Raw genomic sequence first — 56,338 nt, 5'->3', positions numbered from 1 at the left:
GCCAAAGGAGTAGACGTCGGCCGTATCGAAGAAATTGACGCCGGCGGCAAGCGAATGGGCAACGATCTCGTTGACGCCCTTCTGGTCGAGGTTGGCGATCAGGCCCCATTGGGCATTCTGGCCGGCGGCGCCGAAGGTCATGGTGCCGAGGCACAGTTCGGAGACGAACATCCCCGTATTTCCAAGCTGGTTGTAGCGCATGGTGGCGGCTCCAGAGAGTTTGTGACGACCCAAAGCAAATAGGAACGGTACGTTTCGTTTCCAGTCCTGGAGCAACGAGCCTGTCGGATTGGCCCAAACGCCGTTGCGTCTCAGCGAGTGCCGAAGATCGCCGAACCGACGCGGACGCTGGTGGCGCCGAAGGCGATTGCTGTTTCGTAGTCGCCGGACATGCCCATTGAGAGTTTGGCGACGTCGGCTTCCTTGCTAAGCTTCTCCAACAGCGCAAAATGCGGACCGGGATTCTCGTCGGCCGGCGGGATGCACATCAGGCCTTCGATGGCGAGGCCGTGCACGTCGCGGCAGCGGGCGACGAAGGCCACGGCGTCGCGGGGCTCGATGCCGGCCTTCTGCGGCTCGGAGCCGGTGTTGACCTGGACATAGAGTTTTGGCGCGCGGCCCTGTTTGGCGATCTCCTTGGCGAGTTCGGCGGCGATCTTCTCGCGATCGACCGTCTCGATGACGTCGAACAGTGCTACCGCTTCCCTAGCCTTGTTGGATTGCAGCGGGCCGATCAGATGCAGTTCGATGTCGGGAAATGCGTCCTTCAGATCAGGCCATTTGGCTTGCGCCTCCTGCACCCGGTTCTCGCCGAAGACGCGCTGGCCGGCTTCGATGACCGGGCCGATGTCGGCGGCATCAAAGGTCTTTGAGACCGCGACCAGGATCACGGCGCCGGCTTCGCGGCCGGCCTCGCGTTCGGCGGCGGCGATCTTCGCCTTGACCGCGAAAAATTGCTGAACGGCGTCACCCATATGCAAATCCTGCTGTTTTGACCGGCGTTTTTGTCAGACGCGGTACCCATATGGTTGACGGGTTTGCCAAACCATGGTGAACACCCGGACCACATTCCCTGAACTGCCGAGCCATCGCCCGCAGTTCGCGCATGCTTTTAAGTGAAAAACGTCCCATGGCAACCGAACGATACAATCCGCGCGCGTCAGAGCCCAAATGGCAGAAGGCCTGGGACGCCAAGAAGCTGTTCGAAGCGCACAATGACGATCCGCGCCCGAAATACTACGTGCTGGAGATGTTCCCCTATCCGTCGGGGCGCATCCATATCGGTCATACCCGCAATTACACGATGGGCGACGTGGTGGCGCGCTACAAGCGGGCCAAGGGCTTCAACGTGCTGCACCCGATGGGCTGGGACGCCTTCGGCATGCCGGCCGAAAACGCGGCGATGCAGAACAAGGTCCACCCCAAGGAGTGGACCTACCAGAACATCGCCACCATGCGCGAGCAGCTCAAGGTCATGGGGCTGTCGCTGGACTGGGCGCGCGAATTCGCCACCTGCGACGTCGATTACTACCACCGCCAGCAGATGCTGTTCCTCGACTTTGTCGAGAAGGGGCTGGTGACGCGCAAATCCTCCAAGGTCAACTGGGATCCGGAGGACATGACGGTGCTTGCCAACGAGCAGGTCATCGACGGGCGCGGCTGGCGCTCGGGCGCGCTGGTCGAACAGCGCGAACTGACGCAGTGGTTCTTCAGGATCACCGACTTCGCCCAGGATCTGCTGGATTCGCTCGAAGGCCTCGACGAATGGCCGGAAAAAGTGAAGCTGATGCAGCAGAACTGGATCGGCCGCTCGGAAGGCCTGCTGATCCGTTGGCCTCTGGCCGACGCCTCCGATGGCGAGCATGAGCTGGAAGTCTATACGACAAGGCCCGACACCATCTTCGGCGCTTCCTTCATGGCTGTCGCCGCCGATCATCCGTTGGCCAAGAAGGCCGCTGCGCACAATCCGGCGCTGGCGAAGTTCATCGAGGATATCAGCCACATGGGCACCTCGGTCGCGGCGCTGGAGACGGCTGAGAAGAAGGGTTTTGACACCGGCCTCCGCGTCGTCCATCCGTTTGACGACAACTGGACGCTGCCTGTCTATGTCGCCAATTTCGTGCTGATGGAATACGGCACCGGCGCCATTTTCGGCTGCCCGTCCGGCGACCAGCGCGACCTCGACTTCGCCAACAAATATGGCCTGCCGGTGATTCCGGTGGTGATGCCGGAAGGCGAGAATCCGGCGACGTTCCAGATCATCGATGAAGCCTATGTCGATGACGGCGTGATGATCAATTCGCGCTTTCTCAACGGCATGAAGCCGGATCAGGCTTTCGACGAAGTCGCCAAACTGCTGGAGCAGAAGACGATCGGCAACCGGCCGATGGCCGAGCGCAAGGTGAATTTCCGTCTGCGCGATTGGGGCATTTCGCGCCAGCGCTACTGGGGCTGCCCTATCCCGATGATCCATTGCGAGGCTTGCGGCGTGGTGCCGGTGCCGAAGGCGGACCTGCCGGTGAAGCTGCCCGACGATGTCGATTTCGACCGCCCGGGCAATCCGCTCGACCGTCATCCGACATGGCGGCATGTGAAATGTCCGCAATGCGGCAGGGATGCGCGGCGCGAAACCGACACGATGGACACGTTCGTCGATTCGTCGTGGTATTTTGCCCGCTTCACCGCGCCGTGGGCACATGAACCGACCGATCCCAAGGCGGCCAACGAATGGCTGCCGGTCGACCAGTATATTGGCGGGATCGAGCACGCGATCCTGCATCTGCTCTATTCGCGCTTCTTCACCCGCGCCATGCGCGAGGCCGGCCATGTCGATCTGGCCGAGCCGTTCAAGGGCCTGTTCACGCAAGGCATGGTGGTGCACGAAACCTATCGCGTTGGCTCGGCATCGAACGGCCGCTGGCTGGCGCCCACCGAAGTTCGGCTGGACGACGTCGACGGCAAGCGCAGCGCCATCGAGATCGCCACCGGCGAGACCGTCTCCATCGGCCCGCTGGAAAAGATGTCGAAGTCGAAGAAGAACACGGTGAGCCCGGAAGACATCACCGATGGCTACGGCGCCGATACGGCGCGCTGGTTCATGCTGTCGGATTCGCCTCCCGAGCGCGATGTCGAGTGGACCGACGATGGCGCCGCCGGCGCGCATCGCTTCATCCAGCGCATCTGGCGCCTGGTGTCGACGGCGGCCGAAACACTGGCCGGCATCAAGCCCGTGGCGGCCAGCAGCGGCGAGGCCGCGGTGGTTTCCAAGGCCGCGCACAAGATCCTCAAGGCGGTCGGAGAGGATATCGAGAAGCTCGCTTTCAACCGCGCCATCGCCCGCATCTACGAACTGGCCAACGCGCTGACCACGCCGCTTAACGAGGTGGCCGAAGGCAAGGCCGATGCAGCGCTGAAAGGCGCCTGCCGGCAGGCGGTGGAGATTCTCGTGCATCTGATCGCGCCGGTCATGCCGCATCTGGCCGAGGAGTGCTGGGCAACGCTCGGCGGCACCGATCTCGTTGCCGAACGGCCGTGGCCGGTCTTCGATCCGGCGCTGGTCGTCGACAACGAAGTCACCTATCCGGTACAGGTCAACGGCAAGAAGCGGGGGGATTTGACAATTGCCCGCGACGCGGACCAAGGTGCGGTCGAAAAAGCGGTATTGGCTCTCGACTTCGTGCAGAAAGCACTCGAAGGGAAGGCTCCGCGCAAGGTGATCATCGTGCCGCAGAGGATCGTCAATGTCGTTGCCTGATCGGGAAAAGACAGAGTTGAGCCATTTGCTGCGCCGCATGGCGCTTGCCGGCCTGATAGGTTCGCTCGCGCTTGTCTCGGCCTGCACGGTGCGGCCGCTCTATTCGAGCGCGCCACTGTCGGGTTCGCAGGCCAGTGCCAGTGCCGAACTGGCGTTGATCGGCATCAAGCCGGTCAATACGCGTTACGGCCAACAGGTGCGCAACAATCTCATTTTCGGGTTTGGACGAGGCGCCGGCGAGCCGGCCTCGCCGGCCTATTCGCTCAATCTCGGCGTGACCGAAGCGGTCGAGTCCGCGGCACTTGTGCAGGTCGGAACCGACGAAGACGAGCCGACCGCCGGTTCCGTGACGCTGACCGGCAGCTATACGCTGGCCGATGCGAAGACCGGCGTGGTGATCGCATCCGGCAAGCGTTCGATCACCTCGTCCTTCGACAGGCCGCGTCAGGAATTCGCCGCATACCGGGCGCAGATCGACGCCGAGAATCGCGCGGCGCGAGAGTTGGCGGAAGCGCTGCAGCTGTCCATTGCCCAGGACCTTGTCCGGCACGGCAAGACCGGCTAGCGCACCTCATCTGCTTCACGAAAACGGTCTGGCGCCCCAGGCATGACGGGATGATCGTGGGATCATGACCAGATTCCCGAACAGAGCCAGATTCTGAACAGAGATTGTCCGAAGAGACCCATCGGCCTGCTATAGCACAGCGAGTAGATCGCGCCACAGCGGTGGGTGCGGCGAGGCGACGATCGTGCCACGTCGCTCGCAGACTGCCACGAAGATTTTGGCGCTCAGGATCGTCGGCGACCCATCCGGGAAGCAACTGTTAACCACTCGCTCCCTATTGCTCGGCAGACATTTCAGAGTGAGTCTTGAGAATGGAAGCCAAGCGTTTTTCCCGGGTCAATTTGTCGACGGCCGCATCGCCTGATGATCCCGAGGGGAAGCGCTCCGAGAGCATCGGCGACAGGGGTGGTCAGCGAAGTTCTTCCGCGGCAAGCGACCTTGATCGTCCGGCTCGCAAGGAAACGGCCGGCCGGCAGCCCGCCACACGCCAGGCCGGCTATTCCGCGCCGGTGGTCGATCTCGGCGGCAACAAGCGGCCCTATATGGAGCCGCGGAGTGGCTCCGACGACACGCCTTCGAAAATCGGCGATATCGAGAGCCCTGCCTGGCAGGAATATTTCTTCCTTGCACCCAACGTGCGTTTTACACGCACGCCGGATTATGAGGCCAGGAAGCATCATCCGCAGCACGAGCGTGTCGTCGAACACGGCGCGACGCGCCCGGCACAGCAAGCCGTTGCGCAACCCATGGTCGGCAGGGCGTCCTCCGCGCCCTCGCTCCTGGCATTGCCGGCGTCGGTGAAAAGCCCTGCCTCCCAGCCGCAGACTGGGCAGGCCACGCAAGGGCCACTGCCGCCGGCTGCTGCTTTTGTCCCGTCCGTGCGCGCCAGGGAGAAGGTGCCAGCCGTTGCGCCGGTGCCGCCGAGGACGGTCGCAACGGGACGGGCATCCGCGCGTGCGTCCGTTGCTCCGGGCGCCCCGACCAAAACCGAAAGGCAGCGCTGGCCCTATCTTTCGGATCATGCCTTCTTCGAGGCTATGGCACCCTATCTGGTCGACGTTTCGCCGTCGGCCCGGCAAACCGGTTCAGCGTCGCCTGCGCCGCTCGCCGCAGCGCCAGTCACCACCATGCCGATCGACATCCGCCCGACGACAGGGACCGATGCCACCGCCTTGTTTCGTGTCATCGACTGCCTGCCGGGCCAGGCCTTGAAGCCGTTGCCGGATGTTTGGCCGGCCAATTCGAACCAGGCCGTCGCCCAACCTGACGTGCCGGCGAGCAATGCGCTGTCGCCGGTCCAGCCTGTCATAATTCCAGCCGCCAAAAGCGATGCCGTTTCCGCGCCGGCCGCGCCAAATGCGAACGTCCCTGCCAAGGCCGTTGGCGCCCGCTCTGCACGCTTGCCTGGGGCTGGAAAGGTGGTGCTGTCAACCGCGGGCGATCCCTACGAGCTTCCCTCGGAAGAGCTGTTGCAGCAGCCACCGGAGGGACAAGGTTTCTACATGTCGCAGGAGCGGCTCGAGCAGAACGCGGATCTGCTGGAAAGCGTGCTCGAAGACTTCGGCGTGCGTGGCGAGATCATTCATGTTCGTCCCGGCCCGGTCGTCACGCTCTATGAGTTCGAACCGGCGCCGGGCGTCAAATCTTCTCGCGTCATCGGGCTTGCCGACGATATCGCCCGCTCCATGTCGGCGATTTCGGCGCGCGTCGCCGTCGTGCCCGGCCGCAACGTCATCGGCATCGAGCTCCCGAACGAGATGCGCGAAACCGTCTATTTCCGGGAGCTGATCGAATCGGAGGGCTTCCGCAAGACGAGCTGCAAGCTGGCGCTGTGTCTCGGCAAGACGATCGGCGGCGAGCCTGTCATTGCCGAGCTGGCGAAGATGCCGCATTTGCTCGTTGCAGGAACCACCGGCTCCGGCAAGTCGGTTGCCATAAACACCATGATCCTGTCGTTGCTCTATCGGCTGAAGCCGGAAGAATGCCGGCTGATCATGGTCGATCCCAAGATGCTCGAGCTGTCCGTCTATGACGGCATTCCGCATCTGCTGACGCCCGTCGTCACCGATCCCAAAAAAGCCGTCACCGCGCTGAAATGGGCGGTGCGCGAGATGGAGGACCGGTATCGCAAGATGGCCAGGCTCGGCGTGCGCAACATCGATGGCTACAACGAGCGCGCCGCCGCTGCCCGCGACAAGGGCGAAACCGTCGTCATGACGGTGCAGACCGGCTTCGAAAAGGGCACCGGCGAGCCGCTTTTCGAACAGCAGGAAATCGACCTCGCGCCGATGCCCTACATCGTCGTCATCGTCGACGAGATGGCCGACCTGATGATGGTCGCCGGCAAGGAGATCGAAGGCGCGATCCAACGTCTGGCGCAGATGGCACGCGCTGCCGGTATTCACCTGATCATGGCAACGCAGCGCCCCTCGGTCGACGTCATCACGGGTACGATCAAGGCCAATTTCCCAACCCGGATTTCCTTCCAGGTGACATCCAAGATCGACAGCCGCACCATCCTGGGCGAGCAGGGCGCCGAGCAGCTGCTTGGCCAGGGCGACATGCTGCACATGATGGGTGGGGGACGCATTTCCCGCGTGCACGGTCCCTTTGTCTCCGACGCGGAGGTCGAGCATGTGGTCGCGCATCTGAAGGTACAGGGCCGCCCCGAATATCTGGAAACCGTGACGGCCGACGAGGATGAGGAAGAGGAGGAAGACGACCAGGGCGCGGTCTTCGACAAGGGATCGGTTGCAGCCGAAGACAGCGATGCGATCTACGACGAGGCGGTCAAGGTGGTGGTGCGCGACAAGAAGTGTTCGACCTCCTACATCCAGCGCCGCCTCGGCATCGGCTACAACCGCGCCGCATCCCTGGTCGAGCGTATGGAAAAGGAAGGATTGGTCGGCGCACCCAACCATGTTGGCAAACGCGAAATCATCATGGGCCGGCGCCAGCCGGCGACCGTGCCTGAGGATGACGGCGCGGACTGAGCGACCCCGGCCGTTATGGGATCATGCTTCAGGGGATGCTTCAGCTGCGGGTCAAGCTCGTGAATTCCATCACCTATCCCAGCCTAAACCTTAAGCATCTACACTAGCGGTTAGTGACGGCCTTTCCAATGCTGACGACCACATAGGATAACCGGCCAATGACATGCCCGAAGAAATAGATGCACAGTCCCAAATATGTAAGCAACGCAATCACAAATAGCTTCTCACCTAACGCAACATTCGTCACGAAGCCTTGAGGCAACAGGGCAAGAATCCAACCGAAGTGAAGGCCCCAGCTACACCCCCATTGACCACACGTCCGGTTGGCACTCAGCACCGTTGCGCCAAGCCACACGACCGAAATCACTATGAAACTCACCCACGAATAACGTTTGTCCCGAATGAGGCCGTAGATTGAAAATGCCTTTGCGAAAGCGAGTCCTATTGATGCAAGAACAGAAAAGGCGATTGAGATTAGAAGGCTCATGTTCGACCCAGTAGCTAAAACATCGAAGCTACAGCCAGCACCTTTACAAAGGGTTCGACCAAGTCATCGTTTTTTAAGTTCGTCGAAGGGCATCTCTCTAGCGTGATATCCAGGGTATGCTTCAGCAGCGTGTCGATCTGGTGAACTCGATCAAATATCCTGTTTTGAACTTGTCGCTCTCGATTTCAGCTGGATGCAATGCTGCGATGCAGTAAAGCCAAAAGAGCTAGTGCAAGGCACGCAAAAACAAAGACATGGAAAGTCACCCCACCCGCAGCACATAAAAAAGACCGGTTGCCCGGTCTTTTTTCACTGCAAGCGCATTGGCCTCAGCCGATCGCCATCTCAGCCAATCGATTGGCCGGTCTTTGCCCAGTCGGCGAGGAAGGCGGCGAGGCCCTTGTCGGTCAGCGGATGGTTGACCAGCGCCTTCAGCGTCGCCGGCGGGGCGGTCACAACATCGGCGCCGATGAGTGCCGCCTGCTTGACGTGGTTCACGGTGCGCACGGAAGCGACGAGGATCTCGGTCTGGAAATCGTAATTATCATAGATCTGCCGGATTTCCTGGATCAGCTCCATGCCGTCGATGCCGATGTCGTCGATGCGGCCGACGAAGGGCGAGATGAACGAGGCGCCGGCCTTGGCCGCAAGCAGCGCCTGGTTGGCCGAAAAGCACAGCGTGACATTGACCAGGCGGTTCATCTCGGTGCGGATCGTCTTGCAGGCCTTGAGGCCGTCCAGCGTCAGCGGCACCTTGATGCAGACATTGTCGGCGATCTTGGCCAGAACCTTGGCCTGCTGCATCATCTCGGAATATTCGGTGGCGGTGACTTCAGCCGAGACCGGACCCTTGACGATGTCGCAAATCTGTTTGGTGACCTCGGCGATCTTGCCGCCGGATTTGAGGATCAGCGACGGATTGGTGGTGACGCCGTCGAGCAGCCCCAGATCGTTCAGCTCACGGATATCCTTGACGTCGGCGGTGTCGACAAAAAATTTCATGGCGGGTCTCCTGAAGATTTTCATGTGCATGTCATGCACATTTGGGGTCGGCCTTTGATCTAGACCAAAGTCAGGGCAAGGTCACGCCTCATGATCGAAGATTCGCCCTTTGTCGCAGCCGCACCGGTGCTGGTGCCGATGCCCGCCGAACGCCCCTACACCTACGCCGTGCCGGCCGGCATGCGCGTGGTGCCGGGCTCGATCGTGCGTGTGCCGCTCGGGCCGCGCCAGGTCGCCGGCATCGTCTGGGATGGCGCGGTCGAGAAGGTCGACGCGAAAAAGCTGCGCCCCATCGAACAGGTCTTCGACTGCCCGCCGATCGACCGCGCGATGCGCCGTTTCGTCGACTGGGTGGCGCAATACACGCTGTCGCCGCCGGGGATGGTGGCGCGCATGCTGCTCAGGGCGCCGGAAGCATTCGACCCCGAACCGTGGATCGAGGGGCTGCAGCGCACGCTTCTCGCACCCGACCGCATGACGGGCGCCAGGCAGCGCGTACTGGAGACGGCCGAAGGCGGGCTCGCGTGGACGCGATCCGGCCTCGCCCATGCCGCAGGCGTGTCGTCGACGGTGATCGACGGCCTGAGGGCGCAAGGCGTGTTCGAGACGGTGATGATCCCGCCGCGCCCGGTGGTGGCCGCGCCCGATCCCGGCTACGCCATACCGGAACTGATGCCGGACCAGAGCGCCGCGGCGCAGATGCTGCGCGCCAATGTCGCAGCCGGCGTGTTCAACGTCGCGTTGCTCGACGGCGTCACCGGTTCGGGTAAGACCGAGGTCTATTTCGAGGCGGTGGCGGCTGCGCTCGACCAGGGCAGGCAGGTTCTGATCCTGCTGCCGGAAATCGCGCTGACGCATGCCTTTCTCGAGCGCTTCCAGCAGCGCTTCGGGGCGAAGCCGGGCGAATGGCATTCCGACCTGCCGCCGCGGATGCGCGAGCGGGTTTGGCGGCAAGTGGCGGAGGGCGGCGTGCGCGTCGTCGCCGGCGCACGCTCGGCGCTGTTCCTGCCGTTCAAGGAACTCGGCCTGATCGTCGTCGATGAGGAGCACGATCCTGCCTACAAGCAGGAGGACCGCGTCTTCTACAATGCGCGCGACATGGCCGTGGTGCGCGGCCATATCGGCAGCTTTCCGGTGGTGCTGGCGTCGGCGACACCATCGGTCGAAAGCCGGGTCAATGCGAGCCAAGGTAAATACAACAGAGCCGTTCTTTCCGCTCGCTTCGCCGAGGCAGCACTTCCTCATCTGAAGGCGGTCGACATGCGGCGGGCGCCGCCGGCGCGCGGCGGCTTCCTGTCGCCGGTTCTGCTCGATCAGATGCGCCAGACGCTGGAGAGGCAGGAGCAATCGCTGCTGTTCCTCAACCGGCGCGGCTATGCGCCCTTGACGCTGTGCCGGGTTTGCGGCCATCGCTTCGGCTGCCCGGTCTGCTCGGCCTGGCTGGTCGAGCATCGCTTTCGCGGCCAGCTGGTCTGCCATCATTGCGGGCACAATGAGCGCCGCCCCGAGGCCTGCCCGGAATGCGGCACGCTGGATCATCTGGTCGCCTGCGGACCGGGCGTCGAGCGGATCGCCGAAGAGGTCGTTACGCATTTCCCCGACGCGCGCACCATCGTCTTGTCGTCGGACCTGATGGGCGGCGTGCGGCGGCTGCGGCTGGAGCTGGAGGCGATCGCCGATGGCGAGGCCGACATCGTCATCGGCACGCAGCTCGTCGCCAAGGGCCACAATTTTCCCAACATGACTTTGGTCGGCGTGGTCGATGCCGATCTAGGCCTGGCCAATGGCGATCCGCGGGCCGCCGAGCGCACGTTCCAGCTGCTCAGCCAGGTGACCGGCCGCGCCGGCCGCACCGGCAAGAAGAGCCTTGGGCTTTTGCAGACCTTCCAGCCGGATCATCCGGTGATGCGGGCGATCGTTTCCGGCGATTCGGAAGCCTTTTACGAGCGCGAGATCGCCGAGCGCGAACGGGCGGCCTTGCCGCCTTTCGGCCGGCTGGCCGGCGTCATCGTCAGTGCGGTGACGCGGGCGGAAGCCGAGGGCCATGCCCGCGGCCTGCGCCGAGCCGCGCCCGAGGCGACGGACCTGTTTGTGCTGGGGCCGGCCGAGGCGCCGCTGTCACTGCTCGGTGGGCGCCACCGCTTCCGGCTGCTGATCCAGGGCGAGCGGCGCGCCGACATGCAAGGGTTTATTCGTGCGATGCTGGCCAACGGGCCGAAGCAGCGCGGTTCGGTTCGGGTGCAGGTCGATATCGACCCGCAGAGTTTTTTGTGACTTTGGAGTGCATTAGTCTGGTGCTGGCGGGTCTTGAAGTATGTTCCAGCACCAGACGTCTAGCGCTTCGAAATGCCTGATGTTGGCTGTGATCACAGTAAGTTCGTTGATTGCCGCTGTAGCGGCGATCAGTATGTCCGCAAGACCCGGATTCTTCCCTTGGGCAGAGGCCGCTTCCTCCATCTGGCCTGCTCTTCGCGCCACATCGGCGTCGACCGCCAGGATTTGATCTGCGAATCCTTCAATGACATTGTTGAGCCAATCGGTGAGACTCTCCGCTCGTTTTGTAGCCCCCGCGCGATAGAGCTTGCATATCCCTTTCTCGATTTCAGTAATTGCTATGGCAGGGACGAACAGCGTCTGCTTTTCACCTTGGGTTGTGATCCAAGTGGAGACCTCTCTTGCTAGGGCGGGCCTTCCAGGTGCGAAGGCGGATAAAATAGACGTATCGATAAGATAGCGGCTCAAAGATCGATATCCCGCGACGGTGATGGATTCCTCTCGAGCTCGATCCCTCCGGGATATGTCAAAAGAAACTCTCCGAAGTTGCGGCGCTTGACGGGGTAAAGCTTCTGCATGTCCTCGACAGAAACGATCGCCGCAGCTGGCTTGCCGTGCTTCGTAATGATGGTTGGCTCACCGTTTTCCGCGGCTTCGACGAGCGCCGAGAACCCGGCTTTGGCTTCTCGAACCTGCATCGTTTTCATAGCGGCTCTCCTTGTGGTCTCATGTGGTCATAATATAGGAATTGCCCTGGGAAAGGAACAGCCATCATGAAAACCCTTGGCCTTCTCGGCGGCATGAGCTGGGAATCCACCGCCATCTACTATCGCCTGCTCAACGAGATCGTGCGCGATCGGCTGGGCGGCTTGCATTCTGCCAAACTCCTGCTGTGGTCCTTCGACTTCGCCGAGATCGCCGAGCGGCAGCATCACGGCGATTGGGACGGTGCCGGCGTGCTCCTCGTAGAAGCGGCGCGCAAGCTTGAGGCCGGCGGCGCGGAAGGTCTGCTTTTGTGCACCAACACCATGCACAAACTGGCCGATCAGGTGCAGGCGTCGGTGTCGATCCCGCTGATCCACATCGCCGATGCCACCGCAGTGGCGGTCAAGCGTGCCGGAATGCAGCGTCCGGCGCTGCTGGCGACGCGCTTCACCATGGAGCAGGATTTCTACAAAGGCCGGCTCGCTGACAGATTTGGCTTGGACCCCGTGGTGCCTGATGCGGCCGGGCGCGACATGGTGCACCGTGTCATCTACGAGGAACTGTGCCAGGGCATCGTCACCGAAACATCCAAGGCGGCCTATATCGCCGAGACAGAACGCCTGCGCCGCGAAGAGGCGGCCGACAGCGTCATCATGGGCTGCACCGAGATCACCATGCTCATCGGCCAGCAGGATTTCGACATCCCGGTCTTCGACACGACGCGCATCCATGCCGAGGCGGCTGTGGAATTCGCGCTCGGTTGATGCGCGCTGCCTAAAGTACCTGGACCCATCTGGCGCGGGGGCTTTCCTCCGTTAGAATGCCCGGAATTTCAAAACAGGCATTTCGAGGGGACAAGATGGATTTTGCGCTTCCATGGCCGACGAGCCAGGGCGAATGGCTGGCTTGGTCGAGCGCCGTCTTCACGGTGCTGCTCGGGCTTTTGTTCTTCCTGGCGCCGGGTCTCGCCTTTCGTGCCCTGCGCCTGCAGGTCAAGCCAGAGAAGGCTGCGGCGATCGCCGAGGGGCGCGGCAGGATGTCGGGCTTTTATCTGGGTGTCGGCCTGTGCTGTATCCTGCTGGCGCAGCCGCTGATCTACATGGCGCTTGGCTTCTCCTGGCTGTTCACTGCCTTCGGCCGGCTGCTGTCGATGATGTCTGATGGCGCCAACACGCCTTTCAATTGGGTTTCCATTGTGCTGGAATTGGTCCTGGCGGCGTTGCCGCTCGCCTTCGCCTTCGGCTTTCTGCCCTGAATCATTGGGTATTCCGCGATCGAAGACGGGCGACTTTCGCCGGATGCGACAATAGTGCCTGAAAACCATGCGGAACGACGCATTGCGGTCTTAAAATGCCTGTGCTAGACGGCAATCGACTTTCGGCCGGGGATAGCGGAAGCCGCGCCTCCGTGCTCGAAAAAATGCAGTAAGGTCAAAGATTTAGCCAGAGTTTTTGCTCGCGCCAACAATCTACGGCCTGTCAGACAAGAGAAAAGACGGTCCGTGGCTCAATCGTCATCGCCAATCTCAGGTGTCGCAGAACGCTATGCGGGTTCGCTGTTCGAACTCGCCCTGCAGGCAAATTCCGTGGCCAAGGTCGAAGCCGACCTCAACAGTTTCGAAATCATGCTCGCGGGCAGCGCTGATCTCACCCGGCTGATCAACAGCCCGGTGTTCTCCAGCGAGGACCAGGCGAAGGCCATCGCGGCGATCGCTGACAAGGCCGGGATCACCGGCCTTACCGGAAATTTCCTGCGCGTCGTCGCCCGCAACCGCCGGCTGTTCGCCATTCCCGGCATGATCAGGGCGTTCCGCCAGATATCAGCCGAACACCGTGGCGAGACCGCTGCTGAAGTGACGTCGGCTCACGCGCTGACGGCTGTCCAGCAGACCGAACTCAAGGCGGCGCTGAAGAGCGTTGCCGGCAAGGATGTGGCTATCTCCGTCACCGTCGATCCGTCGCTGCTCGGCGGGCTGGTGGTCAAGATGGGCTCGCGCCAGATCGATACGTCGCTCAAAACCAAACTCAATTCGCTCAAGCTTGCACTGAAAGAGGTCGGCTGATGGACATCCGCGCCGCGGAAATTTCCGCAATTCTGAAAGACCAGATCAAGAATTTCGGCAAGGAGGCCGAGGTCTCCGAAGTTGGACAGGTGCTGTCCGTCGGTGACGGTATCGCTCGTGTCTACGGCCTCGACAATGTTCAGGCCGGCGAGATGGTCGAATTCCCCGGCGGCATCCGCGGCATGGCGCTCAACCTCGAAGCCGACAATGTCGGCGTCGTCATCTTCGGCGCCGACCGCGACATCAAGGAAGGCGACATCGTCAAGCGCACCGGCGCCATCGTCGACGTTCCCGTCGGTCCAGGCCTGCTCGGTCGCGTCGTCGACGCGCTCGGCAATCCGATCGATGGCAAGGGTCCGATCAAGGCAGTCGAGCGCAAGCGCGTCGACGTCAAGGCGCCCGGCATCATTCCGCGCAAATCGGTGAACGAGCCGATGTCGACCGGCCTCAAGGCCATCGATGCGCTGATCCCAGTCGGTCGCGGCCAGCGCGAGCTGGTCATCGGCGATCGCCAGACCGGCAAGACCGCCATCATCCTCGACACGATGCTCAACCAGAAGTCGGTGCACGACAACGGCCCCGAGAAGGAAAAGCTCTACTGCGTCTACGTCGCCGTCGGCCAGAAGCGCTCGACCGTCGCGCAGTTCGTCAAGGTGCTGGAAGAGCGCGGCGCGCTCGAATACTCGATCATCATCGCCGCCACCGCTTCCGACCCGGCGCCGATGCAGTTCCTGGCGCCGTTCGCCGGCTGCACCATGGGTGAATATTTCCGCGACAACGGCATGCACGCGCTGATCAGCTATGACGATCTGTCGAAGCAGGCCGTCGCCTATCGCCAGATGTCGCTGCTGCTGCGCCGCCCGCCGGGCCGCGAAGCCTATCCGGGCGACGTGTTCTACCTGCACTCGCGCCTGCTCGAGCGCGCCGCCAAGCTCAACGACGATCTGGGCGGCGGGTCGCTGACCGCTCTGCCGATCATCGAGACGCAGGCCAACGACGTGTCGGCCTACATCCCGACCAACGTGATCTCGATCACCGACGGCCAGATCTTCCTCGAAACCAACCTGTTCTTCCAGGGCATCCGTCCTGCGGTGAACGTCGGTCTATCGGTGTCGCGCGTCGGCTCGGCCGCGCAGATCAAGGCGATGAAGCAGGTTGCCGGCTCGATTAAGGGCGAGCTCGCGCAGTACCGCGAAATGGCGGCCTTCGCGCAGTTCGGCTCGGATCTCGACGCTGCCACGCAGCGCCTGCTCAACCGCGGATCGCGCCTGACCGAACTCCTGAAGCAGCCGCAGTTCTCGCCGCTGAAGACGGAAGAGCAGGTCGCGGTGATCTTCGCCGGCGTCAACGGTTATCTCGACAAGCTGCCGGTCAACCAGGTCGGCAAGTTCGAGCATGGCCTGCTCAGCCACATGCGTGCGGCCGGCAAGGACGTTCTCGACGCCATCCGCAAGGAAAAGGCACTGTCGGACGATCTGCGCGCCAAGCTGAAGGCCGAGATCGACGCTTTCGCCAAGACCTTCGCCTGAGCGAAGCGACAAGACGGGATCAGGTTTGAAGCATGCCTTCATTAAAAGACCTTCGTAACCGTATCGCCTCGGTCAAGGCGACGCAGAAGATCACCAAGGCGATGCAGATGGTCGCTGCGGCGAAGCTGCGCCGTGCGCAAGAGGCTGCGGAAGCGGCGCGCCCCTATTCGGAGCGCATGGGTTCCGTGCTGGCCAACATCACCCAGGCGATCGGCGGCGGTGGCGATGCCCCGGCGCTGATGACCGGCACCGGCAAGGATGATGTGCATCTGCTCGTCGTCTGCACCGCCGAGCGCGGCCTGTGCGGCGGCTTCAATTCGCAGATCGCCCGTCTTGCCCGCGACCACATCCGCAAGCTTTTGGCCGACGGCAAGCAGGTCAAGATCATCTGCGTCGGCAAGAAGGGTTTCGACATCCTGCGCCGCGACTACGCGTCGCTGATCATCGATCGCGTCGATCTGCGCGAGGTCAAGACACTCGGTTTCGTCAATGCCGATGCCATAGCCAAGAAGGTCATCCATCTCTTCAACGAGGGCGGCTTCGACATCTGCACGCTGTTCTATTCGCAGTTCAAGTCGGTGATCAGCCAGATCCCGACCGCGCAGCAGATCATTCCGGCGGGCGTTGCTTCGGCTCAGGCGGAAGTGACGGATGGCGGCAACGCTGTCTATGAATACGAACCGGAGCCGGGCGAAATCCTCTCCGATCTCATTCCGCGCAACATCTCGGTGCAGGTTTTCCGGGCACTGCTCGAAAACGCGGCCGGCGAGATGGGCGCCAAGATGAGCGCCATGGACAATGCGACGCGCAACGCTGGCGAGATGATCAACAAACTGTCGATCACCTATAACCGCCAGCGGCAGGCGCAGATCACCAAGGAACTGATCGAAATCATTTCGGGCGCCGAGGCGCTCTAGGCGCGGTCCGCGGGTTTTTTGCCCGCGACCGGACCGCGTGAGAAACAAAGGACGAAAAAGGGTAAAGACGATGGCGAAAGCAGCGACCCCCCAGAAGGCAGCCCCCAAGGCCGCAGCCGCGAAGGCAGCAGCCCCCGCGAAGGCGGCAAAGGCTCCAGCAGCAGCCGCGAAGGCGGCCCCGGCCAAGGCAGCAGCACCGGCGAAGGCCGCAGCTGCCAAGACATCGGCAGTGGCCAGCAAGGCAACCGGCGTTGTCGGCAAGGTCCGCCAGGTCATCGGCGCCGTCGTCGACGTGCAGTTCGGCGATCACCTGCCGGCGATCCTGAACGCGCTCGAGACGACCAATGTCGGCAACCGTCTGGTGCTCGAAGTCGCCCAGCACCTGGGTGAAAACACCGTGCGCTGCATCGCCATGGACTCGACCGAAGGTCTGGTTCGCGGCCAGGAAGTGCGTGACACCGGCGCGCCGATCACCGTGCCGGTCGGCCCGGGCATGCTCGGCCGCATCATCAACGTCATCGGCGAGCCGGTCGACGAAGAAGGCCCGGTCGACGCGATCGAAATGCGCTCCATCCACCAGCCGGCTCCGACCTATGTCGAGCAGTCGACGGAAGCACAGATCCTGATCACCGGCATCAAGGTGCTCGACCTCCTGGCTCCCTACGCCAAGGGCGGCAAGATCGGCCTGTTCGGCGGCGCCGGCGTCGGCAAGACCGTGCTGATCCAGGAACTGATCAACAACATCGCCAAGGCGCATGGCGGCTATTCGGTGTTCGCCGGCGTCGGCGAGCGCACCCGCGAAGGCAACGATCTGTATCACGAGTTCATCGAATCCGGCGTCAACAAGAAGGGCGGCGGCGAAGGCTCCAAGGCCGCGCTCGTCTACGGCCAGATGAACGAGCCGCCGGGCGCGCGCGCCCGCGTCGGCCTGACCGGCCTGACGGTTGCGGAGTATTTCCGCGACCAGGGCCAGGACGTGCTGTTCTTCGTCGACAACATCTTCCGCTTCACGCAGGCGGGTTCGGAAGTGTCGGCTCTGCTTGGCCGTATCCCGTCGGCGGTGGGCTATCAGCCGACACTCGCCACCGACATGGGCGCGTTGCAGGAACGCATCACCACCACCACCAAGGGCTCGATCACGTCCGTGCAGGCCATCTACGTGCCCGCCGACGACTTGACCGATCCGGCGCCGGCGACCTCGTTCGCCCACCTTGACGCGACCACGACGCTGAACCGCGCCATCGCCGAAAAGGGCATCTATCCGGCCGTCGATCCGCTGGATTCGACCTCGCGCATGCTCGACCCGCTGGTCGTCGGCGACGAGCATTATGGCGTCGCCCGCCAGGTGCAGTCGATCCTCCAGCGCTACAAGTCGCTGCAGGACATCATCGCCATCCTGGGCATGGACGAGCTGTCGGAAGAAGACAAGCAGACCGTGGCCCGCGCCCGCAAGATCGAGCGCTTCCTGTCGCAGCCCTTCTTCGTCGCCGAAGTGTTCACCGGCGCCCCGGGCAAGCTGGTCGACCTCGCCGACACCATCAAGGGCTTCAAGGGCCTCTGCAACGGCGACTACGATCACCTTCCGGAAGCTGCCTTCTACATGGTCGGCGGCATCGAGGAAGCGGTCGAGAAAGCACAGCGCCTCGCGGCTGAAGCGGCGTAATCAAGCGAATAGCGAATAGGGAGTAGCGAATAGGGAATATGGGCCGGCGAATTCTTCTTCTGACTACTCGCTGCTCGCTATTCGCTATTCGCTAAATTGATAATGGCTGAAGCTTTCAAGTTCGAACTGGTCTCGCCGGAGCGCCTGCTTGTTTCCGAGCAGGTTGAATCCGTCGTCATTCCGGGCGCCGAAGGCGAGATGACCGTGATGGCGCATCACGCGCCGGTCATGACCACGATCAAGCCGGGTGTCGTCACCGTGAAAACCGCAGCGGGCGGCGAAGAACGCTATGTGGTGTTCGGCGGCTTCGCCGACATCGTTCCGGCCGGCTGCACGCTGCTGGCGGAATCGGCTGTCGCGGTGAAGGATGTCGACCGCGCCGATCTCGCGCGCCGCATCCAGGAAGCCAAAGAAGACGCCACTGATGCCAAGGACGACGAGGCTCGCAGCAAGGCGGAACAGTTCCTTAGCCAGCTCACCACGCTGGAAGGCGCCATCCTGCCGGCTTGAAATTCGGTTCGATGAAAGAGTAAAAAGCGGGGCCTTGCCTCGCTTTTTTGTTTAAATGCCCAAGGCTGCGAAAGCCAATGTCGGGCCGTCTCGTCGCAGGTGGACGAGATGCACGGCCACGAGCTCGATCAAGGTCTGGCGCTCGGCATGGTCCCTGGCGAAGCCGGCGAGGTCGAACACCGCGGTCACGGTTTCGTTCGCCGGCAGTTGCTCGCCCAAAAGTGCCGTCAACGCCGCGTCGAGCGGATCGGTGAAATGGCCCTCCGGCAAGGTTTTTCCTCGTGCGGCGCAAGCAGCGATCCAGGCAGCCACCACCAACGTGAGATGGACCAGCTCGGTACCGGCTTCTAGACATTCGATGGCGGAAGCGACGATGCGCTGCGGCAATTTCTGGCTGCCGTCATTGGCGATCTGAGCCGTACGGTGGGCAAGTGCAGTGTTGGAAAAACGCTCAGCGAGCTCCGCGGTATAAGCGCTCGTGTCGAGTCCGGCATCCTCGGGCAGGGTCGGGATGGCTTCGGCCCACAATGCATCGACGAATTGCCGGATCGCCGGGTCGGCGAAGGCGCGGTCGACGGTGGCATGACCGCTGAGCAGGCCAAGATAGGCGATGGCCGAATGCGAGCCGTTGAGCAGCCTGAGCTTCATGTCCTCGAACGGGCCGACGTCGCGAACCATGGTGACGCCGAACTGTTCCCAGTCCGGGCGGCCCGCTGGGAAATTGTCTTCGACCACCCATTGGCAGAACGGCTCGGTCATGACAGGCCAAGCGTCCTCGGCACCGAGTTCTTCAGCGATCCGCGCCCGATCGGCATCGGTGGTTGCCGGCACGATGCGGTCGACCATGCTTGAAGGAAAGGCGACCTGATGGGCGATGTGATCGGCAATTCCGACATCACTCGATTGGGCGAGCCCGGCATCTCGCAACTGGGCGAATTCAACCAACAGCCGATGCAGCGTGGCGCCGTTGGCCGGCAGATTGTCGCAACAGAGCACGGTAAAGGGCGGCGTGCCGGCGGCGCGTCGCCGGGCAAGCGCCTCGGTCAGGAAACCATGCGCCGTCTTCGGCATCTGCGGATTGGCCAGATCATGGGCGATATCGGGATGAGCAGCGTCCAATCCGCCGCCAGCCGCCCTCAGATAGGCCTTTTCGGTGATCGTAAGCGTGACGATGCGGGTGCGCGGATCGGTCAGCGCGGCCAGTACCGCGCCCGGATCCTCCGGCGCCACCAGCATCGCGGTAATCGAGCCGATGACCTGAAGTTTTTCGGTTCCACTGCTTCTGATCGCCAGCGTATAGAGCCCATCCTGCGGCGTGAGTGCGTCGCGCGTGTCGGCGCTGCGCAGCGAAACGCCTGTTATGCTCCAATCCGTCTCGCCGGCCGCCAGGCAATCGTCGACATAGGCGGCCTGGTGGGCGCGATGGAAGGCGCCGACGCCAAGATGCACGATGCCCGGGACGATGCGGCTGCGGTCATACGAAGGCGTCGCGATCGAAGCCGGCAGTGCGCGCACCGTCTTCGTGGAAAGGCGTTCGGTCGTCGTGGTGCGACTGGTCTGGTCGGATGACATGAGTGGCCTCGGCAGGGATCGGCAAAGCGGCGTAACATTCGATTTCCCGCCACACAATGGGCCGAAAAGTCATCATACAACAATCTAATTTTTGTATGTTGACATTATTTCTTGCCGCCCCTACCGATAGCGGCCCTGGGAGGATTGCCGTGCCACTGACCGATGCGGATCTGCTGTTTCCCGCCGATGCGCATTCGCGCTCGGTTGCCCGCGATCTCTATGCCGGGATCAAGGACCTGCCCCTGGTCAGCCCGCATGGCCACACGGATCCGCGTTGGTATGCGCTGAACGAGCCTTTTCCGGATCCGGCGCAACTTCTCATCGTTCCGGATCACTACATTTTCCGCATGCTGTTCAGCCAAGGCATCCGCCTTGAGGATCTCGGCGTGGCGACGCTGGACGGCGCGCCTGTCGAGACAGACGGCCGGACGATCTGGCGTCGTTTTGCCGAGCACTATTATCTGTTTCGGGGCACACCGACCCGGCTGTGGTTCGATCATGTGCTTGCCGATCTGTTCGGCATCGACGAGCCGCTGACCGCAGCGACCGCCGACCGCCACTACGATACCATCGCGACGCTGCTGCAGTGGGAGAATTTCCGCCCGCGCGCCCTGTTCGAGCGCTTCAACATCGAGGTCATCGCGACCACGGAAGGCGCGCTCGACGATCTCAAATGGCACCAGATGATCCGCGACAGCGGCTGGCAGGGCCGTGTGGTCACCGCTTACCGTCCCGACGCCGTCGTCGATCCCGACTTCGAGGGGTTTTCAACCAATCTCGACCGGCTCGGCGAGATCACCGGCTGCGACACCGGCAGCTGGGCAGGCTATCTCGATGCGCATCGCCAGCGGCGCGCCTTCTTCAAAAGCTTCGGCGCGACCTCGTCCGACCATGGCCATCCGACGGCCGAGACCGCCAATCTTTCGGATGCTGCAGCGCAGGAGCTGTTCAATCGCGTTCGCCGTGGCTCCGACGACGAGCGCGAACGGAAACTGTTCCGCGCCCAGATGCTGACCGAGATGGCCAAGATGAGCCTCGACGACGGGCTGGTGCTGCAGATCCATCCCGGCTCCTGGCGCAATCATTCGTCGGCTGTTTTCCAAAAATTCGGCCGCGACAAGGGTTTCGATATCCCGACCCGGACCGACTATGTCACGGCGCTGAAGCCACTGCTCGACTGCGTCGGACTTGAGCGCGACCTCACAATCGTTCTCTTCACGCTCGACGAAACAAGCTATGCGCGCGAACTGGCGCCACTCGCCGGTGTCTACCCGGCGCTGAAGCTCGGGCCGGCCTGGTGGTTCCACGACAGCCCGGAAGGCATGCGGCGCTTCCGCGAGATGACCACCGAGACCGCCGGCTTCTACAACACCGTCGGCTTCAACGATGACACCCGTGCCTTTCCCTCGATCCCGGCGCGCCACGATGTGGCGCGGCGGGTCGACTGCGCGTTCCTGGCGCGTCTCGTCGCCGAGCATCGGCTGCGCGAGGACGAGGCGCATGAGCTGGCGCGGGAGCTTGCCTATACACTTGCGAAAAAGGCCTACCGGCTCTGAGCCGGGCGCTTTGGTTTTTAAAGGGAGGAAGTCATGTTGCATCTTTCGAAATTGACGGCAGTCACATTCGTTTTCGGCTCGTTGCTGGTCGGCATCGCCAACGCCGAAACCGTGCTGCGGTCGTCCGATACCCATCCCGACGGCTATCCAACCGTCGAAGCGGTCAAATATATGGGCGAGCTGATCAAGCAGCGCACCAATGGCCGCTATTCGGTCGAGGTCTATCATTCGGCGCAGCTCGGCGAGGAGAAGGACACGATCGAGCAGACGCAGACCGGCGTCATCGATCTCAACCGCGTCTCGATGGGGCCGTTCAACGGCATCGTTCCGCAAACCGCGGTGCCGTCGCTGCCCTACATGTTCCGCTCCGTCGAGCATATGCGCCATGTCATGGACGGGCCGATCGGGGACGAGATCCTGAAAGCCTTTGAGACTCACGACCTTGTCGGTCTCGCCTTCTACGATTCCGGGGCACGCTCCTTCTACAACACCAAGAAGGACATCACCTCGATGGCCGACATGAAGGGCATGAAGTTCCGCGTCATCCAGTCCGACGTGTTCGTCGACATGGTCAATGCGTTGGGCGCCAACGCCACGCCGATGGCCTATGGCGAGGTCTATTCGGCTTTGCAGACAGGCGTCATCGACGGCGCCGAGAACAACTGGCCGAGCTTCGAATCCGCCAAGCATTTCGAGGTCGCCAAGCATTACACGCTCGACCAGCACCAGATCGTGCCCGAGGTTCTGGTGATGTCGAAGGCGAGCTGGGACAAGCTCGCCCCGGAAGACCAGGCGATCGTGCGGCAGGCGGCCAAGGACAGCGTCGTCAAGATGCGTGAATTGTGGGACGCGCAGGAGAAGAAGTCCCGCGACATCGTCGAGAAAGCCGGCGTCAAGGTCAGTGAGATCGACAAGCAGCCGCTGATCGATGCGATGAAGCCCGTCTACGAGAAATATCTCTCGACCCCCGAGTTGAAAGATCTCGCCGCGCGCATCCAGGCGACCAAATAATCCGTTCGCGGCAATGGTGGCGCGAGCTTGTGCGCCACCGTCCAGGGGGAAGCGCGCATATGAAACCATTCTGGCTGGCAATAGAACGGCTGCTGTCAATGCTGGCGAGGCTTGCGCTGTGGGTCAGCGGCATCGGACTGACGCTGATGACCGTGATCATCTTCTGGCAGGTGTTCTCACGCTATGTGCTCAACAGTTCGCCAAGCTGGACGGAACCCTTCTCGGTGATTTTGATGGGGTGGTTCATCTTTTTGGGCGCGGCCGTCGGTGTCCGCGAACGCACGCATCTGGGCTTCGATGTGCTGCTCTATTTCCTGCCGCCCGCCGCAAAGGCGGTACTGCGCAGCATTTCGGATGTCGTCGTGCTCGCCTTCGGTCTCGGCATGATCGTCTACGGCGCCCAGCTCACCCGGCTGACATGGAACACGGTGATGCCGTCTCTCGCTTTCCCGGGCGGCGTCAGTTTCCTGCCGGTCATCCTGGGCGGCGCGCTTGTCTGCCTGTTTTCGCTCGAGCGGCTTGCCGGGCGGTTTGCCGGACTGCCGGTCGATGCCGATCAATACGCCACGGGCGAGGAGGGTCTCTAGATGGCATTGACGGTTCTGTTCGGCACCTTCGTCTTTCTTCTGATCATCGGCACACCGATCGCCTTCTGCCTCGGTGTCGCCAGCTTCGCCACGGTTCTGGTGCTGGGGTTGCCGCCGCTGGTGGTGTTCCAGCGCCTCAACTCCGGTGTCAGCGTGTTTTCGCTGATGGCCATCCCGTTCTTCATCTTCGCCGGTGACCTGATGGTGCGCGGCGGCATTGCCGCCCGCCTTGTTGCGCTCGCCGGGGCGTTGGTCGGCCACCTGCGAGGCGGGCTCGGCCAGGTCAACATCGCCGCCTCGATCATGTTCGGCGGCATTTCCGGCTCGGCGGTGGCCGATGCCTCGGCGGTCGGCGGGCTGATGATCCCGCAGATGAAGGCGCGCGGCTACGGCGTCGATTATGCTGTCAACATCACTTCGGTCGGCGCCATCATTGCGCTGCTGATACCGCCTTCGCACAACATGATCATTTATTCGATTTCGGCCGGCGGCCGGATCTCGATCGCCGATCTGTTCACCGCCGGCATCATACCGGGCCTGCTGCTGGCGCTATCTCTGATGGTCACGGCCTATTGGGTCGCCAGCCGCCGCGCCTATCCGACCGAGCCGTTCGCCGGCTTCGGCAGGGCGTTGCAATTGCTCGTTGCCGCAATTCCCGGGCTGATCCTGATCGGCATCATCTTCGGCGGCGTTCGCTCCGGCGTCTTCACCGCCACCGAAAGCTCCTGCATCGCCATCGTCTATGCTTTCCTGGTGACCCTGCTGATCTATCGCTCAATGAGCTGGAACGACTTCGTCACCGCGACCACCGCTGCCGTGCGCACAACCGCAATGGTGCTGATGATCATCGGCTGCGCCGCCGCCTTTGGCTGGCTGCTGGCCTATCTCCGGGTGCCGGCCGCTCTGGTCGCCTTCCTGCAGTCGGTATCCGACAACAAGCTGGTCATCCTGCTGTTGATCAACGTCGTGCTTCTCATCCTCGGCACGTTCATGGACATGTCGCCGCTGATCATCATCACCACGCCGATCTTCCTGCCGGTGGTCATGGCCTACGGCGTCGATCCGGTGCATTTCGGCGTGATCCTCATTCTCAATCTCGGCATCGGCTTGTGCACACCGCCGGTGGGGGCAGTGCTGTTCGTCAGCTGTGCGATCGGCCGGATCCCGATCTGGACGGCGATGCGTTCGATCTGGCCATTCTATGGGGCGGCTTTCGCTGTGTTGATGCTTGTCACCTACGTGCCGGAAATTTCGTTGTGGTTGCCGCACCTGTTCCACTAGAGCAGTTCACGGGAACGGCGAACTGCTCTAACCCTTTGTTTTGACGCAATTCCGGACGGAAACCGTTTCACATTTTTCCTGGAATTGCTTTAGGAGACCATCACGTGTCCGCTGCATCCGCCGATCTCAGGGTCGAGAGAAAACCCAAGCTGTCGGAGACCGTCGTTGCGGCGATCCGCAAGCAGCTGCAGGCGGGCGAAATCCTGCCTGGCCACAAATTGCCGACCGAGAGCCAGCTGACCGAGACCTTCGGCGTCAGCCGCACCGTCATCCGCGAGGCGCTGGCCAAGCTTGCCGCCGACGGCCTGGTCGAGTCGCGTCAAGGCGCCGGCGTCTTCGTCACCGAGCATATCTCGACGATGTTCGGAGCGCTTGCCGCCGACATGGGAGCCAAGGATTCGATCGCGCTCAACGTGCTCGAGGTACGCCTGGCAATCGAGATCGAGTCGGCCGGGATCGCCGCTATTCGCCGCAACGCCGCGCAGGAGGCGGCGATCCAGGAAGCCTTCTTCGAATTCGAGCGGCTGCTGCTTGCCAGCGAGCCGACCGGCCCGGCCGACCTCGCCTTCCACCGCGCCATCGCCAGCGCGACCAACAACCCGTTCTATGTCGAGATGCTCGACGTGCTCGGCCGGCGCGCCATTCCGTGCGACGTGACCTCGCCCTGGTCGACCGAACTGGCGCAATCCGACAGCTACCAGCGCGGGCTGCAGCGCGAACATCTGGTGATCCTCAATGCGATCACATCGGGCGATGCCGAAGCGGCGCGCGAGGCAATGCGCGCGCACCTCACAGCCAGCCAGCAGCGCTACCGCGAACGCCTGCATGCGCGGCAGGCTTTCTATGCCAGTTCGGTCAGGGCAGCCGCCGGCGAATGACCCATTTCAAGTCAGGACGAAAATGAGCCAGAGCCATACCGATTACACATCCCGCTTTGCCATAGACCCGGTTGCCGCCGCGGCGATGGGAACCGATGAACTCCGTCACAATTTCCACATTGACGGCCTGTTCCAGTCCGGCCGCATCAGCCTGACCTACACCCACTACGACCGCATGATCGTCGGCGGCGCCGTGCCGATAGGCTCGCCGCTCCAACTGGAGGCGATCAAGCCGACCGGCACCAAAGGTTTCCTCGACCGGCGCGAGTTGATCGCCGTCAACATCGGTGGCGTGGGCGTCATCACGACCGGCGGCCAGTCCTTCGAATTGCAGGCGCGCGACATGCTCTATCTCGGCATGGGCACACAGGATGTGTCCTTCGCCTCAGCGGACGAGGGGGCGCCGGCGAAGTTCTATCTGCTCAGCGCGCCGGCGCATCTTGCTCATCCCAGCCGGCTGATCCGCATCGGCGATGCAAAGCGCCTCGATCTTGGCAGCAAGGATGCCTGCAACGAGCGTTCGATCTTCCAGTTCATCCATGCCGATGGCGCGAAGACCTGCCAACTGGTGGTCGGCATGACCCAGCTGGCGCCGGGCTCTATCTGGAACACCATGCCTTGCCATGTGCATGACCGGCGCATGGAGGCCTATCTCTATTTCGACCTGGCCGAGACGGCGCGCGTCTTCCACTTCATGGGCGAGCCGGACGAAACGCGCCATATCGTCATGGCCAACGAAGAGGCCGTGCTGTCGCCGGGCTGGTCGATCCACTCCGGCGCCGGCACTTCCAATTATGCGTTCATCTGGGCGATGGCCGGCGACAATGTCGACTACACCGATGTCGACCCGGTGGCGTTGGGCGATCTGCGGTGAGCGACCCCTTCAGCCTTGCCGGAAAACGTATCCTGGTCACCGGCGCCAACACCGGCATCGGCCAGGGCATCGCCGTATCGATCGCACGCGCCGGCGGCACGGTGATCGGCGTCGGTCGCTCGTCGATGGACGATACGGCCAGAAAGATCGCAACGATGGGCGGGCAATTCGAGGCGGTGAGCGCCGATCTTGCCGACACGTCAGCCGCCGGCCCCTTGCTCGACCGCGTCTGGGACGAAAGCGGCCCGCTCGACGGGCTGGTCAACAATGCCGGCATCATCCGGCGCGCCGATGCCGTCGATCTCAGCGAGGCCGATTGGGACGACGTCATGGACGTCAATCTGAAGACGGTTTTTTTGCTCTGCCAAAGCTTTGCCAGGCGTGCCTTGGCCGCTGAGCGGAAAGGCAAGATCGTCAACATTGCCTCGGTGCTGAGCTTTCAGGGCGGCATTCGCGTGGCGTCCTACACCGCCTCGAAGCATGGCGTGCTCGGCATCACCCGGCTGCTTGCCTGCGAATGGGCGCAAAAAGGCATCAACGTCAACGCTATCGCGCCAGGCTATATCGAAACCAACAACACGCAGGCGCTGCGCGCCGATCCCGACCGCAGCGCCGCTATCCTGGCGCGCATCCCGGCCGGTCGCTGGGGCGAGGCGGGCGACATTGGCGATGCCGCCGTCTTCCTGCTGGCGCCGGCGTCGAACTACATGCATGGCGCGGTGGTGCCGGTGGATGGCGGCTGGCTGGCGCGCTAGCGTGGTTCGTCGTTTCGCGGAAACGCTGAACCGCGCTATCTCATTGTTTTAACGCAATTCCGGACGGAAAACCGTTTCACACTTTTCCTGGAATTGCTCTGAGGAGACAACGATGACGAAGCCGAAGATTTTCGCGCATGCCGGCGAGGGCGCCTGGACGACAACGCCGGACGGCAACAGGCGACGCGTTCTCCTGCACACCGACGAGCTGATGCTGGTCGAATTCGGCTTCGACAAGGGTGGCGTCGGCGCCCTGCATTCGCACCCGCATGTCCAGGCAAGCTACGTCGCCGAAGGCCGCTTCGAGGTGACCATCGACGGCCGGAGCGAAATCGTTGGGACGGGCGGGAGCTTCATCGTGCCGTCGGGCCTGATGCACGGTGTCAAGGCGCTGGAAGCGGGGCGGCTGGTCGACAGCTTTACGCCGCACCGGGCCGATTTCCTCGTCTGAGCGCGCCAGCGCCACGCGTGCCCGCTCGTGCTGCTCTCTTGGGTTTCGGTTGCCCGGTTAGCGGATTCCAAAGAAACGGCGAATTTTTTCCCTTGGCCTCATCTGTTCACGCCGGAAGGCTAAAAGATCGGCTTCCAGTTTGGAGTTCTTTTCTCTTAGCGTTTTGATCTCAGCAGAGAGCGCCCGATCGTATTCATTGGATTGCAGGATGGCAGGGAGTTCCAAAAGATGCATGCTCCCTTCGGTCGCAAGGCGTTGAAGGCATTCGATCATAAGCGAGCCACCTGCGTGAGGTGAATGTGCCAAATAGTGATAGCTCTGATTTGGCCTGATAACAGCAATCCGATCAAGGATAAACTGGTGGAAAAAGAAACGCTCTTCAGCGGTGCTACAGACCGGCATTACAGCCTCAAGAAGCCCGGTGTATAACGTGGTCCAGGACCCGCGTTTGCGCTCATCGGGCCATTCAAACCACTGTTTGTGATAGTTTTCTTCATGGTCCAGGCGATAGTAGAGCGTCTCCGGAATCCGAATGAAACTGCCCCACCGCAAGACCTTTGCCAACCATACAAATATTTCGGAAAGCCCACGATACTCATCGGCTCGAATGAGCCCGGCCTGCCTGATGGCGTCGCGACGGAGCAGACCCCGCACGGCCACAGGCTCCTTTTGCTCAATGTGCTGCCGGAGGCGGTGAAGTGTGTCCCCCTCGATCGACGCGGCTATATCCATACCGGTCCGTCCACCCATCCATTTACAGTCGGCGTAAACGGCCGCCGCATCTGGCTTTTCCCAGGCGGTACGAACCAATCTTTCGAAGAAGTCCGCTGTGGTTGTGTCGTCGTGCTGACGATAGCAGAAGAACTCGCCGAGTGGCTGTTTCAGCAACCAGTTAAGATTTCCAAACCAGTCGAGCCGTTCTTGATGGACAATCATTCTAAACCGATTGTCGTCGAGGAATGGCCGGCATTTCTCGGCCGTTGCGAGGTCGTTTCCGTCGACTGAAATTATGACCTCGAAGTCACGGAAAGTCTGTTGCTGAAGACATTTGAGTGCTCCCTCGATGTATTTCGTACCGTTATATACGGGCATCCCTACCGTAATTGTCGGCGTCAAACGTTTCATTCGCGATCCTTTGAGGTGTTCAGACGTCACCCGCTATCCTGGTCGCACACTGGTCGGCAAAATATGGTGCCATGGTGAGTTTGCCTGGATCTATTGAGTGATAGTTGCCCTTCGAAGTAATTCCAATCTGATATCGTTGATGCAGTTCGCTGTTGGTATCGTAGATGTCCGTTTCGCCCCAAGCAACGATAAGTCCACCTTTGACCAAGGCATCCGGCAAGTTCGCCGCATCGACTGCGGCTAGCGAGGGGACGATCTCCGTCATGGCGGCAATTGTTCGTGTGAGGATTTTTGTGCGGAGCGGCTCTGGCGGAAAGGTATCCCAGACCGGCGGCGTCACCTCGGTTGAATACCCATGGATGCATTCCGGGTACCAGGTAAGATATGTCAGCCGATCAGGATAACTGACCACTTCCCCGAATGGTCCAGAGACAAAGGTCGCACTGGGAGGACGCTCAAGTCCGTCCGGCAAGGTGAAGCTGATTCCGTATTTTAAGCGATGAAGCCAAGGCCGTGTCGGTTTCAGCCCCATTGTCGCATCAATCGCCAAACGCCCGTCCCAAAGAGCGTTCACTACGTGATCGAAAGCATCTACTTGAACGAAACCAGCCTTCTCACTCGTAACGCACAACCTATCATCGACGCTGTCAACCTTTGAAACCTGATGTCCGTGACGCACTTCGATGCGGCGATGGTCGGCAATTGCTCTCCTAAGGACCGATGCCAACGCTACCGGATTGATGGCGACTTCCGGCGTGTCGAAAGCTGCAAGCGCTGCGTCCGGGTTGAATCTTGTATCCCGCTCGCTGCTGGTCCATGCTCGCGGAGGCGCTGAAATATCCAATCCGAAGTAGTCGAACTCGCGTCCAGTTGATGCTTTCACAATCAACTCATGAACGTCCCGGAGATAATCCTCAACCGCTTGGGCCGAATGTTGGCTGTCTCGATGGACGACGTAAGCCGCGGGAACCGAGGTTGCTAAGGCGTGCGTCTCTATGCCTAGGTGCCGATGCATGAACGGTGCGAAGGCGAGAGCACCCTTCATCATGATCCGAGCTGTCGATAGGGACGGGTCACCCGCATACATGTATCCAAGATGGATCTTCCCCTCGTTCGCGACAGCTGTTCGACTGAGAATCGCATCGTTTCTATCGAAAAGGACTACGTCCATGCCTCGCTCGCCCAAAGCTAGAGCTGCGCAGCAGCCTTGAAGCCCCCCACCTAAAATAGCCACTCGCATTCCGGACCCCTAGCAACACAGCGCTGCGATCGACACTCCACAGGATTCCTTGATATCAAGGAGGCGCACTCGTCAACGAATTTGGTCATCTCGCGCCGCCGCGATCGCGGCACGTATCTAGGCAGCCGCCGGGTTAAGTGAGCGATATTGGCGACGCCGCCGCGTTTCCTGCTAGCGTCGGCGTCCGGCCATATGCATAGCGCGGTGTTTCGGGTGGTAGGTGGCTGGCAGGCGGGTAGAAGATCGAGTCGTGTGTGGAATGACCCGCACCTCAAAGGAGGCGCGGGTCTGTTGCCTGGGCGCTTGTGGCGCCACGGTACTCAAGACATCACCGCAGGATGAGGACCCTGCCGCACCGTGGTGAAGATAGTCTTAATGCGTCGGGGCTGCGTAGCACAACGAACCGGAGGCTGTGCTCGCTCCGTCAGGTGATGTGACGCAAGAGGCTGAAAAGCCGTTCGAACGTCTTGCCGTAGGGCGGGCGCAGCAGGCTTCCCGCGCTCAGCCGCGACTGCATGAAAACCGGTTTCTCCTTGCTGAAGGTCCGAAATCCCCATTCGCCGTGATAGGCGCCCATGCCGCTGGCGCCGACGCCGCCGAAGGGCTGGTTTTCCTGGACCAGATGCAGCATGCAGTCGTTGATGGTGACGCCGCCGGCAATTGTCTCGTGCAGGATGCGTTGACGGTTGCCGCTGTCGCGGCCGAACCAGTAGAGTGCCAGCGGGCGGTCGGCCCCGTTCACATGGGCGATCGCCTCGTCGATCCCGGTGTATTCTACGATGGGCAGCACCGGCCCAAAGATCTCTTCGCGCATCAGCCGCAGGTTTGCGCCGGCATTTTGGACCAGGGTCGGCAGCAGTTTCCGGCTGGTGCCGCCGAGTTCCTCGCCGGCCGGGTTGATTTCGGTGACATCGGCGCCGGCGTCACGCGCTTCAGTGATCATGTCGCGCAGGCGCTGGTGGTGCCGGTCGCTGATGATGGCGGTATAATCGGGGTTGTCGCGCAGGGTCGGGTAGAGCTTCGCGATCGCCGTTGCGAGCTTGGCAGCGACCGTGTCTGCCTGTCCCTTCGGCACCAGCAGATAATCCGGCGCGATACAGGTCTGCCCGGCATTCAACAGCTTGCCGTAGGCAATGCTGGATACTGCCGCGTCGAGGTCGCATGACGGATCGAAGATTGCCGGCGACTTGCCGCCGAGTTCGAGCGTGACCGGGGTCAGGTTGGCTGCCGCGGCGATCGCGACCTGGCGTCCGACAGCGGTCGAGCCGGTGAACAGCAAATGATCGAAAGGCATCGACACGAAGGCCTTTCCCATCTCCGCGTCGCCGCTGATGACGCTGAGCTCATCGGGTGCGAAATGCTCGGCAACCAGTTTGGCCAGCAGCACTGAGAATGCCGGCGTCAATTCGGGAGGTTTGATGAGCACGCGGTTGCCGGCCGCGAGTGCCGCGGTGACCGGCGCGATGGCGAGCTGGAAAGGATAATTCCAGGGCGACACGATGCCGACGACGCCGAGCGGCTGCGGGACGAGGCGATTTCTGCCGGGCAGGAACGGCATGGTGGTGGCGACGCGACGCTCCCGCATCCAGCCCCTGAGATGCGACAACGCGTGGCGGATGCCGGCGCGTACGACGAACAGTTCCGCAAGGCGCGTCTCATGCGCGGAACGGCCGCCAAAGTCGGTGTCGATGGCGGTGCAGATATCGACCTCGTGCCGCTCGGTGAGCGCCAGCAGGCGTGTGAGGCGATCCTTGCGGACGCCAAAGTTGGGGAAAGGCTGCGCCTCGAAGGCGGCGCGCTGCAGGTGAAACCGCTCGCCGAGAATATCCTGTCTGGTCTGCAGCATCGCGCCCTCCCTGGCTTGCCGGGCCGAGCTTACATCGTGATGCGTGGCGGAATCCAGCGGGTGCCCCTGGGGAAGACCACGTTCCTATGACGAGTTGGCACAAGGCGGCAGTTGGGGACCCCTGTCGATGCCGTCGCTCAAATGCGTGGCCCATCGACTGCGCGAAGTCCTGTCTGGATAAATGCCTCCAGGAGGGGACGATTGTCGCCCTTCCGCCAAGCTAGTGCGACCTCATAGGGAATGGGAGAGCCGGCGCCAGCCAGGTCTCGAAACGCCACGCCTTCGCGGACTGTCTCGCCAAACAGGGCCGGCACCAGGGCAACCCCAAGGCCTGCCGCCACAAGACCGACGATGGTCTCCATCTGAACCGCGCGCTGGGCAACCCGTGGCGTGAAGCCGGCTTGCGCGCAAGATTGCAGGATCGTTGAATGAAGGCCGGGGCCTTCACCGGGCGGAAAGAGGATCCAGGGTTCGTCAGCGAGCGCGGCCAAAGCGATCGGATTGCCCGGTGCTCGAGCCAGCTCGTGGCCGGCTGGAATGGCCGCAACCAGCCGACTCCTGGCCATGGTTTGCAACATGATGCGTTGCTCGGCGCTGGACGGGAGCGGCAGAGCGACGATCCCGATATCCATACGGTCGTCGATAAGTGACGCTACCTGCCGGGCTGTCGGGGCTTCCTCGAGCTCCAGCACCACCGACGGGTAGCTTTCCCGGAATGCGGCGATCAGAGTCGGCAGCAACTGACGCACGGCACTGGCGACAAAGCCGATGCGCAGCGACCCAATCTCGCCGGCGCCCGCGCGTCGCGTCAGAGCCATGGCGCGTTCGGCCTGGGCGATCGTTCTCTGCGCTTCTTCCCGCAGCACCTCGCCGGCCACGGTCAGACTGTCGATTCGATTGGTGCGCTCGAAAAGCCTGACGCCAAGCTCCTCCTCCATCTGCCGGATTGCGGCAGTCAATGGCGGCTGCGCCATGTTCAGCCGTTCTGCTGCCCGCCGGAAGCTCATGGCTTCGGCAACGGCGAGGAACTGCTGGAACTGGCGCAAGCTCAACATGCGATATGTTTATCATATTACAAGGGCACATAAACAGTATTCGACATATCGCTCTCTCGCAACCATCTGGAGGGCATCGTTCGAAGCATGGGAGTTCGAAATGTCGAAGGACAAAAAAGTCGCAGTCGTAACCGGCGGAGCCAGCGGTATCGGGTTCGGCATAGCGCAAGCTATGCAGCAGGCGGGTTATGCGGCCGTTCTCATAGGCCGTGACGAAGATCGCCTCCGCGAGGCCGCGAAAAGGCTCGGCCCGCACGCCTCATGGCGGCGGGCGGATGTGGGAAAACGTCACGAGGTTCAAGCGGCGTTGGCTCCCCTCGACCGGGTCGACGTCCTCGTGAACGCCGCCGGATTCACCCGAAGCATCAGCCTCTCGACTCCGATCGAGGACGCCGAGGCCGATTGGGATGCCCTCATCGAGGCCAACCTTAAAGGCAGCTTCCTGATGACGCACGCAGTGGCGCCCTTGCTCGCGAGCCCTGGAGGGCGCGTCATCAACATCGGTTCGATTGGCGCGCAGACCGGCGGCAGCCGGCCAGGCAGCCTTGCTTATGCAGCCGCGAAATCCGGCCTGCACGGCCTGACCTACGCGCTGGCACGCGAACTGGCACCACGCGCCATTACGGCAAACGTCATTGCTCCGGGGTTCATCGCCGACACGGGATTCACCGGTGCCTGGCCGCAGGATCGCGTCGCGGCGATCGTCGCCGAGACGCCGATGGCGCGGCCGGGAACACCGGCCGATATCGCGGGAGCGGTGCTATGGCTCGCCTCGGACGCAGGCTCCTTCGTCACCGGCGCAGTCATTCCAGTCAATGGCGGGTGGCGGATAGGCTGAGACCGTTGTTGGTGTCGTGCCGACGAGCGACCCTGTTGTGATCGGATGGCCGCTGGGCTAAGCCAAAGTACCGCTACAGAGAGTCGTCTTGACCCGTTTCCACATCCTCTCCAGTCTACGAAATTCCAGCCCGGTGTCCGCCTGATGCTGATGTCGGTGACGAGCATCTTGGCCATGGACTCCAAGCGGCGCGTTCCGCGCCGCGCGGCCCAGCGGAATTCCGGATGAAGGGCGCTCACAGGCTTGAGGCTGCGTTTGGGGCGGCTGCGCGAAGGGTTGTGCGGGAGTTCCTGCGGTTCGTGCCGCTGTCTCTGAGACAGCGCATGCAAAGACGCAGATATGCACGCGCGACGCCCGCCAACAGAATTTTCATTTCGGGCTGCGCACGCAGCGGGACGACGCTGACACAGCGGCTGATGAGGTGTTTCGAGGACATTTTCGTCCATCCGCCCGAAGCGCGATACGCAATGCTGGACATGCTGGACCGGCCGGAATCGAACCTCGTCGTCAAGCGCGATGCGCGCGGTTTTGCGCATCTGGCGAAGCTACCGACCTCCATCGGCTTGATCTATTGCGTGCGCCATCCATTCGACACGCTGACAAGTTCGCATCCGCAAACACGCAACCAGCGTCGGTTCCACGTCACGCCGCAACGCTGGCTGACCGAATACGACGCGCTGATCCGGCTGAAGAAGGCACAACCGCACCGGCAGATCCTTTTCGTCCGCTACGAAGACATGATCGGCGCGCCCGATGCGCAGCAGGACAGAATCGCGCAGTCATTCGGACTGACACCGCGCATTCGTTTCAGCGAGGACCCGGACAATCCGATCCGGGTGGCTTCGTTGAGAAAATGGGAACGGAATGAAGAATTCAGGACCTATCTCGGCGGCTTGCCCCCGGCATTTCTCGCCCGCGTCCAACGTTTCTGCGCCGAGTTCGGCTATGACATGCCAATAAGCACGCCGACCGTGGACGCGCGGTGATGCAGGCACCGGCGGCCCTCGCGACAGAAGAGCTGGATCCCAAGCGGCGCGTGCTCAAGGACGTGTTCGGCTTCGATGATTTTCGCCCCGGGCAGGCCGATGTCATGGACGCGCTGCTGGCCGGGCGTCATGTGCTGGCTGTGATGCCGACTGGTGCGGGCAAATCGCTTTGCTACCAGGTGCCGGCGCTTGTCCTGGGCGGGCTCACCATTGTCGTTTCGCCGCTGGTGGCGCTGATGCAGGATCAGGTCGCCGCCTTGCGGCTTGCCGGCGTGGCCGCCGATACGATCAATTCCTCGATCGACCGCGATGCCAATATTGCCGCATGGCGTCGCGTCGCCTCGGGCCAGACGCGCCTGCTCTATCTCGCGCCGGAGCGGTTGATGACCGAACGGATGCTCGAGGCGCTGGCCAGGCTCGATATCAGCCTGATCGCCGTCGACGAGGCGCATTGCATTTCGCAATGGGGGCCGGCATTCCGGCGCGAATACGAGGACCTGTCGCGTCTGCGCGGCATCTTTCCCAGCGTGCCGATCATCGCGCTGACGGCAACGGCGGACGAAGGCACGCGCACCGACATCGAATCCCGGCTGTTTGCCGAGCGCGTCGAGACCCTGGTGCTGGGCTTCGACAGGCCGAACATCAAGCTTGCCATCGAGGCCAAGCAGGACAGCAAGCGGCAATTGCTGCGCTTCGTCGAGCGCCATCCCGGCCGCAGCGGCATCGTCTATTGCCTGTCGCGCAAGAAGACGGAGGAGATGGCGGCCTTCCTCGAGAAGAACGGCGTCACCGCGCTCGCCTATCATGCCGGCATGAGCAAGGAGGCGCGTGACGCCAACCAGAACAGCTTCATGACCTTGTCCGGCGTCGTCATGGTGGCGACCATCGCCTTCGGCATGGGCATCGACAAGCCTGACGTCGCCTATGTCTTCCACACCGACATGCCGGGCAGCCTGGAGGCCTACTACCAGGAGATCGGCCGCGCCGGCCGCGATGGGCGGGACGCCGAGGCGCATATGCTGTTCGGCCTTGGCGATATCCGCATGCGCAGGATGTTCATCGACGACGAGGATGCGCCGCCCGAGCACAAGAGGCGCTCGCATGGCCGGCTCGACACGCTGATCGGCTATTGCGAGACGGCGCAGTGCCGCCGCCAGGTGCTGCTCGGCTATTTCGGCGAAGAAGCGCAGCCTTGCGGCAATTGCGACACCTGCCTCGACCAGGCACCGCGCGCCGATGGCGGAGCCGAGGCTCGGATCATCCTGACGGCGATCGCCCAGAGCGGTGAGCGTTTCGGTGCCGGCCATATCATCGACATCCTGCTCGGCCATGAAACCGAGAAGGTGCTTGCCAGGAACCACCAGAGGCTCACGAGTTTCGGCAGTGGTCTGGCGCACAAGAAGGATTTCTGGCTGTCGCTGATCCGGCAACTCGTCGCCGGCGGGTTCCTGATGCCGGATCCGGCCGGTCATGGCGGCCTTGCCATCGCCGAAAAGGGTCATGCGCTTGGCCGTGGCGAGGTGCCGTTCCATTATCGTGTCGAGGTACGCAGCCGCGCCTTGCGCGGCAAGATGCGCTCCGGGCAGGATCTCGGGCAGTCGGCTGTGGACACCGGGCTACTGGCCGCGCTCAAATCCTTGCGCCTGCGGCTCGCCAAGGAGCGCCAGGTGCCGGCCTATGTGGTGTTCTCCGACCGCACGCTGATCGACATGGCAGAGCGCCGCCCGAACGACCTCGACGCCTTCGCTGAAGTGAATGGGGTTGGGGCGGCAAAGCTCAAGGAATTCGGCCAGGTTTTTCTGAGTGCGATTGCCGAGCACCGGTCGGGTGAGGCGGCCTGAGGTCAGATCAGCGACTGGTCACGCGCCGTGAAGCAGAGGGATCTTCGGAGAAGGCATCCGCTCCGAAACCTCCTGTGCCGCCGCCGCCCATTCCTCCACCGCCCATGCCCCCAGGGACCGATTAGTTCAACGTTTTCTGGCCGGCCGGTCGACAGATCAGGCCCAGACTGAGGCGTGCATCGACTTCATGGCCGAGCATTTGCAACCGCAATAGATGCCGCTGTCCGCTTGCAGGCACCTATCCACTGCAAGCGTCGCGGGCGACCCGCCGGGCGTCAGTCGCGCGATGTGGACAGTCCCGCGAGAAGCGGAGCGTAGGCGGCGAGCCTGCGGGATACGAACTCAGTGAAGAGCCGCACGCGCTTCGTCTTGCGTGTCTCCCCATGTGTGAGAAGCCAGAGCGTTCCGTACAGGTGCAGGTCGGTGCCCGGCACCCTCACCAGCAGGGGGTCGGCATCTCCGACGAAGCACGGCAGTGTCGTGATCCCGAGACGTTGCCGTACGGCAACGATCTGCGCCTCGGCGTCCGTGATCCTGAATGGAACTCCCGTGGTGCCAACCTCACCCGCGCTGGCCCACTCTGGAATTCCATGAACGCTTATGACGATCCACCGGATGGGATCAGGTGCGCCCGCACGCCACGCGGCCAGGCGATCGCGGGACATGTAGACGCCGCCAAACACCTCCGCTCCCTTCAGTCCGTGAAGATTGAGCGGCAGGTTTTTGCGGTCGTAGACGACGCGGATCGCCACGTCGGCCTCTCGGTTGGTCAGATTTGCCAGCTCGCCGGACGACAGGATTTCCATCTCGATGTCTGGATGCAGGTGCGCGAAATCGGCGAAGTCCGGCATGAGCAGGTGCGTCGCGAGGGGCGGTGCCAGCGTCACCCGCAGAAGCCCGCGTACGCTCTGGTCGCGCCCGAAGACGCGCGTCTCCAGCTGGTGCGACGACGCTTCCATCTGGTTCGCGAGCTCGAGGACCTCCTCGCCCGCAGCGGTCAGGCGGTAGCCCGAAGGCAGCTTTTCGAACATTTGCGCCCCGAGGCGTTCCTCAAGCTGTGCGATGCGTCGCAGCACGGTCGAGTGATTCACCCCGAGCTGCGCGCCGGCAGCCCGCACCGAGCCTCCGCGTGCGACGGCTAGAAAGTAGCGAACGTCATCCCAGTCGATCATGGTGCAATCCGGCACCGCGCGGTGCGCCTTCCAAAGCCCGTATCTACCACATCCTACAGCAGTAGGGGCGGGATATCGTGGCCTGTGTCGACAAGGGCGACGCTATTCCGAACGGCGGACACGGATCGTCGCGGGCTGGCGTCAATCCTGAAAGCGGATCGATTCTGCACCACCGATGTGCGCGCTTCCGCACTCACCGCGCGACCCCGGCGGGCCCATCTAGAGGTTCTCGGGGCGTCCCCGAACGACCAAAGACAGAGCCTGGAAGGATTAAGTCATGGGAAAACTGGACGGTAAGGTTGCGGTTATAACGGGTGGTGCCACCGGCATCGGCCTCGCCGCTGCAAAGCGCTTCATCGAGGAGGGCGCCTTCGTCTTCATCTTCGGCCGCCGGCAGGAAGCGCTAGACGCCGCTGTGGCCGAGCTCGGGCCCAATGCCCGCGCGGTGAAGGGCTCGGTCTCGGATGAGGCCGACCTCGATCGGCTCTACGCGGCGGTGAAGGCCGAGCGCGGAACCCTCGACATCATCTTCGCCAACGCCGGGGTGGGAAGCCTGCTTCCGCTCGGCAAGCTCACCGCCGAGCACATTGACGAGACCTTCAACACCAATGTGAAGGGTACGATCTTCACGGTCCAGAAGGCGCTGCCGCTGATGGGCGAGGGCGGTTCGATTATCCTGACCGGATCGAGCGCCGGCACCACGGGCGCGCCCGCATTCAGCGTCTATAGCGCGAGCAAGGCGGCCGTGCGCAACCTCGCGCGGACCTGGGCGGAAGACTTGAAAGGCACCGGCATCCGGGTAAACGTGCTGTCGCCCGGGCCGACGGCGACCGAACTCGCGAAGGCAGCGATAGGCGAGGAGGGCTTGAAGGTCTTCGCCTCGATGAATCCGCTTCAGCGTATGGCCGATCCAGCGGAGATCGGGGCGGCGGCTGCGTTTCTCGCGTCGCCCGACAGCAGCTTCATGACTGCCAGCGAGGTCGCCGTCGACGGGGGCTTGGCGCAAATCTGACCCGCTACGCCCCGCCGTTCATTCCATTCGATATCCCGAGCCCGCAGGGCCTGGTAAACTGAAGGAGAGTATACATGAGCTACGCAATTATCGGCTTCGGCAAGATCGGCCAGGCTCTTGCCAAGGCATTTGCCCGCAAGGGCCTCGAAGTGTCCGTGGCAACCACGCGCGACCCGGAAAGCTTTGCATCCGACGCGGCCGCGATCGGACCCACGATCATCCCGAAAACACTGGCGGACGCCGTCAAGGCGGACATCATCTTTTTGGCTGTCCGCTTTGAATCGCACCCGGATGTCGCGAAGGCGCTGCCAAGCTGGGAAGGCAAGACGATCATCGACGCGACGAACGTGTTTCCAGTCCCCGAAGAGCTGGACGGTCTGCCGTCCTCCGCCTTCGTCGCGAAGGCGTTCACCGGCGCCAAGCTCGTCAAAGGCTTCAATCACCTGATTGCGGCCACCCTGGCTGCCGATCCGATCGTCGAGGGCGGGCACCGGGTCGTCTTTCTATCGAGCGACGACGAGGACGCGATCGCTCCCGTGGCGGCCTTGGCCAGACAACTCGGGTTCGCACCGGTCAAGCTGGGGAAGCTCAACGAGGGCGGCGCATTGGTGCACGCACGTGGCCGCACTTGGGGCCAGCTGATCTTCCAGGACCTGTTCAAGAAGGAGCAGTAACGGATTTATCGTGCGCCGACAGAGTGGCAGGCGTTCGATGCCGGCCACATCGTCGGCAACGAGCCAAGCGCGCGAAGGGACGTGCTTGAAAGCTTACATCTGCCTGGGATCCTTCGGCCGACATGTGCCGGCCCCCCCATGCTTCATAGTGGCAAAAGCTGATGTCCCAGCCGGCATCGCGTCTTTTGGAAGTTGCCTCACGACCGCCCGCGCGGATGGGTCCGAAGCCACCCCAACTGCCATCCGAGCCTTTGTAATTTCCCATGACGCGATAATTGCAGTTGTTCACGACGACGTTGCCGTCCATCGACACGCATGCCGATACGACAGTGGAAAGGCTGAAGAAAGCTGCGATGGCGAGAGAGGCTTTGCGCGTCGTGGTCTCCTAACTGGGTTCGGCGAACCAACCGTTACGAGATCGTGGGCCGGGCCTCTTCCCCATTTGGGCTAAACCGGCTGGTAAATTCACAGCGGCATGGCTGCGCTTGCGGACAGAAGCGATGTGCGGAGATGCCGAATGGGCCTGCCCATCGCCGAAGCTTTACGGCCTCCGCGAAGGCCAGAGTGTCCCGGCTAGGGCGGCTTTGTCCTGCTGCGGATATGCGGCAGGCGGCCCAGGAAATGTCCGGTTTTCTCGGGATTGAATGGCGGAGAGGGAGGGATTCGAACCCCCGATGGGCTTGCACCCATGCCGCATTTCGAGTGCGGTGCATTCGACCACTCTGCCACCTCTCCGCGGTCATGGTCGGCCGTTGCCGGCGCGGCGCACTAGATAACGGCTGAACGGGCAGGTTACAAGGCCAATCCGTCAGTTATTTGGCTTGCCGGACAAGCAGCGGATTCGCGACGGTTCAGCGGCGGCGAGGCCTGGGTAGGTTGGTAACCAGTCACGCGTGCTTGCCTCGACGATGGTCACGTCGTGCAGTCGTGCTGACACGCTCGATCCTTCGGCCGCCAACAACAGTCCCGACAACAGCTGTTTGCCTTGACTCGCACTCAACCTTCGGTTAGGGACAGCGCGCAATCGGCGTGGAGGGTTCTTCCGCGCCGCTTGTTTTTTGAACCCGCAGACTGACAAAAAGACGGCTGAACCGCCAGAGGCGGCTCATCAAGGCCGACCGAACAGCGAAAGGCAAAAAATGTTCGCAGTCATTAAAACGGGTGGCAAGCAGTATCGCGTTGCCGCCAACGATCTCCTGAAGATCGAAAAACTCGAAGCCGCTGTCGGCGATATGGTCGAGATCGGCCACGTCCTCGCACATGGCGAAGGCGAGAATGTCACGTTCGGCGCGCCGTTCGTCGACGGCGCGGTGGTCACCGCCGAAGTCGTCGAGCAGGGCAAGAACCGCACCGTCATCGCCTTCAAGAAGCGCCGCCGGCAGAATTCGCGCCGCAAGATCGGCCATCGCCAGCTTTTGACCACCGTGCGGATCTCCGAGATCCTGCTGGGTGGCGCCAAGCCGACGAAGACGGCAGCGGTCAAGGCGCCGAAGAAGGTGAAGGCCGAGGCCGCCACCGAGGTGCAGGCGGAAGCCGCGCCGAAGAAGGAGCCCAAGGCCAAGGCAGCCGAGACAAAGGCAGCCGAGACCGCGGCAGCGCCGCTGTTCAAGGCGCCCAAGGGTGAGCCGGACGATCTGACCGTGATCAAGGGCATCGGCCCGGTCGCGGCCAAGGATCTCAACGAGCAGGGCATCATCACCTTCGCGCAGCTCGCCAAGCTGACCGACAAGGATGTCGCCAAGATCGACGAGCACATGCCCTTCAGCGCCGACCAGATCAAGGACTGGCGCGAGCAGGCCAAGGAATTGGCGGCGAAGTAATTTTCTGGCGACCAGGTCGCCGGATCGGACTTGAAACGGAACGCGAACGCGTTCATAAGGCCTTTTAGGCGCCTTGCGGCGCAACGGAGTTAGTTAGATGGCACACAAGAAAGCTGGCGGCTCGTCGCGCAACGGTCGCGACTCGCATTCCAAGCGTCTGGGCGTGAAGAAGTTCGGCGGCGAAGCCGTCATCCCGGGCAACATCATCATTCGTCAACGCGGCACCACGTGGCATCCCGGCGTCAATGTCGGCATGGGCACGGACCATACGCTTTTTGCGCTCGAGACCGGCGCCGTGACGTTCAACAAAAAAGCCAACGGCCGAACCTACGTATCGGTCAACCCGATTGCCAAAGCCGCGGAGTAGCCGGTTCCGCACTAGAACACCGGCGCCCATCTCGGGAACCGGTGTCTGGCAAAGCCAGGAAAAGGATCAGGGGAGATGGGTTTCCATCTCCCCTTTTTCTTGTGCCTGGAGGACTTTCAAATGGTTGCCGAAGCGGAAGACTCAGAAGACGAAAGTTACGCGATAGACTGCCCGGTGCTGGTCACCGAGCGGCTGGTGATGCGGGCGCCACACGAGGGCGATATCGCGCAGCTGGTCGAGCTTGCCGACAACCGCCATGTCGCCGAAATGCTGGCACGCATGCCGCACCCCTATGGCGAGGCCGAGGCGCGCGCTTTCCTGGCCATGACCAAATCGCGTCGGGCCGGCATTGCTTATGCCCTGACGCTGGCTGGCACCGACACCTTCGTCGGCTGCGCCGGCCTCAACACCACCGATCGCGGGCTGGAGCTCGGTTACTGGATCGGCGAGCCGCACTGGAAGAAGGGCTATGCGACGGAAGCAGCGCACGCGCTGGTCGATCTCGCCTTCCAGAGGACGTCGATCCAGGTCCTGCATGCCTCGACGCGGGTCATCAATCCGGCCTCGCGCCGCGTCATCCACAAATGCGGGTTCCAGTATGCCGGCCAGGGCATGCTGAACTCGATCGTCGCCGGCCAGGTTCCCGTCGAGCGCTACCGGCTCGATCGCAAGACCTGGACCAGCCTGCGGAACTGGGTGCATTTCTGATGGATGACGGCGGTCAAGCCAATGGTCGACAGCAGCGATATTGAAACGGCCGCGATCGCGCCGATGACGCCTGGGGATATCGAAAGCTTTCATCGCGCGCTCGATGTCGTAGCGCGTGAGCGAAAGTACTTGTCCTTCCTTGAGGCGCCACCGCTGGATCAAGTCAGAAGTTTCGCAATGGATCGTATCGGGAGAGGCGATCCGGGGTTCGTGGCCGTTGTTCGTGGCGAGGTCGTCGGCTGGTGCGACATCTCACGCCATGATCGGCTCATCCATGCCCATCGCGGCTCCCTCGGGATGGGGATTGTTCCTCCCTATCGGGGGCGAGGGCTTGGACTGCGGCTCATCAATGCAACCTTGGCGCAAGCGCGCAGGGCCGGTTTCGTCCGCATCGAACTCTCCGTGCATTCCGACAATGCTCGCGCCATCTCTCTCTACGACAAGGTCGGGTTTGTCAGGGAGGGCGTGCAGCGCGATGCCGTCCATGTCGACGGGGAATACCGCGATACGATCATGATGGCGATCGTCGAACGCGAAAACGCCGCCAGATGAATGGCCATCAGCCCAGTTCGGCCCACACCGGCAGATGGTCCGAGCCGACTGCCTTTCGGTCGACCCACAGACGCTGCAGGGATCTGGCAAGCGAAGCGCTGGTAAAGATATAATCGATGCGCTTGTGCCGGCTGGGATCGGTGGGTTGCTTGGGATCGACCCAACTGATGAGATCGTCGCCGGTGGCGTTCAGCCGCAAGGCGGCATCGACGGCGAAGTCGGCGGTCAGCGGCATGCCGAATTCATGGTCCGGCCGGCCGGCGAGTTCGACATATTCGGGTGAGCCGGCCAGCATGTTGAAATCGCCCATGCCGACAAAGGCTTCGGGATGCGGCAGTTCCGGCAGGCCGATCTCGGCGACGCCGGACAGTGCTCCGCCTTCGAGCGCATAGTTCAGCATGCGTTGGCGCAGGAACTGGATCTGGCTGGCGCGTTCGAGGGGGCTGCGGTGATCGAGATGGATGGAATAGAAGCGGATGAAACCAAGCGGCGTCTCGATCAGCGCTTCCAGCGCGCCGCGCTGGAAGTTCATCATCTCGAAGCTGCGGCTGCGCGGCAAAAGCAGGTTGCGCGACAGATGAATGGGCGTCCTAGACAGCACCATGTTGCCGAGCTGGAAGGTTTTCGTCACGGCACGGCCGTTGTCGATGTGCGAACCGATATTGGCCTCGAAATTGCTGCCATAGACGGCGAAATAGTCGGGCAGCGCCTCGCCGATCTCGGCGACCATGTCGCGGCCGCCATTCCGAGGATTGTTGCGGGTCACCTCCTGCAAAGCGATCACGTCGGCGCCGCGCACGGCATCGGCGATGCGCCCGACATCGTACTGCCCGTCGAGGCCGATGCCGTACTGGATGTTGTAGGTTACAAGCTTCATTCCGACGTCTCTCCGGCCAACCCCACATGGCCATTGTCACAAAACGGCCTCGCCCTTCGCCGCGCCTTGGTTTAGAGCAAGGGCCAAGGTTTAGAGCAATGCCGCAAAGCCACTAGTAGAAACTGTACAATCTCATGAAATTTCTCGATCAAGCCAAGGTATACATCCGCTCCGGTGACGGCGGCGCCGGTTCGGTGTCGTTCCGGCGCGAAAAATTCATCGAGTTCGGCGGGCCGGATGGCGGCGACGGCGGCCGCGGCGGCGATGTCTGGCTGGAGGCGGTCGACGGGCTGAACACGCTGATCGACTACCGGTATCAGCAGCATTTCAAGGCCAAGACCGGCGTCCACGGCATGGGCCGCAACATGACCGGAGCCAAGGGCGCCGACGTCACGCTGAAAGTGCCGGCCGGAACGCAGGTGTTCGAAGAAGACAACGAGACGCTGATCTGCGACCTGACCGTGGTCGGACAGCGCTTTCTGCTGGCCAAGGGCGGCAATGGCGGTTTCGGCAACCAGCATTTCAAGACCTCGACGAACCAGGCGCCGCGCCGCGCGAATCCCGGCCTGCCGGGGCAAGAGCTCAACATCTGGCTGCGGCTGAAGCTGATCGCCGATGCCGGGCTGGTCGGGCTGCCCAATGCCGGCAAGTCGACATTCCTGGCGGCGGTCACCGCAGCCAAGCCGAAGATCGCCGACTATCCCTTCACGACGCTGCATCCCGGCCTCGGCGTTGCCCGCATCGACGCGCGCGAATTCGTCATCGCCGACATTCCGGGCCTCATCGAAGGCGCGCATGAGGGCGTCGGCATCGGCGATCGCTTCCTTGGCCACGTCGAGCGCACGCGTGTGCTGCTGCATCTGGTTTCGGCGCAGGAGGAAAATCCGGGCAAGGCCTACAAGACCGTGCGAGCCGAGCTCGACGCCTATGGCCATGGCCTCACCGACAAGGTCGAGATCCTGGCGCTTTCCCAGGTCGACACGCTCGACGCCGATGCGCGCAAGAAGAAGGTCGCCTCGCTGAAACGCGCTGCCGGCCGCGCGCCGATGCTGTTGTCGGCGGTCACCGGCGAGGGCGTCGAGGCGGTGCAGCGGGCGCTGATGGCGGTGATTGCTGAGGCGCGCGCGCAGATCGCGGCGCCGGTCGAGACGCGCTGGGACAAATAGGGTCATGCAGTCGCTGAGAAAATATCGGCGCATCACCGTCAAGATCGGATCGGCGCTGCTCGTCGACCGCGCGACGGGCCTGAAGCGCGACTGGCTGGCTTCGCTCGCCGACGACATTGCCGGGCTGGCCCAGGGCGGCGCTGAAATCCTCGTCGTCTCGTCCGGCGCTATCGCGCTTGGCCGCACCATCCTTGGCCTCGGCAAGCGAGCCCTGAAACTGGAGGAGAGCCAGGCGGCGGCAGCCGTGGGACAGATCGCGCTGGCCGGCGCCTGGTCGGACGCGCTCGGCAAGGGCAGCCTGAAATCGGGCCAGATCCTGCTGACGCTCGGCGACACCGAGGAGCGCCGCCGCTATCTCAACGCGCGGGCGACGATCTCGACACTCTTGAAGATGAAGGCAGTGCCGGTCATCAACGAGAACGACACGGTGGCGACTTCCGAAATCCGCTACGGCGACAATGACCGGCTGGCGGCCCGCGTCGCCACCATGATGGGCGCCGATCTTTTGGTGCTGCTTTCCGACATCGACGGGCTCTACACCGCGCCGCCGGCGCGCGACCCCAACGCCAAATTCATTCCGGTGGTCGACCGCATCACGCCTGATATCGAGGCGATGGCGGGTGCGGCCGCTTCCGAGCTGTCGCGCGGCGGCATGCGCACGAAGCTCGATGCCGGCAAGATCGCCACCGCCGCCGGCACCGCGATGATCATCACGTCGGGCACTCGGCTGTCGCCGCTGATGGCGATCGAACGCGGCGAGCGCGCTACTTTCTTTCGGCCGAGCAGCAACCCGGTCAAGGGCTACAAAACCTGGATCGCCGGCCAGCTCGAGCCGGCCGGCCGGCTTACGGTCGATGCCGGCGCCATCGGCGCGCTGCTGTCGGGCAAATCGTTGCTGCCGGCCGGCGTCAAGCTGGTCAGCGGCAATTTCTCGCGCGGCGACACGGTGGCGATCCTGTCGCCCGAGGGCCGCGAGATCGCGCGCGGGCTGGTTGCCTATGATGCCGCCGATGCCGTAAGGATCGCGGGCCTGAAGACGGCCGAGATCGAAACCGTGCTCGGCTACGAGGCGCGTTCGGCGATGATCCACCGCGACGACCTTGTGGTGAGCCATTCGGGTGACCAAGTACGGGCCGGCGACCAAACAGGGGCCGGTGACCAAGTCACGGTTGGTGGCGATGTAAGCGGAGGATGAGCCATGCTGAAACTGCATGAAAAATCCGGGGATGACACTGTCGCGCTGATGGCCGATATCGGCCGGCGCGCCCGGGCTGCCGCCCGGCCGCTGGCCATTGCCACGACCGCCGCCAAGAACGCCGCACTGCTGGCCATGGCCGAGGCGATCGTGGCCCGTGAGCAGGACATTCTCGACGCCAACGCCATCGATGTTTCGAATGGTCATGAATCCGGGCTTTCCACCTCCTTCATGGACCGGCTGAAGCTCGATCCGGCGCGCATCCGCGCCATGGCCGACGGCATCCGCGAAATCGCCGCGCTGCGGGATCCGGTTGGCGACGTGATCGCGCAGTGGGACCGGCCGAACGGTCTGCATATCGAGCGCGTGCGCACGTCGCTCGGCGTCGTCGGCGTCATCTATGAGAGCCGCCCGAACGTCACCGCCGATGCCGGCGCGCTGTGCCTCAAGGCCGGCAATCCGGTGATCCTGCGCGGCGGTTCGGATTCGCTCAATTCCTCGGCCGCCATCCACGCCTGCCTGGTCGAAGGGCTGAAGCAAGCGGGCCTGCCGGAGGATGCCATCCAGCTGGTGCCGACCACCGACCGCGCCGCCGTCGGCGAGATGCTGAAGGGGTTGGGCGGCAACCTCGACGTCATTATCCCGCGCGGCGGCAAAAGCCTGGTCGGACGGGTGCAGGCCGAGGCGCGGGTCCCGGTCTTCGCGCATCTCGAAGGCATCTGCCATCTCTACATCGACCGTTCCGCCAAGCTCGATATGGCGGTGCGGATCGCCGTCAACGCCAAGATGCGGCGCACCGGCGTCTGCGGTGCCGCCGAGACGCTGCTCGTCGACCGGGCGGTTGCCTCCACGCATCTGGTGCCGATCCTCGACGCGCTGCGCGCGGCCGGCTGCGAAATCCATGCCGATACCGAGGTGCTGAAAGTGTTTTTCGACGCCAAACCGGCGACCGATGCCGATTGGGTGACAGAATATCTCGATGCCATCATCGCGGTAAAACTGGTCGACGGTATCGGTGGTGCGATCGAGCATATCGAGACGTTTTCCTCGCATCACACCGAGGCGATCGTCGCCGAGGATGCGCAAGCCGTCGAGCGGTTTTTCAACGAGATCGATTCGGCGATCCTGCTGCACAACGCATCGACGCAGTTCGCCGACGGCGGCGAATTCGGCATGGGCGCCGAGATCGGCATCGCCACCGGCAAGATGCATGCGCGCGGACCGGTGGGCGTCGAACAGCTGACGTCGTTCAAATACCGTGTGCGCGGGTCGGGACAGGTGAGACCTTGAGCGCTGGTCTTACCCTTCCCCTTGTGGGGAGGGCGGCGAGCATAGCGAGCCGGGTGGGGGGACGACGCTGAATTCCGCGATACCCCCACCCCNCNCCGCTTCGCGGATCGACCCTCCCCACAAGGGGGAGGGTAAGGAGGCTATCCCCTCCCACTATTTCAAAATGCCGCACGCCGAGAAAGGCCTTGCCGTCGGCCTGTTCGGCGGTTCGTTCAATCCGCCGCATGCCGGCCATGCGCTGGTCGCCGAGATCGCGCTCAGACGCCTGGCGCTCGACCAGTTGTGGTGGATGGTGACGCCCGGCAATCCGCTGAAGAACACCAGGGAGTTGGCGCCGCTGGGCGAACGGCTGCAGCTGTCGGAACAGATCGCCAAGAACCCGAAGATCAAGGTCACCGCTTTCGAAGCCGCCCATCACGTCCGCTACACCGCCGATACGCTGGCGCTGGTCAAGGCGCGCAACCCTGGTGTCGATTTCGTCTGGATCATGGGTGCCGACAGCCTGCGCGATTTCCATCGTTGGCAGCGCTGGCGCGAGATCGTCATGACCTTCCCGATCGCCGTCATCGACCGCCCGGGCGCGACGCTGTCGTTCCTGTCCTCGGTCGTCGCCAAGACCTTCGACTATGCCCGCATCGACGAGGGCGATGCGCCGCGGCTTGCCCGCATGAAGGCGCCGGCCTGGACCTTCATTCACGGCCCGCGCTCGTCGCTGTCATCGAGCGCGATCCGCAAGCTGGCGAAGGGGTGAGCCCGGCCGCCCGGCCATGTCGCTTTTATCGCTTCCTTTGCCCGTTCCATGGGCAATCCTGAGCAGGCATGTCGATTCCCAGGAAAAACCGCAGCGAAGCCGAGCAGGGCGCCGAGCCCACGCCGCTGATCGCGATTGCCAGCGTCATCGTGTCGATGGCGCTGATTGCCGTCGGCAACGGGCTGATGTTTGCCTACATCCCGGTCCGGCTTGGCGCCGAGGGTTTCGATCCGACCTGGGCCGGGCTGATCATCACCGGGCTTTCGGCCGGCGGGCTCGCCGGCTGCATCTTGACCGGACCGCTGGTGCGAAGGGTCGGCCATGCCCGCGCCTTCATGGTGCTGTCGGCGCTGATCGCGCTGGCCAACGCCGCTGTCGGCGCCGGGGTCCTTCCGCTGCTGTGGATAGCCGCCCGCGCGCTCTACGGCTTTGCCATATGCGGCCTGTTCATCGTCGCGCAGAGCTGGCTGAACGATGCGGTTGCCAACGCCATCCGCGGCCGGGTGATGGCTTTCTTCTACGTTGCCTATGTCGCCGGGCTCGGCGTCGGCTACGCGACGCTGGCGCTGGTCGATATCAGGACAGCGGATGCGCCGCTGATCGGCATCGTCTTCACCGCGCTGTCGATCCTCCCTGTCGGGATGACCAAACTTGCCCAGCCGCCGGCGCCGCAGGCGGCCTCGGTGGCGCTGCGCCGTGCCTGGCGGGTTTCACCGGTCGGCGTCGCCGGCATGCTTGCCGTCGGCGGCCTGTCCATGTCGATTGCTGGCTTCGCGCCGATCCACGCCACGGCCAAGGGCTACAGCCAGGACGACGTGGCGCTGCTGCTTTCGGCGATGCCTCTCGGCACGCTGATCCTGCAGATCCCGCTTGGCTGGATTTCCGACCGAACCGACCGCCGCTATGTGCTGATCGCCGCATCCGCGCTCGCCATGGTCGCCGGCCTGTTTGCACTCGGGTTCGATGGCGGCGCGCTGGCCGCGTTGGTTGTGATCTATATCGTGTGGGACGGCGCTTCGGAATCGATCTATTCGCTGGCCAGTGCGCACGCCGCCGACCGCGCCGGCAAGGACGACATGGTGGCGCTGTCCAGTTCGCTTTTGTTTGCCTGGTCGCTGTCGGGCTTCGTCGTGCCCGGCATCGTGACGGCGCTGTCGGCCGTCTTCGGAACGCAGGCTTTCATCTATGTGGCTGTTCTCATCGCCGCAGCCTTCTGCCTGTTCGTGCTTTTGCGTGTGTTCACGACGCGTGCGGTCCCGGTCGGCGAAACCGGCAGTTTCGCACCGATGACGGCGCAGGCGCCGTTGCCGGTCGAACTCGCCTTCGCACCGGACGATGAGGGCCGGCACTGAGCCACCCGACTATTGTCGACGGGCTTCCGGCGACGGGGCCTCCGGTGGCGGCAGCGGGATCGATATGCCTTCGCTATCGAATTCCTGTTTGGCGCGCTTGGTGAGATCGGTCTGGGTAGCGAAGAAGTCGGCCGACGATGTCCAGTAGCGCAAGGCAATCGAAACAGTGCTGTCGCCCAATGTCGCGACGAAAGCGATCGGTGCCGGCTCACGCTTGACCCGCCGTTCGGCGGCGGCAATGGCAAGCAAGGTCTTTTGGGCCCTGTCGATGTCGTTCCAGGAGCCGATGCTGAGTGTGATGTCGCTACGGCGCACGCCATTGCGCGAAAAGTTGCGCACCGGCTGGTTCCATAGCGTCGAGTTGGGCGCCAATATGTAGACCCCGTCGGCCGTCCTGAGCTTGGTTGCGAACAGGCCGATCTCCTCGATCGTACCGGCAATCGAACCGACCTCGACGGACTCGCCGATGCGAAACGGCCGCAGTGCCAGAAGCATGATGCCGGCCGCGATGTTCTGCAGTGTGCCTTGCAACGCCAGGCCGATGGCGAGGCCAATGGCACCGATCGCGGCAATGATCGAGGCCGTCTGCACGCCGAACTGGCCGAGCACCATGATGGTGACGAGGATCAGGATGGCATAGCGGACGATCTTGGAGAAGAAATGCCGCAACGTCGCGTCGAAACCATGGATATGGCCGAGACCGGCGAAGATCGAACGTTCGGCAAGGCCGGCGACGATATAACCGACGATCAAGAGGATAACGGCACCGATGGCTGAGAAGGAGTAGGAAACAATCAGCGTGCTCAGTTGGGCGAGGCCAGCCTGGACGCTGAGGAAGGCGTTTTGCGGGTCGATCGGCATGGGGGAAATCCGGTTGGTCGGTGAGCCGATAACCCATGCCGACGGCGAGGGTTCCGATCTTTTCCGGTGTGCGGCGGAACCACAGGAGCGACAATACGTTCGTGCGAGGCAGGGTCCCGTCTTGAAACTGTCAGGGAACTCTGCCTATCTAAGTGGTGTCACCTGCTTCAAGGGGTGATTTGGTTGTTCTTGCTGCGAAAGGAAATACACTGAGAACAGCACTGCGGAAGAAGGCCGATATCATGCCTTCGCCGGCCAGGGTCAGCGTAGACGACGCCGTGTCCCGCGCCATCAAGACAGTCCTTGCCAGTCTGGAAGACTCCAAGGCCGAAAACATTGTCTCCATCGACATCCAGGGGAAATCGAGCCTCGGCGACTATATGGTCGTCGCTTCGGGCCGATCGCACCGTCATGTCGCGGCTGTCGCCGATCATCTTCTCAAAGCGATCAAGGATGCCGGTCTCGGCACCGCGCGCGTCGAGGGGCTGTCCGGCGCCGACTGGGTCCTGATCGATTCTGGCGACATCATCGTCCATGTCTTCCGCCCCGAAGTCCGCGAATTCTACAATCTCGAAAAGATGTGGCAGGCGCCGGACCTCGAGGAAGAAACGCTCCACTAAGTCGTTCGCGCGGCTTACAAGGCAAGGATGAAGATATCAGTTCATGCCGTGGGCCGGATGAAAGCCGGCCCCGAGAAGCTGCTGGCCGACCGCTATTTCGAGCGCTTCGCCAAGAGCGGCCCGGCGGTGGGGCTTGAATTTGGCGGCATTGCCGAAATAGCCGAGGGGCGCGGCCAGACCGCCAACGAGCGCCGGCGTGAGGAAGGCCAGAAACTGCAGACGCAGTTGCAGCCCGGCACCGCGCTGATCCTGCTCGACGAACGCGGCAAAAGCTTTTCCTCGGAAGATTTCGCTGGGCGCCTCGGCCTGTTGCGTGACGGTGGCCGCAAGGCGCTGATCATCGCCATCGGCGGCGCCGACGGCCACGATCAGTCGCTGCGCGACCAGGCCGAACTGGTGATGTCGTTCGGATTGCTGACATGGCCGCATCAACTGGTGCGCGTGATGCTGGGAGAGCAGCTTTATCGTGTGGCCACTATCCTTTCGGGACATCCCTACCATCGCTCGTAAGCCGGTGAATTGGTGCGACACACCCGGATTTCCGCCCCAATGCCAACGTAACATTGCATCGAGTGGGCGGTTTCGAACATGGTTGATCGTTCGTTAACGAAGCCACGCATAGAGTCGGGCTTCAATGTCTGAAGACAGAAAATCAAGAACGGGCTCATGGCGCGCGCGCTGCGGAATCGCGGCGGCGGCGGTGCTTGTGCTGTCGCTGCATGCGGGGCGGGCGGAAAACACGCTCGACCTGGCTCCCGATCCGGACCAGAGCCGGGCCGAATACGAACGGGTCTCGAAGGAGATCACGCTGTCGTCCGAACGATTGGCCAAGCTCTCCGCCGACATCGCGACGATCAAGAAGGATCACGCCTCGATCACCGCCGCATTGATCCAGTCGGCGATGACCGAGCAGAAGCTCGGCCAGGACATCGAGGACATCGGCGCCAGGCTGGAAGGGTTGAAGGGCCAGGAACAGAAGATCCGCGCCTCGCTGATGGCGCGGCGCGACGTTCTGGCCGAAGTGCTGGGCGCGCTGCAGCGCATGGGCCTCAACCCGCCGCCGGCGATCCTGGTCAAGCCCGAGGACGCGCTGTCGTCGGTGCGCAGCGCCATCCTGCTCGGCGCGGTGGTGCCGGAACTGCGCCAGCAGACCGATAGCCTGCTTGCCGATCTCAAGGAACAGACCAGGATTACGGCGTCGATCGAGGCCGAACGGGCGCGGCTGACGGCGGCGGTCGGCGACCAGACGGCGGAAAAGAAGCGGCTCGGCATGCTGCTGGAGGCCAAGCAGAAGCTCGAAGCCGACACGCAAACGCAAATGGCCGCGGAAAAGCAGCGATCCGAAGCGCTGGCGGCCAAGGCCGGCAGCCTGAAAGAGTTGATCGCCTCGCTCGAAGCGCAGGCCGACAAGAGCCGCAAGGCCGCCGATGCCGCCAAGGCCGCTGAGCAGAAGACGGCGGATGGCGACAAGACATCCGCGCCGGCGGAACTGGCGTCGCTGCCCGTTCCGGAAAGCAACCAACTTGCCGCCGCGGTGCCCTTTTCGGCGCTGCAGGGACAGATCGCACTGCCGGTGACCGGCCGCATCAAGCGGCGTTTCGGCGCCGACGACGGTAACGGCGCGGTGATGCTAGGCGACATGGTTGCGACACAATCGGGAGCCATCGTTACCGCGCCGGCGGATGGAAATGTGCTTTATGCGGGGCCGTTTCGCTCTTATGGTCAACTCTTGATCCTGAACGCAGGCGACGGCTATCATGTCGTTTTGGCGGGGATGAGCAGAATCAGCGTCGCGACCGGTCAATCAGTGCTTGCAGGAGAGCCGATCGGTGCGATGGGAGAGGCCCGGGTGGCGAGCACCTCGGTTTCGAAGAATGGAAATGCCACGCCGGAACTCTATGTCGAGTTCCGCAAGGATGGAAAACCCGTCGATCCGGCCCCATGGTGGGCGGACCGTTTTTCTGGAAGGACGTGAATAATGCGGAAACTGTCGCTTCTGTTTGCCGGTGCGCTGATGGGCGCGTCCGCCATGAGCCTGGTCTATGGCGCACCCGGCTCGGCGGCGAACGCTGCAGGGTCGGAGACCTACAAGCAACTGGCGATCTTCGGCGATATCTTCGAGCGCGTGCGGGCACAGTATGTGACGCCGCCCGACGACAAGTCGCTGGTCGAGAATGCCATCAACGGCATGCTGGCTTCGCTTGACCCGCACTCCTCCTACATGAATGCCGAGCAGGCGCAGGATATGCGCGTCCAGACCAAGGGCGAGTTCGGCGGCCTCGGCATCGAAGTCACCATGGAGAACGATCTGGTCAAGGTGATCACGCCGATCGACGACACGCCGGCCGCCAAGGCAGGCGTGCTGGCCGGCGACTACATCGCCAAGATCGACGGCGAAGAGGTTCGCGGCCTGACCCTCAACGATGCGGTCGACAAGATGCGCGGCCTGGTCAACACGCCGATCAAGCTGACCATCCTGCGCCAGGGCGCCGACAAGCCGATCGAACTGACGGTCGTGCGCGACATCATCAAGGTCAAGGCGGTCAAGTTCCGGGTCGAGAACGACATCGGCTACATGAAGATCACCTCCTTCACCGAAAAGACCTACGACGACCTCGAGAACGCCATCGACACCATCAAGAAGCAGATTCCCGACGACAAGCTGAAGGGCTACGTTCTGGATCTCCGCCTCAATCCGGGTGGCCTGCTCGACCAGGCGGTGAGCGTGTCCGATGCCTTCCTCAACCGCGGCGAGATCGTCTCGACGCGCGGCCGCGACCCCAAGGACGTCACCCGCTTCGACGCCAAGCCCAAGCAGGTCGACGACATCAACGGCAAGCCGATGATCGTCCTGGTCAATGGCGGTTCGGCCAGTGCCTCGGAAATCGTCGCCGGCGCGCTGCAGGACCTGCGCCGCGTCACGGTGGTCGGCACGCAGTCCTTCGGCAAGGGTTCGGTGCAGACCATCATTCCGCTCGGCGAGAATGGTGCGCTCAGGCTGACGACGGCGCTCTATTACACGCCGTCCGGCAAGTCGATCCAGGGCAAGGGCATCACGCCCGACATCAAGGTCGAACAGCCACTGCCGCCGGAACTGCAGGGCAGGGATCTGACGCGTGGCGAATCCGATCTCAAGGGCCATATCAAGGGCGCCGACGAGAGCACGACGGGTTCGGGCTCTGCGGCCTATGTGCCGCCGGATCCGAAGGACGATCTGCAGCTCATCTATGCCGAGCAGCTGCTGCGTGGCCAGAAGACCGATCCGTCCTTCCCGCCCAATCCGCAAAAGGCGGTTCTCAACCAGTAGGGATCTGGAGCGGCGCACGCGCCGCTCCATCTTTCTGTTTGAGCATGATGGAAGCAATGCGATGCTGCCGGGACCGAAAGGTTCCGGCAGTTTGATTCGGGGGCGAGGCAAAGCTCCCAAGGCATGGCGCGGGGGTGCGCCGGGATTGATGAATTCGCGCATGCCGTTTCGAAGTGGCTTCGCCTTCGGAGCCATGCGCCCGGGGATTACGCTTGACTGATATCGGCAAGGACATCGAACGCCCGCTCGGACAGGCAGTCCGGCCGCCGCGCGCCGCCGGCAAGCTCAGCGGCGGTGCGATCATGGCGACAGTGGCCGTGCTGGTGGTGGCAGGCATCTCCGGCGCGATCGCGCTCAGGGAAAAGCCGTTTCGTAAGCCGCAAGAGGTTGCCGTTTCAACGCCGAAAGTGACCGCGGCGGCCGAACCTGCCGCCGCGCCGCCTGCATTGGCCCCGGCGGCACCGAAGCCGGAGGCGCCGGTCAAATCAGGTGGGCCGCAGATCATCCATGTGCAGACGGAGGAGGGCGATGGGCCGCCCAAGGCAGCGATCGTCATTCGCGACCCGTCGACCGTCGGCCAGAACCTGAAGATCGCGCATATTCCCGACAAGGCGCTGATCGAGGCCAGCGAGACCGGGCCTTTGCCGGTGCGCGCCGCCGATGGCAGGCGGCCGTTCGACGTCTATGCGCGGCCTTGGTCGGGTGGGCGCGGCGCACGGGTGGCGATCGTCATCGGCGGGCTTTCGGTTTCGCAGACCGGCACCCAGGCGGCCATCGCCAAGCTGCCGGCGGAAGTGACGCTGGCCTTCGCGCCGCAAGGCAACAGCATCGGCCGCTGGATGCAGGCAGCCAGGCAGAGCGGCCACGAGATCGTCATGCAGGTGCCGCTCGAACCGTTCGATTATCCCAAGGTCAATCCGGGACGCAACACGCTGACGGTGGCGGCGAGCGCGGACGAGAACCTGAAGAGCCTGCACTGGGCGCTGTCGCGGACGACCAACTATACCGGCGTCATGAACTATATGGGCGCCCGCTTTTCCGCTGACGCGGCGGCGATGGAGCCGTTCATCGCCGAGCTCGGCAAACGCGGCCTCGCCTATATCGATGACGGCTCGTCGTCGCGCAGTCTGGCGCCGGATCTGGCGCTGAAGGACGGCGTGCCCTTCGTCGCCGGCGACATGGCGATCGATGCCGTGCAGGATCGCGGCGAAATCCTGAAGAAGCTCGACAGCCTGGAGGCGACCGCGCGGGCCAAAGGCACTGCCGTCGGCATCGGTTCGGCCTTCGACCTGACGGTCGATACCGTGTCATCCTGGGTGGTCGAGGCCAAGAAGCGCGGCATCGAGATCGTGCCGATTTCAGCGGTGGCTATCGATCCGCAAAAAGGCTAGCCCTCGGAAGACGGCTGGAAAGAGTGACTGATGCCAAAGACGAACAAAATCGACCGCGAAACGCTGCCTTACCGACCCTGCGTCGGGCTGATGATCCTCAATGCCGAGGGCCTGGTCTGGGTCGGGCACCGCATTGCCGAACCGGACAGCGAATTTGCCGGCACGACGCAGCTCTGGCAGATGCCACAAGGCGGCATCGACGAGGGCGAGGAGCCCCTGCAGGCGGCCGAGCGCGAGCTCTATGAGGAGACCGGCATGCGCGGCGTCTCGCTACTGGCCGAGGCGCCGGACTGGATCAACTATGATTTGCCGGAGCATCTCGTCGGCATCGCCTTCAAGGGCCGGTATCGCGGCCAGACGCAGAAATGGTTCGCCTTTCGTTTCCACGGCGATGTCAGCGAGATCCAGATCAATCCGCCGCCGGGTGGCCACACCGCCGAGTTCGACAAATGGGCATGGCGGCCGATGCAGGACCTTCCTGACCTGATCGTGCCGTTCAAGCGCCATGTCTATGAGGATGTGGTGGCGGCGTTCCGGCATCTGGTGCGATAGTAGGGGAGTAGGGGAGTAGGGGAGTAGGGTGTTTGGACCGGGGACATCGCGAACAGGTGTGCGGAGACATCGCGAACAGTTTTGTCACTTATCGTCTGCTGAGGTTGAGGTCGACTGTTTCTATTTTCTGATGTCTGAAGAAGGCTTGGAAGACGCCGTCCTTGGTGGTGGGGATGAAGGCCACGGCCTTTCCGCCAAATGCCTTGGAGAGGCGCAGGATGTAGCCGCACAAGGCGACGCGGCCCTCTTTCTGAACCTTGCGAACGATGGCGCCCTGTGGGTAGTCGAAGGCTTCGACGGCCTCGCTGAAGGAG

53 protein-coding genes, 1 tRNA gene and 1 pseudogene (1 of these 55 cut by a window edge) are annotated in these 56,338 nt (G+C 62.9%); 39 read left to right on the top strand and 16 right to left on the bottom strand.

Features of this window, described 5'->3' with window-relative positions:
- Window positions 1-201, bottom strand: partial view of an aldo/keto reductase gene (locus tag M729_RS0127385; RefSeq protein WP_027163467.1) — the 5' portion only. 849 nt of this gene lie to the left of the window's left edge; 201 of the gene's 1,050 nt are visible here — the first part of the coding sequence; its start codon is at window positions 199-201; its stop codon lies beyond the left edge, outside the window.
- Between the two features lie 110 nt (window positions 202-311).
- Entirely contained in the window at window positions 312-974 is a 663-nt protein-coding gene (locus tag M729_RS0127380; protein WP_027163466.1) for a YggS family pyridoxal phosphate-dependent enzyme, read from the bottom strand.
- A 155-nt stretch (window positions 975-1,129) separates the two neighbouring features.
- Between M729_RS0127380 and leuS the strand changes: the two genes are divergently transcribed.
- The 3 genes from leuS to M729_RS0127365 all read left to right on the top strand — a co-directional run bounded on the left by leuS (window position 1,130) and on the right by M729_RS0127365 (window position 7,312).
- Complete coding sequence (gene leuS, locus M729_RS0127375; RefSeq protein WP_027163465.1) at window positions 1,130-3,754, top strand: leucine--tRNA ligase; 2,625 nt, start codon at window positions 1,130-1,132, stop codon at window positions 3,752-3,754.
- On the top strand, window positions 3,741-4,319 hold the full coding sequence (lptE, locus tag M729_RS0127370; protein WP_013529029.1) for an LPS assembly lipoprotein LptE: 579 nt from the start codon (window positions 3,741-3,743) through the stop codon (window positions 4,317-4,319). The genes leuS and lptE overlap by 14 nt, the downstream gene beginning before the upstream one ends.
- Window positions 4,320-4,630: 311 nt before the next feature.
- Complete coding sequence (locus M729_RS0127365) at window positions 4,631-7,312, top strand: DNA translocase FtsK (protein WP_027163464.1); 2,682 nt, start codon at window positions 4,631-4,633, stop codon at window positions 7,310-7,312.
- Between the two features lie 103 nt (window positions 7,313-7,415).
- Here M729_RS0127365 and M729_RS1000000138575 read toward each other — a convergent pair whose 3' ends face one another.
- Both M729_RS1000000138575 and fsa read right to left on the bottom strand, forming a co-directional pair.
- The gene (locus tag M729_RS1000000138575) at window positions 7,416-7,799 is read right to left on the bottom strand and encodes a hypothetical protein (RefSeq protein WP_156949344.1); all 384 of its coding nucleotides are present in this window, start codon (window positions 7,797-7,799) and stop codon (window positions 7,416-7,418) included.
- 345 nt (window positions 7,800-8,144) lie between these two features.
- A complete protein-coding gene (fsa, locus tag M729_RS0127360) occupies window positions 8,145-8,801 on the bottom strand; it encodes a fructose-6-phosphate aldolase (protein WP_024504222.1) in 657 nt (218 codons plus the stop codon).
- 90 nt (window positions 8,802-8,891) lie between these two features.
- Here fsa and M729_RS0127355 point away from each other — a divergent pair, with 90 nt between their 5' ends.
- Complete coding sequence (locus tag M729_RS0127355) at window positions 8,892-11,075, top strand: primosomal protein N' (RefSeq protein ID WP_027163463.1); 2,184 nt, start codon at window positions 8,892-8,894, stop codon at window positions 11,073-11,075.
- 12 nt (window positions 11,076-11,087) lie between these two features.
- Here M729_RS0127355 and M729_RS01000000135890 read toward each other — a convergent pair whose 3' ends face one another.
- Both M729_RS01000000135890 and M729_RS0127345 read right to left on the bottom strand, forming a co-directional pair.
- Window positions 11,088-11,543: a type II toxin-antitoxin system VapC family toxin gene (locus tag M729_RS01000000135890; RefSeq protein ID WP_024504224.1), complete on the bottom strand. Its 456-nt coding sequence runs from the start codon at window positions 11,541-11,543 to the stop codon at window positions 11,088-11,090.
- Window positions 11,540-11,782 carry a type II toxin-antitoxin system Phd/YefM family antitoxin gene (locus tag M729_RS0127345; RefSeq protein ID WP_024504225.1) on the bottom strand — a complete coding sequence of 81 codons (243 nt, stop codon included), beginning with the start codon at window positions 11,780-11,782 and terminating at the stop codon, window positions 11,540-11,542. Before M729_RS0127345 ends, M729_RS01000000135890 begins: the two co-directional genes overlap by 4 nt.
- Window positions 11,783-11,848: 66 nt before the next feature.
- Between M729_RS0127345 and M729_RS0127340 the strand changes: the two genes are divergently transcribed.
- From M729_RS0127340 to M729_RS0127310, 7 genes are all read left to right on the top strand, one after another.
- Window positions 11,849-12,544: an aspartate/glutamate racemase family protein gene (locus M729_RS0127340; protein ID WP_024504226.1), complete on the top strand. Its 696-nt coding sequence runs from the start codon at window positions 11,849-11,851 to the stop codon at window positions 12,542-12,544.
- Window positions 12,545-12,639: 95 nt separating this feature from the next.
- On the top strand, window positions 12,640-13,035 hold the full coding sequence (locus M729_RS0127335; protein ID WP_013529034.1) for a DUF4345 family protein: 396 nt from the start codon (window positions 12,640-12,642) through the stop codon (window positions 13,033-13,035).
- Window positions 13,036-13,281: 246 nt separating this feature from the next.
- Entirely contained in the window at window positions 13,282-13,842 is a 561-nt protein-coding gene (locus M729_RS0127330) for a F0F1 ATP synthase subunit delta (RefSeq protein WP_013529035.1), read from the top strand.
- Window positions 13,842-15,371 (top strand): F0F1 ATP synthase subunit alpha, encoded by a 1,530-nt coding sequence (gene atpA / locus M729_RS0127325; RefSeq protein ID WP_013529036.1) that lies wholly within the window; start codon window positions 13,842-13,844, stop codon window positions 15,369-15,371. The genes M729_RS0127330 and atpA overlap by 1 nt, the downstream gene beginning before the upstream one ends.
- Before the next feature lie 32 nt (window positions 15,372-15,403).
- Complete coding sequence (locus M729_RS0127320) at window positions 15,404-16,288, top strand: F0F1 ATP synthase subunit gamma (RefSeq protein ID WP_013529037.1); 885 nt, start codon at window positions 15,404-15,406, stop codon at window positions 16,286-16,288.
- Between the two features lie 70 nt (window positions 16,289-16,358).
- Complete coding sequence (gene atpD, locus M729_RS0127315) at window positions 16,359-17,951, top strand: F0F1 ATP synthase subunit beta (RefSeq protein ID WP_027163462.1); 1,593 nt, start codon at window positions 16,359-16,361, stop codon at window positions 17,949-17,951.
- A gap of 102 nt (window positions 17,952-18,053) precedes the next feature.
- Entirely contained in the window at window positions 18,054-18,461 is a 408-nt protein-coding gene (locus M729_RS0127310) for a F0F1 ATP synthase subunit epsilon (protein ID WP_013529039.1), read from the top strand.
- A gap of 51 nt (window positions 18,462-18,512) precedes the next feature.
- Here the strand turns inward: M729_RS0127310 and M729_RS0127305 are convergent, their stop codons facing one another.
- Window positions 18,513-20,033, bottom strand: coding sequence for a mannitol dehydrogenase family protein (locus tag M729_RS0127305; RefSeq protein ID WP_027163461.1), 1,521 nt, complete (start codon window positions 20,031-20,033; stop codon window positions 18,513-18,515).
- 95 nt (window positions 20,034-20,128) lie between these two features.
- Here M729_RS0127305 and uxaC point away from each other — a divergent pair, with 95 nt between their 5' ends.
- From uxaC to M729_RS0127265, 8 genes are all read left to right on the top strand, one after another.
- Complete coding sequence (gene uxaC / locus M729_RS0127300) at window positions 20,129-21,589, top strand: glucuronate isomerase (protein WP_050596359.1); 1,461 nt, start codon at window positions 20,129-20,131, stop codon at window positions 21,587-21,589.
- Between the two features lie 33 nt (window positions 21,590-21,622).
- The gene (locus M729_RS0127295; protein ID WP_024504231.1) at window positions 21,623-22,600 is read left to right on the top strand and encodes a TRAP transporter substrate-binding protein; all 978 of its coding nucleotides are present in this window, start codon (window positions 21,623-21,625) and stop codon (window positions 22,598-22,600) included.
- A gap of 59 nt (window positions 22,601-22,659) precedes the next feature.
- On the top strand, window positions 22,660-23,187 hold the full coding sequence (locus M729_RS0127290) for a TRAP transporter small permease (RefSeq protein WP_024504232.1): 528 nt from the start codon (window positions 22,660-22,662) through the stop codon (window positions 23,185-23,187).
- Window positions 23,188-24,468, top strand: a complete 1,281-nt coding sequence (locus tag M729_RS0127285; protein WP_027163459.1) for a TRAP transporter large permease — start codon at window positions 23,188-23,190, stop codon at window positions 24,466-24,468. It abuts the gene before it with no gap.
- A gap of 104 nt (window positions 24,469-24,572) precedes the next feature.
- Window positions 24,573-25,346, top strand: coding sequence for a FadR/GntR family transcriptional regulator (locus M729_RS0127280; RefSeq protein ID WP_027163458.1), 774 nt, complete (start codon window positions 24,573-24,575; stop codon window positions 25,344-25,346).
- A gap of 22 nt (window positions 25,347-25,368) precedes the next feature.
- On the top strand, window positions 25,369-26,220 hold the full coding sequence (kduI, locus tag M729_RS0127275; protein ID WP_024504235.1) for a 5-dehydro-4-deoxy-D-glucuronate isomerase: 852 nt from the start codon (window positions 25,369-25,371) through the stop codon (window positions 26,218-26,220).
- Entirely contained in the window at window positions 26,217-26,975 is a 759-nt protein-coding gene (gene kduD / locus M729_RS0127270) for a 2-dehydro-3-deoxy-D-gluconate 5-dehydrogenase KduD (protein WP_027163457.1), read from the top strand. Before kduI ends, kduD begins: the two co-directional genes overlap by 4 nt.
- A gap of 112 nt (window positions 26,976-27,087) precedes the next feature.
- The gene (locus tag M729_RS0127265) at window positions 27,088-27,426 is read left to right on the top strand and encodes a cupin domain-containing protein (protein ID WP_024504237.1); all 339 of its coding nucleotides are present in this window, start codon (window positions 27,088-27,090) and stop codon (window positions 27,424-27,426) included.
- Between the two features lie 57 nt (window positions 27,427-27,483).
- Here M729_RS0127265 and M729_RS0127260 read toward each other — a convergent pair whose 3' ends face one another.
- The 4 genes from M729_RS0127260 to M729_RS0127245 all read right to left on the bottom strand — a co-directional run bounded on the left by M729_RS0127260 (window position 27,484) and on the right by M729_RS0127245 (window position 32,692).
- Window positions 27,484-28,551 carry a glycosyltransferase family 2 protein gene (locus M729_RS0127260; protein WP_084652736.1) on the bottom strand — a complete coding sequence of 356 codons (1,068 nt, stop codon included), beginning with the start codon at window positions 28,549-28,551 and terminating at the stop codon, window positions 27,484-27,486.
- A 19-nt stretch (window positions 28,552-28,570) separates the two neighbouring features.
- Complete coding sequence (locus tag M729_RS0127255; protein ID WP_084652735.1) at window positions 28,571-29,791, bottom strand: FAD-dependent oxidoreductase; 1,221 nt, start codon at window positions 29,789-29,791, stop codon at window positions 28,571-28,573.
- A 424-nt stretch (window positions 29,792-30,215) separates the two neighbouring features.
- On the bottom strand, window positions 30,216-31,637 hold the full coding sequence (locus M729_RS0127250) for a coniferyl aldehyde dehydrogenase (protein ID WP_027163454.1): 1,422 nt from the start codon (window positions 31,635-31,637) through the stop codon (window positions 30,216-30,218).
- Between the two features lie 137 nt (window positions 31,638-31,774).
- The gene (locus tag M729_RS0127245) at window positions 31,775-32,692 is read right to left on the bottom strand and encodes a LysR family transcriptional regulator (RefSeq protein ID WP_027163453.1); all 918 of its coding nucleotides are present in this window, start codon (window positions 32,690-32,692) and stop codon (window positions 31,775-31,777) included.
- Between the two features lie 100 nt (window positions 32,693-32,792).
- On the opposite strand from M729_RS0127245, the gene M729_RS0127240 reads away from it, so the two are divergent.
- The 3 genes from M729_RS0127240 (at window position 32,793) to recQ (ending at window position 36,357) form a co-directional block, all read left to right on the top strand.
- Window positions 32,793-33,530 (top strand): SDR family NAD(P)-dependent oxidoreductase, encoded by a 738-nt coding sequence (locus M729_RS0127240; protein WP_027163452.1) that lies wholly within the window; start codon window positions 32,793-32,795, stop codon window positions 33,528-33,530.
- Window positions 33,531-33,853: 323 nt separating this feature from the next.
- Window positions 33,854-34,516, top strand: coding sequence for a sulfotransferase (locus tag M729_RS0127235; protein WP_245267641.1), 663 nt, complete (start codon window positions 33,854-33,856; stop codon window positions 34,514-34,516).
- Window positions 34,516-36,357 carry a DNA helicase RecQ gene (gene recQ, locus M729_RS0127230; RefSeq protein WP_027163450.1) on the top strand — a complete coding sequence of 614 codons (1,842 nt, stop codon included), beginning with the start codon at window positions 34,516-34,518 and terminating at the stop codon, window positions 36,355-36,357. Before M729_RS0127235 ends, recQ begins: the two co-directional genes overlap by 1 nt.
- Window positions 36,358-36,632: 275 nt before the next feature.
- On the opposite strand, the gene M729_RS0127225 is transcribed toward recQ, so the two are convergent.
- Entirely contained in the window at window positions 36,633-37,529 is an 897-nt protein-coding gene (locus M729_RS0127225) for a LysR family transcriptional regulator (protein ID WP_027163449.1), read from the bottom strand.
- 277 nt (window positions 37,530-37,806) lie between these two features.
- Between M729_RS0127225 and M729_RS0127220 the strand changes: the two genes are divergently transcribed.
- Both M729_RS0127220 and M729_RS0127215 read left to right on the top strand, forming a co-directional pair.
- A complete protein-coding gene (locus M729_RS0127220; RefSeq protein ID WP_013529053.1) occupies window positions 37,807-38,541 on the top strand; it encodes an SDR family oxidoreductase in 735 nt (244 codons plus the stop codon).
- 74 nt (window positions 38,542-38,615) lie between these two features.
- Window positions 38,616-39,215, top strand: coding sequence for an NADPH-dependent F420 reductase (locus tag M729_RS0127215; protein ID WP_027163448.1), 600 nt, complete (start codon window positions 38,616-38,618; stop codon window positions 39,213-39,215).
- A gap of 645 nt (window positions 39,216-39,860) precedes the next feature.
- Here M729_RS0127215 and M729_RS0127210 read toward each other — a convergent pair.
- A tRNA-Ser gene (locus tag M729_RS0127210) sits at window positions 39,861-39,950 on the bottom strand.
- A gap of 404 nt (window positions 39,951-40,354) precedes the next feature.
- On the opposite strand from M729_RS0127210, the gene M729_RS0127205 reads away from it, so the two are divergent.
- From M729_RS0127205 to M729_RS0127190, 4 genes are all read left to right on the top strand, one after another.
- A complete protein-coding gene (locus tag M729_RS0127205) occupies window positions 40,355-41,035 on the top strand; it encodes a 50S ribosomal protein L21 (protein ID WP_013529062.1) in 681 nt (226 codons plus the stop codon).
- 97 nt (window positions 41,036-41,132) lie between these two features.
- Window positions 41,133-41,402, top strand: coding sequence for a 50S ribosomal protein L27 (rpmA, locus tag M729_RS0127200; protein WP_013529063.1), 270 nt, complete (start codon window positions 41,133-41,135; stop codon window positions 41,400-41,402).
- Between the two features lie 120 nt (window positions 41,403-41,522).
- A complete protein-coding gene (locus tag M729_RS0127195; protein WP_024502874.1) occupies window positions 41,523-42,110 on the top strand; it encodes a GNAT family protein in 588 nt (195 codons plus the stop codon).
- 21 nt (window positions 42,111-42,131) lie between these two features.
- Window positions 42,132-42,662, top strand: coding sequence for a GNAT family protein (locus M729_RS0127190; protein WP_027163447.1), 531 nt, complete (start codon window positions 42,132-42,134; stop codon window positions 42,660-42,662).
- Between the two features lie 7 nt (window positions 42,663-42,669).
- On the opposite strand, the gene M729_RS0127185 is transcribed toward M729_RS0127190, so the two are convergent.
- Window positions 42,670-43,539, bottom strand: a complete 870-nt coding sequence (locus M729_RS0127185; RefSeq protein ID WP_027163446.1) for an endonuclease/exonuclease/phosphatase family protein — start codon at window positions 43,537-43,539, stop codon at window positions 42,670-42,672.
- Window positions 43,540-43,673: 134 nt separating this feature from the next.
- Between M729_RS0127185 and obgE the strand changes: the two genes are divergently transcribed.
- The 5 genes from obgE to M729_RS0127160 all read left to right on the top strand — a co-directional run bounded on the left by obgE (window position 43,674) and on the right by M729_RS0127160 (window position 49,293).
- Entirely contained in the window at window positions 43,674-44,705 is a 1,032-nt protein-coding gene (obgE, locus tag M729_RS0127180; protein ID WP_013529067.1) for a GTPase ObgE, read from the top strand.
- Window positions 44,706-44,709: 4 nt separating this feature from the next.
- Entirely contained in the window at window positions 44,710-45,900 is a 1,191-nt protein-coding gene (proB, locus tag M729_RS0127175) for a glutamate 5-kinase (protein ID WP_013529068.1), read from the top strand.
- A 3-nt stretch (window positions 45,901-45,903) separates the two neighbouring features.
- Entirely contained in the window at window positions 45,904-47,190 is a 1,287-nt protein-coding gene (locus M729_RS0127170) for a glutamate-5-semialdehyde dehydrogenase (RefSeq protein ID WP_027163445.1), read from the top strand.
- Window positions 47,191-47,353: 163 nt separating this feature from the next.
- Window positions 47,354-47,941, top strand: a complete 588-nt coding sequence (locus tag M729_RS0127165) for a nicotinate-nucleotide adenylyltransferase (RefSeq protein ID WP_013529070.1) — start codon at window positions 47,354-47,356, stop codon at window positions 47,939-47,941.
- A 68-nt stretch (window positions 47,942-48,009) separates the two neighbouring features.
- The gene (locus M729_RS0127160; RefSeq protein WP_027163444.1) at window positions 48,010-49,293 is read left to right on the top strand and encodes an MFS transporter; all 1,284 of its coding nucleotides are present in this window, start codon (window positions 48,010-48,012) and stop codon (window positions 49,291-49,293) included.
- Window positions 49,294-49,302: 9 nt separating this feature from the next.
- Here the strand turns inward: M729_RS0127160 and M729_RS0127155 are convergent, their stop codons facing one another.
- Window positions 49,303-50,154 carry a mechanosensitive ion channel domain-containing protein gene (locus M729_RS0127155; protein WP_013529072.1) on the bottom strand — a complete coding sequence of 284 codons (852 nt, stop codon included), beginning with the start codon at window positions 50,152-50,154 and terminating at the stop codon, window positions 49,303-49,305.
- 242 nt (window positions 50,155-50,396) lie between these two features.
- On the opposite strand from M729_RS0127155, the gene rsfS reads away from it, so the two are divergent.
- From rsfS to M729_RS0127125, 6 genes are all read left to right on the top strand, one after another.
- Window positions 50,397-50,774, top strand: a complete 378-nt coding sequence (gene rsfS, locus M729_RS0127150; RefSeq protein ID WP_027163443.1) for a ribosome silencing factor — start codon at window positions 50,397-50,399, stop codon at window positions 50,772-50,774.
- A gap of 27 nt (window positions 50,775-50,801) precedes the next feature.
- Complete coding sequence (gene rlmH / locus M729_RS0127145; protein WP_013529074.1) at window positions 50,802-51,284, top strand: 23S rRNA (pseudouridine(1915)-N(3))-methyltransferase RlmH; 483 nt, start codon at window positions 50,802-50,804, stop codon at window positions 51,282-51,284.
- Window positions 51,285-51,408: 124 nt separating this feature from the next.
- A complete protein-coding gene (locus tag M729_RS0127140; RefSeq protein WP_027163442.1) occupies window positions 51,409-52,749 on the top strand; it encodes a murein hydrolase activator EnvC in 1,341 nt (446 codons plus the stop codon).
- On the top strand, window positions 52,750-54,081 hold the full coding sequence (locus M729_RS0127135) for a S41 family peptidase (RefSeq protein WP_024502881.1): 1,332 nt from the start codon (window positions 52,750-52,752) through the stop codon (window positions 54,079-54,081).
- A gap of 212 nt (window positions 54,082-54,293) precedes the next feature.
- Window positions 54,294-55,472 (top strand): divergent polysaccharide deacetylase family protein, encoded by a 1,179-nt coding sequence (locus M729_RS0127130; protein ID WP_027163441.1) that lies wholly within the window; start codon window positions 54,294-54,296, stop codon window positions 55,470-55,472.
- A gap of 30 nt (window positions 55,473-55,502) precedes the next feature.
- Window positions 55,503-56,024: an RNA pyrophosphohydrolase gene (locus M729_RS0127125; RefSeq protein ID WP_013529078.1), complete on the top strand. Its 522-nt coding sequence runs from the start codon at window positions 55,503-55,505 to the stop codon at window positions 56,022-56,024.
- An 88-nt stretch (window positions 56,025-56,112) separates the two neighbouring features.
- On the opposite strand, the pseudogene M729_RS1000000138980 reads toward M729_RS0127125, so the two are convergent.
- Window positions 56,113-56,338 (bottom strand): annotated as a pseudogene (locus M729_RS1000000138980) (IS481 family transposase); the annotation flags it as partial.

This window comes from Mesorhizobium sp. WSM1293 (assembly GCF_000513875.1).
GTDB lineage: Bacteria > Pseudomonadota > Alphaproteobacteria > Rhizobiales > Rhizobiaceae > Mesorhizobium > Mesorhizobium ciceri.
This window is presented reverse-complemented; position numbering and strand designations above follow the sequence as displayed.

Excerpts from the sequence above, each read along its gene's own strand:
- M729_RS0127380 (WP_027163466.1), bottom strand. The coding sequence starts at position 974 with ATGGGTGACGCCGTTCAGCAATTTTTCGCGGTCAAGGCGAAGATCGCC.
- leuS (WP_027163465.1), top strand. The coding sequence starts at position 1,130 with ATGGCAACCGAACGATACAATCCGCGCGCGTCAGAGCCCAAATGGCAG.
- lptE (WP_013529029.1), top strand. The coding sequence starts at position 3,741 with ATGTCGTTGCCTGATCGGGAAAAGACAGAGTTGAGCCATTTGCTGCGC.
- M729_RS0127365 (WP_027163464.1), top strand. The coding sequence starts at position 4,631 with ATGGAAGCCAAGCGTTTTTCCCGGGTCAATTTGTCGACGGCCGCATCG.
- M729_RS1000000138575 (WP_156949344.1), bottom strand. The coding sequence starts at position 7,799 with ATGAGCCTTCTAATCTCAATCGCCTTTTCTGTTCTTGCATCAATAGGA.
- fsa (WP_024504222.1), bottom strand. The coding sequence starts at position 8,801 with ATGAAATTTTTTGTCGACACCGCCGACGTCAAGGATATCCGTGAGCTG.
- M729_RS0127355 (WP_027163463.1), top strand. The coding sequence starts at position 8,892 with ATGATCGAAGATTCGCCCTTTGTCGCAGCCGCACCGGTGCTGGTGCCG.
- M729_RS0127345 (WP_024504225.1), bottom strand. The coding sequence starts at position 11,782 with ATGAAAACGATGCAGGTTCGAGAAGCCAAAGCCGGGTTCTCGGCGCTC.
- M729_RS0127340 (WP_024504226.1), top strand. The coding sequence starts at position 11,849 with ATGAAAACCCTTGGCCTTCTCGGCGGCATGAGCTGGGAATCCACCGCC.
- M729_RS0127335 (WP_013529034.1), top strand. The coding sequence starts at position 12,640 with ATGGATTTTGCGCTTCCATGGCCGACGAGCCAGGGCGAATGGCTGGCT.
- atpA (WP_013529036.1), top strand. The coding sequence starts at position 13,842 with ATGGACATCCGCGCCGCGGAAATTTCCGCAATTCTGAAAGACCAGATC.
- M729_RS0127320 (WP_013529037.1), top strand. The coding sequence starts at position 15,404 with ATGCCTTCATTAAAAGACCTTCGTAACCGTATCGCCTCGGTCAAGGCG.
- atpD (WP_027163462.1), top strand. The coding sequence starts at position 16,359 with ATGGCGAAAGCAGCGACCCCCCAGAAGGCAGCCCCCAAGGCCGCAGCC.
- M729_RS0127310 (WP_013529039.1), top strand. The coding sequence starts at position 18,054 with ATGGCTGAAGCTTTCAAGTTCGAACTGGTCTCGCCGGAGCGCCTGCTT.
- M729_RS0127305 (WP_027163461.1), bottom strand. The coding sequence starts at position 20,033 with ATGTCATCCGACCAGACCAGTCGCACCACGACGACCGAACGCCTTTCC.
- uxaC (WP_050596359.1), top strand. The coding sequence starts at position 20,129 with ATGTTGACATTATTTCTTGCCGCCCCTACCGATAGCGGCCCTGGGAGG.
- M729_RS0127295 (WP_024504231.1), top strand. The coding sequence starts at position 21,623 with ATGTTGCATCTTTCGAAATTGACGGCAGTCACATTCGTTTTCGGCTCG.
- M729_RS0127290 (WP_024504232.1), top strand. The coding sequence starts at position 22,660 with ATGAAACCATTCTGGCTGGCAATAGAACGGCTGCTGTCAATGCTGGCG.
- M729_RS0127285 (WP_027163459.1), top strand. The coding sequence starts at position 23,188 with ATGGCATTGACGGTTCTGTTCGGCACCTTCGTCTTTCTTCTGATCATC.
- kduI (WP_024504235.1), top strand. The coding sequence starts at position 25,369 with ATGAGCCAGAGCCATACCGATTACACATCCCGCTTTGCCATAGACCCG.
- M729_RS0127265 (WP_024504237.1), top strand. The coding sequence starts at position 27,088 with ATGACGAAGCCGAAGATTTTCGCGCATGCCGGCGAGGGCGCCTGGACG.
- M729_RS0127260 (WP_084652736.1), bottom strand. The coding sequence starts at position 28,551 with ATGAAACGTTTGACGCCGACAATTACGGTAGGGATGCCCGTATATAAC.
- M729_RS0127255 (WP_084652735.1), bottom strand. The coding sequence starts at position 29,791 with ATGCGAGTGGCTATTTTAGGTGGGGGGCTTCAAGGCTGCTGCGCAGCT.
- M729_RS0127250 (WP_027163454.1), bottom strand. The coding sequence starts at position 31,637 with ATGCTGCAGACCAGACAGGATATTCTCGGCGAGCGGTTTCACCTGCAG.
- M729_RS0127245 (WP_027163453.1), bottom strand. The coding sequence starts at position 32,692 with ATGTTGAGCTTGCGCCAGTTCCAGCAGTTCCTCGCCGTTGCCGAAGCC.
- M729_RS0127240 (WP_027163452.1), top strand. The coding sequence starts at position 32,793 with ATGTCGAAGGACAAAAAAGTCGCAGTCGTAACCGGCGGAGCCAGCGGT.
- M729_RS0127235 (WP_245267641.1), top strand. The coding sequence starts at position 33,854 with ATGCAAAGACGCAGATATGCACGCGCGACGCCCGCCAACAGAATTTTC.
- recQ (WP_027163450.1), top strand. The coding sequence starts at position 34,516 with ATGCAGGCACCGGCGGCCCTCGCGACAGAAGAGCTGGATCCCAAGCGG.
- M729_RS0127225 (WP_027163449.1), bottom strand. The coding sequence starts at position 37,529 with ATGATCGACTGGGATGACGTTCGCTACTTTCTAGCCGTCGCACGCGGA.
- M729_RS0127220 (WP_013529053.1), top strand. The coding sequence starts at position 37,807 with ATGGGAAAACTGGACGGTAAGGTTGCGGTTATAACGGGTGGTGCCACC.
- M729_RS0127215 (WP_027163448.1), top strand. The coding sequence starts at position 38,616 with ATGAGCTACGCAATTATCGGCTTCGGCAAGATCGGCCAGGCTCTTGCC.
- M729_RS0127205 (WP_013529062.1), top strand. The coding sequence starts at position 40,355 with ATGTTCGCAGTCATTAAAACGGGTGGCAAGCAGTATCGCGTTGCCGCC.
- rpmA (WP_013529063.1), top strand. The coding sequence starts at position 41,133 with ATGGCACACAAGAAAGCTGGCGGCTCGTCGCGCAACGGTCGCGACTCG.
- M729_RS0127195 (WP_024502874.1), top strand. The coding sequence starts at position 41,523 with ATGGTTGCCGAAGCGGAAGACTCAGAAGACGAAAGTTACGCGATAGAC.
- M729_RS0127190 (WP_027163447.1), top strand. The coding sequence starts at position 42,132 with ATGGTCGACAGCAGCGATATTGAAACGGCCGCGATCGCGCCGATGACG.
- M729_RS0127185 (WP_027163446.1), bottom strand. The coding sequence starts at position 43,539 with ATGAAGCTTGTAACCTACAACATCCAGTACGGCATCGGCCTCGACGGG.
- obgE (WP_013529067.1), top strand. The coding sequence starts at position 43,674 with ATGAAATTTCTCGATCAAGCCAAGGTATACATCCGCTCCGGTGACGGC.
- proB (WP_013529068.1), top strand. The coding sequence starts at position 44,710 with ATGCAGTCGCTGAGAAAATATCGGCGCATCACCGTCAAGATCGGATCG.
- M729_RS0127170 (WP_027163445.1), top strand. The coding sequence starts at position 45,904 with ATGCTGAAACTGCATGAAAAATCCGGGGATGACACTGTCGCGCTGATG.
- M729_RS0127165 (WP_013529070.1), top strand. The coding sequence starts at position 47,354 with ATGCCGCACGCCGAGAAAGGCCTTGCCGTCGGCCTGTTCGGCGGTTCG.
- M729_RS0127160 (WP_027163444.1), top strand. The coding sequence starts at position 48,010 with ATGTCGATTCCCAGGAAAAACCGCAGCGAAGCCGAGCAGGGCGCCGAG.
- M729_RS0127155 (WP_013529072.1), bottom strand. The coding sequence starts at position 50,154 with ATGCCGATCGACCCGCAAAACGCCTTCCTCAGCGTCCAGGCTGGCCTC.
- rsfS (WP_027163443.1), top strand. The coding sequence starts at position 50,397 with ATGCCTTCGCCGGCCAGGGTCAGCGTAGACGACGCCGTGTCCCGCGCC.
- rlmH (WP_013529074.1), top strand. The coding sequence starts at position 50,802 with ATGAAGATATCAGTTCATGCCGTGGGCCGGATGAAAGCCGGCCCCGAG.
- M729_RS0127140 (WP_027163442.1), top strand. The coding sequence starts at position 51,409 with ATGTCTGAAGACAGAAAATCAAGAACGGGCTCATGGCGCGCGCGCTGC.
- M729_RS0127125 (WP_013529078.1), top strand. The coding sequence starts at position 55,503 with ATGCCAAAGACGAACAAAATCGACCGCGAAACGCTGCCTTACCGACCC.